This is a genomic window from Helicobacter sp. 10-6591 (assembly GCF_003288805.1).
Classification (GTDB): Bacteria; Campylobacterota; Campylobacteria; order Campylobacterales; family Helicobacteraceae; genus Helicobacter_F.
Genome location: NZ_NHYK01000008.1, coordinates 1 through 56,735, shown reverse-complemented (window position 1 = coordinate 56,735; position 56,735 = coordinate 1). Strand labels below are relative to the sequence as shown.

65 protein-coding genes, 3 tRNA genes and 2 pseudogenes (1 of these 70 running past the window's edge) are annotated in these 56,735 nt (G+C 38.5%); 30 read left to right on the top strand and 40 right to left on the bottom strand.

The window, feature by feature from the left end:
• A protein-coding gene (locus CCY97_RS03995) for a hypothetical protein (RefSeq protein ID WP_112064197.1) crosses the window boundary here: on the top strand, positions 1–862 show its 3' portion. Its footprint begins 59 nt before the window's first position; only the last 862 of its 921 coding nucleotides appear in the window; the start codon falls outside the window, past its left edge; it ends in the stop codon at positions 860–862.
• A 2-nt stretch (positions 863–864) separates the two neighbouring features.
• Positions 865–1,419, top strand: a complete 555-nt coding sequence (locus tag CCY97_RS03990) for a peptidylprolyl isomerase (protein WP_112064196.1) — start codon at positions 865–867, stop codon at positions 1,417–1,419.
• A gap of 197 nt (positions 1,420–1,616) precedes the next feature.
• Here CCY97_RS03990 and fliY read toward each other — a convergent pair whose 3' ends face one another.
• Genes fliY through folK form a run of 7 tightly spaced genes read right to left on the bottom strand, consistent with a single transcriptional unit; the run spans position 1,617 to position 7,462 of the window.
• Positions 1,617–2,450 carry a flagellar motor switch protein FliY gene (fliY, locus tag CCY97_RS03985; RefSeq protein ID WP_112064195.1) on the bottom strand — a complete coding sequence of 278 codons (834 nt, stop codon included), beginning with the start codon at positions 2,448–2,450 and terminating at the stop codon, positions 1,617–1,619.
• Positions 2,447–3,508, bottom strand: a complete 1,062-nt coding sequence (fliM, locus tag CCY97_RS03980; protein WP_112064194.1) for a flagellar motor switch protein FliM — start codon at positions 3,506–3,508, stop codon at positions 2,447–2,449. The genes fliY and fliM overlap by 4 nt, the downstream gene beginning before the upstream one ends.
• On the bottom strand, positions 3,501–4,184 hold the full coding sequence (locus tag CCY97_RS03975) for an RNA polymerase sigma factor FliA (protein WP_112064212.1): 684 nt from the start codon (positions 4,182–4,184) through the stop codon (positions 3,501–3,503). The genes fliM and CCY97_RS03975 overlap by 8 nt, the downstream gene beginning before the upstream one ends.
• Positions 4,185–4,210: 26 nt before the next feature.
• Positions 4,211–4,543 carry a hypothetical protein gene (locus CCY97_RS03970; protein ID WP_112064193.1) on the bottom strand — a complete coding sequence of 111 codons (333 nt, stop codon included), beginning with the start codon at positions 4,541–4,543 and terminating at the stop codon, positions 4,211–4,213.
• Positions 4,544–4,586: 43 nt separating this feature from the next.
• On the bottom strand, positions 4,587–5,480 hold the full coding sequence (locus CCY97_RS03965) for a P-loop NTPase (protein WP_112064192.1): 894 nt from the start codon (positions 5,478–5,480) through the stop codon (positions 4,587–4,589).
• Entirely contained in the window at positions 5,480–6,916 is a 1,437-nt protein-coding gene (gene flhF, locus CCY97_RS03960; RefSeq protein WP_112064191.1) for a flagellar biosynthesis protein FlhF, read from the bottom strand. Before flhF ends, CCY97_RS03965 begins: the two co-directional genes overlap by 1 nt.
• Before the next feature lie 18 nt (positions 6,917–6,934).
• Positions 6,935–7,462, bottom strand: coding sequence for a 2-amino-4-hydroxy-6-hydroxymethyldihydropteridine diphosphokinase (folK, locus tag CCY97_RS03955; protein ID WP_112064190.1), 528 nt, complete (start codon positions 7,460–7,462; stop codon positions 6,935–6,937).
• Positions 7,463–7,513: 51 nt separating this feature from the next.
• Between folK and CCY97_RS03950 the strand changes: the two genes are divergently transcribed.
• The 5 genes and pseudogenes from CCY97_RS03950 to CCY97_RS03930 all read left to right on the top strand — a co-directional run.
• Positions 7,514–8,245: a protein-disulfide isomerase gene (locus CCY97_RS03950; protein ID WP_112064189.1), complete on the top strand. Its 732-nt coding sequence runs from the start codon at positions 7,514–7,516 to the stop codon at positions 8,243–8,245.
• A 63-nt stretch (positions 8,246–8,308) separates the two neighbouring features.
• Entirely contained in the window at positions 8,309–8,860 is a 552-nt protein-coding gene (locus CCY97_RS03945; RefSeq protein WP_112064188.1) for a DUF507 family protein, read from the top strand.
• Between the two features lie 31 nt (positions 8,861–8,891).
• Positions 8,892–10,049 carry a glutamine-hydrolyzing carbamoyl-phosphate synthase small subunit gene (carA, locus tag CCY97_RS03940; protein ID WP_112064187.1) on the top strand — a complete coding sequence of 386 codons (1,158 nt, stop codon included), beginning with the start codon at positions 8,892–8,894 and terminating at the stop codon, positions 10,047–10,049.
• 154 nt (positions 10,050–10,203) lie between these two features.
• Positions 10,204–10,731, top strand: a complete 528-nt coding sequence (locus CCY97_RS03935) for a methylated-DNA--[protein]-cysteine S-methyltransferase (protein ID WP_112064186.1) — start codon at positions 10,204–10,206, stop codon at positions 10,729–10,731.
• A 77-nt stretch (positions 10,732–10,808) separates the two neighbouring features.
• Positions 10,809–10,946 (top strand): annotated as a pseudogene (locus tag CCY97_RS03930) (cation:dicarboxylase symporter family transporter); the annotation flags it as partial.
• Here CCY97_RS03930 and CCY97_RS03925 read toward each other — a convergent pair.
• Positions 10,936–11,466: pseudogene (locus tag CCY97_RS03925) on the bottom strand (restriction endonuclease subunit S); the annotation flags it as partial. The pseudogenes CCY97_RS03930 and CCY97_RS03925 overlap by 11 nt on opposite strands.
• Positions 11,467–11,531: 65 nt before the next feature.
• Positions 11,532–11,780 (bottom strand): hypothetical protein, encoded by a 249-nt coding sequence (locus tag CCY97_RS03920; RefSeq protein ID WP_112064183.1) that lies wholly within the window; start codon positions 11,778–11,780, stop codon positions 11,532–11,534.
• A 142-nt stretch (positions 11,781–11,922) separates the two neighbouring features.
• On the opposite strand from CCY97_RS03920, the gene CCY97_RS03915 reads away from it, so the two are divergent.
• Positions 11,923–12,288: a hypothetical protein gene (locus CCY97_RS03915; protein ID WP_258456960.1), complete on the top strand. Its 366-nt coding sequence runs from the start codon at positions 11,923–11,925 to the stop codon at positions 12,286–12,288.
• A gap of 77 nt (positions 12,289–12,365) precedes the next feature.
• Here CCY97_RS03915 and CCY97_RS03910 read toward each other — a convergent pair.
• The 7 genes from CCY97_RS03910 to CCY97_RS03880 all read right to left on the bottom strand — a co-directional run bounded on the left by CCY97_RS03910 (position 12,366) and on the right by CCY97_RS03880 (position 14,865).
• Positions 12,366–12,452: transfer RNA gene (locus CCY97_RS03910), tRNA-Leu, on the bottom strand.
• Between the two features lie 51 nt (positions 12,453–12,503).
• A tRNA-Leu gene (locus CCY97_RS03905) sits at positions 12,504–12,588 on the bottom strand.
• A 48-nt stretch (positions 12,589–12,636) separates the two neighbouring features.
• On the bottom strand, positions 12,637–12,948 hold the full coding sequence (locus CCY97_RS03900) for a F0F1 ATP synthase subunit C (protein ID WP_112064182.1): 312 nt from the start codon (positions 12,946–12,948) through the stop codon (positions 12,637–12,639).
• A gap of 319 nt (positions 12,949–13,267) precedes the next feature.
• Entirely contained in the window at positions 13,268–13,981 is a 714-nt protein-coding gene (locus CCY97_RS03895) for a non-canonical purine NTP pyrophosphatase (RefSeq protein ID WP_112064181.1), read from the bottom strand.
• A complete protein-coding gene (locus CCY97_RS03890; RefSeq protein WP_181562806.1) occupies positions 13,981–14,247 on the bottom strand; it encodes a hypothetical protein in 267 nt (88 codons plus the stop codon). Before CCY97_RS03890 ends, CCY97_RS03895 begins: the two co-directional genes overlap by 1 nt.
• Positions 14,248–14,252: 5 nt before the next feature.
• Positions 14,253–14,576 (bottom strand): hypothetical protein, encoded by a 324-nt coding sequence (locus tag CCY97_RS03885; RefSeq protein ID WP_112064180.1) that lies wholly within the window; start codon positions 14,574–14,576, stop codon positions 14,253–14,255.
• A 212-nt stretch (positions 14,577–14,788) separates the two neighbouring features.
• Positions 14,789–14,865: transfer RNA gene (locus CCY97_RS03880), tRNA-Arg, on the bottom strand.
• On the opposite strand from CCY97_RS03880, the gene CCY97_RS08210 reads away from it, so the two are divergent.
• From CCY97_RS08210 to CCY97_RS03835, 10 genes are all read left to right on the top strand, one after another.
• A complete protein-coding gene (locus tag CCY97_RS08210; protein ID WP_181562805.1) occupies positions 14,838–14,993 on the top strand; it encodes a hypothetical protein in 156 nt (51 codons plus the stop codon). The genes CCY97_RS03880 and CCY97_RS08210 overlap by 28 nt on opposite strands.
• A gap of 8 nt (positions 14,994–15,001) precedes the next feature.
• Positions 15,002–15,988 carry a type I glyceraldehyde-3-phosphate dehydrogenase gene (gene gap / locus CCY97_RS03875; protein WP_112064179.1) on the top strand — a complete coding sequence of 329 codons (987 nt, stop codon included), beginning with the start codon at positions 15,002–15,004 and terminating at the stop codon, positions 15,986–15,988.
• 16 nt (positions 15,989–16,004) lie between these two features.
• A complete protein-coding gene (locus tag CCY97_RS03870; RefSeq protein WP_112064178.1) occupies positions 16,005–17,252 on the top strand; it encodes a glucose-6-phosphate isomerase in 1,248 nt (415 codons plus the stop codon).
• An 18-nt stretch (positions 17,253–17,270) separates the two neighbouring features.
• On the top strand, positions 17,271–18,155 hold the full coding sequence (mqnP, locus tag CCY97_RS03865) for a menaquinone biosynthesis prenyltransferase MqnP (RefSeq protein WP_112064177.1): 885 nt from the start codon (positions 17,271–17,273) through the stop codon (positions 18,153–18,155).
• Positions 18,145–18,696: a hypothetical protein gene (locus CCY97_RS03860; protein ID WP_112064176.1), complete on the top strand. Its 552-nt coding sequence runs from the start codon at positions 18,145–18,147 to the stop codon at positions 18,694–18,696. Before mqnP ends, CCY97_RS03860 begins: the two co-directional genes overlap by 11 nt.
• A 22-nt stretch (positions 18,697–18,718) precedes the next feature.
• Positions 18,719–19,243: a hypothetical protein gene (locus tag CCY97_RS03855; protein ID WP_112064175.1), complete on the top strand. Its 525-nt coding sequence runs from the start codon at positions 18,719–18,721 to the stop codon at positions 19,241–19,243.
• Positions 19,244–19,581: 338 nt separating this feature from the next.
• Positions 19,582–20,232: an outer membrane beta-barrel protein gene (locus tag CCY97_RS03850; RefSeq protein ID WP_112064174.1), complete on the top strand. Its 651-nt coding sequence runs from the start codon at positions 19,582–19,584 to the stop codon at positions 20,230–20,232.
• Between the two features lie 125 nt (positions 20,233–20,357).
• Positions 20,358–20,789 carry a hypothetical protein gene (locus tag CCY97_RS03845; RefSeq protein ID WP_112064173.1) on the top strand — a complete coding sequence of 144 codons (432 nt, stop codon included), beginning with the start codon at positions 20,358–20,360 and terminating at the stop codon, positions 20,787–20,789.
• Positions 20,746–20,991, top strand: a complete 246-nt coding sequence (locus CCY97_RS03840) for a hypothetical protein (protein ID WP_112064172.1) — start codon at positions 20,746–20,748, stop codon at positions 20,989–20,991. Before CCY97_RS03845 ends, CCY97_RS03840 begins: the two co-directional genes overlap by 44 nt.
• 147 nt (positions 20,992–21,138) lie before the next feature.
• Positions 21,139–21,498, top strand: coding sequence for a YraN family protein (locus tag CCY97_RS03835; RefSeq protein WP_112064211.1), 360 nt, complete (start codon positions 21,139–21,141; stop codon positions 21,496–21,498).
• Here the strand turns inward: CCY97_RS03835 and CCY97_RS03830 are convergent.
• From CCY97_RS03830 to rpmE, 7 genes are read right to left on the bottom strand one after another with little or no spacing between them, the layout of a single operon-like run.
• A complete protein-coding gene (locus CCY97_RS03830) occupies positions 21,493–22,779 on the bottom strand; it encodes a homoserine dehydrogenase (protein WP_112064171.1) in 1,287 nt (428 codons plus the stop codon). The two genes, CCY97_RS03835 and CCY97_RS03830, sit on opposite strands and share 6 nt — an antisense overlap.
• Positions 22,780–22,783: 4 nt before the next feature.
• The gene (locus CCY97_RS03825) at positions 22,784–23,992 is read right to left on the bottom strand and encodes an LL-diaminopimelate aminotransferase (protein ID WP_112064170.1); all 1,209 of its coding nucleotides are present in this window, start codon (positions 23,990–23,992) and stop codon (positions 22,784–22,786) included.
• A gap of 11 nt (positions 23,993–24,003) precedes the next feature.
• Positions 24,004–24,807, bottom strand: coding sequence for a hypothetical protein (locus tag CCY97_RS03820; protein WP_112064169.1), 804 nt, complete (start codon positions 24,805–24,807; stop codon positions 24,004–24,006).
• Positions 24,808–25,728 (bottom strand): hypothetical protein, encoded by a 921-nt coding sequence (locus CCY97_RS03815; protein ID WP_112064168.1) that lies wholly within the window; start codon positions 25,726–25,728, stop codon positions 24,808–24,810.
• Positions 25,721–26,521, bottom strand: coding sequence for an RNA methyltransferase (locus tag CCY97_RS03810; RefSeq protein WP_112064167.1), 801 nt, complete (start codon positions 26,519–26,521; stop codon positions 25,721–25,723). The genes CCY97_RS03815 and CCY97_RS03810 overlap by 8 nt, the downstream gene beginning before the upstream one ends.
• A gap of 4 nt (positions 26,522–26,525) precedes the next feature.
• A complete protein-coding gene (rsmI, locus tag CCY97_RS03805; protein WP_112064166.1) occupies positions 26,526–27,407 on the bottom strand; it encodes a 16S rRNA (cytidine(1402)-2'-O)-methyltransferase in 882 nt (293 codons plus the stop codon).
• Entirely contained in the window at positions 27,407–27,610 is a 204-nt protein-coding gene (rpmE, locus tag CCY97_RS03800) for a 50S ribosomal protein L31 (protein ID WP_112064165.1), read from the bottom strand. Before rpmE ends, rsmI begins: the two co-directional genes overlap by 1 nt.
• A gap of 178 nt (positions 27,611–27,788) precedes the next feature.
• Between rpmE and CCY97_RS03795 the strand changes: the two genes are divergently transcribed.
• Entirely contained in the window at positions 27,789–28,463 is a 675-nt protein-coding gene (locus CCY97_RS03795; RefSeq protein ID WP_112064164.1) for a sulfite exporter TauE/SafE family protein, read from the top strand.
• Positions 28,464–28,472: 9 nt separating this feature from the next.
• On the opposite strand, the gene CCY97_RS03790 is transcribed toward CCY97_RS03795, so the two are convergent.
• From CCY97_RS03790 to pta, 3 genes are read right to left on the bottom strand one after another with little or no spacing between them, the layout of a single operon-like run.
• Positions 28,473–29,042 carry an isochorismatase family protein gene (locus CCY97_RS03790; RefSeq protein WP_181562804.1) on the bottom strand — a complete coding sequence of 190 codons (570 nt, stop codon included), beginning with the start codon at positions 29,040–29,042 and terminating at the stop codon, positions 28,473–28,475.
• Positions 29,043–29,086: 44 nt separating this feature from the next.
• Complete coding sequence (locus CCY97_RS03785) at positions 29,087–30,292, bottom strand: acetate kinase (protein ID WP_112064162.1); 1,206 nt, start codon at positions 30,290–30,292, stop codon at positions 29,087–29,089.
• A gap of 55 nt (positions 30,293–30,347) precedes the next feature.
• Positions 30,348–31,343, bottom strand: coding sequence for a phosphate acetyltransferase (gene pta / locus CCY97_RS03780; protein ID WP_112064161.1), 996 nt, complete (start codon positions 31,341–31,343; stop codon positions 30,348–30,350).
• A 278-nt stretch (positions 31,344–31,621) separates the two neighbouring features.
• Between pta and CCY97_RS03770 the strand changes: the two genes are divergently transcribed.
• From CCY97_RS03770 to CCY97_RS03720, 11 genes are read left to right on the top strand one after another with little or no spacing between them, the layout of a single operon-like run.
• Positions 31,622–32,806: a hydrogenase small subunit gene (locus tag CCY97_RS03770; protein WP_112064159.1), complete on the top strand. Its 1,185-nt coding sequence runs from the start codon at positions 31,622–31,624 to the stop codon at positions 32,804–32,806.
• The gene (locus tag CCY97_RS03765; protein ID WP_112064158.1) at positions 32,799–34,520 is read left to right on the top strand and encodes a nickel-dependent hydrogenase large subunit; all 1,722 of its coding nucleotides are present in this window, start codon (positions 32,799–32,801) and stop codon (positions 34,518–34,520) included. Before CCY97_RS03770 ends, CCY97_RS03765 begins: the two co-directional genes overlap by 8 nt.
• Before the next feature lie 11 nt (positions 34,521–34,531).
• Positions 34,532–35,227: a Ni/Fe-hydrogenase, b-type cytochrome subunit gene (cybH, locus tag CCY97_RS03760; protein ID WP_112064157.1), complete on the top strand. Its 696-nt coding sequence runs from the start codon at positions 34,532–34,534 to the stop codon at positions 35,225–35,227.
• Between the two features lie 34 nt (positions 35,228–35,261).
• The gene (locus CCY97_RS03755) at positions 35,262–35,816 is read left to right on the top strand and encodes a HyaD/HybD family hydrogenase maturation endopeptidase (RefSeq protein ID WP_112064156.1); all 555 of its coding nucleotides are present in this window, start codon (positions 35,262–35,264) and stop codon (positions 35,814–35,816) included.
• A complete protein-coding gene (locus CCY97_RS03750) occupies positions 35,776–37,263 on the top strand; it encodes a hypothetical protein (RefSeq protein ID WP_112064155.1) in 1,488 nt (495 codons plus the stop codon). Before CCY97_RS03755 ends, CCY97_RS03750 begins: the two co-directional genes overlap by 41 nt.
• Entirely contained in the window at positions 37,250–39,481 is a 2,232-nt protein-coding gene (gene hypF / locus CCY97_RS03745) for a carbamoyltransferase HypF (protein ID WP_258456959.1), read from the top strand. Before CCY97_RS03750 ends, hypF begins: the two co-directional genes overlap by 14 nt.
• Complete coding sequence (hypB, locus tag CCY97_RS03740) at positions 39,462–40,118, top strand: hydrogenase nickel incorporation protein HypB (RefSeq protein ID WP_112064153.1); 657 nt, start codon at positions 39,462–39,464, stop codon at positions 40,116–40,118. The genes hypF and hypB overlap by 20 nt, the downstream gene beginning before the upstream one ends.
• Positions 40,119–40,127: 9 nt before the next feature.
• Positions 40,128–40,379 (top strand): HypC/HybG/HupF family hydrogenase formation chaperone, encoded by a 252-nt coding sequence (locus CCY97_RS03735; RefSeq protein ID WP_112064152.1) that lies wholly within the window; start codon positions 40,128–40,130, stop codon positions 40,377–40,379.
• A gap of 9 nt (positions 40,380–40,388) precedes the next feature.
• Positions 40,389–41,489 carry a hydrogenase formation protein HypD gene (gene hypD, locus CCY97_RS03730; RefSeq protein ID WP_112064151.1) on the top strand — a complete coding sequence of 367 codons (1,101 nt, stop codon included), beginning with the start codon at positions 40,389–40,391 and terminating at the stop codon, positions 41,487–41,489.
• Positions 41,482–42,504 (top strand): hydrogenase expression/formation protein HypE, encoded by a 1,023-nt coding sequence (gene hypE / locus CCY97_RS03725; RefSeq protein WP_112064150.1) that lies wholly within the window; start codon positions 41,482–41,484, stop codon positions 42,502–42,504. The genes hypD and hypE overlap by 8 nt, the downstream gene beginning before the upstream one ends.
• A 2-nt stretch (positions 42,505–42,506) precedes the next feature.
• The gene (locus tag CCY97_RS03720) at positions 42,507–42,848 is read left to right on the top strand and encodes a hydrogenase maturation nickel metallochaperone HypA (protein ID WP_112064149.1); all 342 of its coding nucleotides are present in this window, start codon (positions 42,507–42,509) and stop codon (positions 42,846–42,848) included.
• Positions 42,849–42,859: 11 nt separating this feature from the next.
• Here CCY97_RS03720 and pssA read toward each other — a convergent pair whose 3' ends face one another.
• The 14 genes from pssA to pth form a co-directional block, all read right to left on the bottom strand.
• Positions 42,860–43,567 carry a CDP-diacylglycerol--serine O-phosphatidyltransferase gene (gene pssA / locus CCY97_RS03715; RefSeq protein WP_112064148.1) on the bottom strand — a complete coding sequence of 236 codons (708 nt, stop codon included), beginning with the start codon at positions 43,565–43,567 and terminating at the stop codon, positions 42,860–42,862.
• Complete coding sequence (locus CCY97_RS03710; RefSeq protein WP_112064147.1) at positions 43,564–44,163, bottom strand: phosphatidylserine decarboxylase; 600 nt, start codon at positions 44,161–44,163, stop codon at positions 43,564–43,566. The genes pssA and CCY97_RS03710 overlap by 4 nt, the downstream gene beginning before the upstream one ends.
• 12 nt (positions 44,164–44,175) lie before the next feature.
• The gene (gene ftsH, locus CCY97_RS03705) at positions 44,176–46,086 is read right to left on the bottom strand and encodes an ATP-dependent zinc metalloprotease FtsH (protein WP_112064146.1); all 1,911 of its coding nucleotides are present in this window, start codon (positions 46,084–46,086) and stop codon (positions 44,176–44,178) included.
• Positions 46,087–46,088: 2 nt separating this feature from the next.
• A complete protein-coding gene (prmA, locus tag CCY97_RS03700) occupies positions 46,089–47,138 on the bottom strand; it encodes a 50S ribosomal protein L11 methyltransferase (protein ID WP_112064145.1) in 1,050 nt (349 codons plus the stop codon).
• 42 nt (positions 47,139–47,180) lie between these two features.
• Complete coding sequence (locus CCY97_RS03695) at positions 47,181–47,558, bottom strand: chemotaxis response regulator CheY (RefSeq protein ID WP_112064144.1); 378 nt, start codon at positions 47,556–47,558, stop codon at positions 47,181–47,183.
• A 54-nt stretch (positions 47,559–47,612) separates the two neighbouring features.
• On the bottom strand, positions 47,613–48,347 hold the full coding sequence (hisA, locus tag CCY97_RS03690; protein ID WP_112064143.1) for a 1-(5-phosphoribosyl)-5-[(5-phosphoribosylamino)methylideneamino]imidazole-4-carboxamide isomerase: 735 nt from the start codon (positions 48,345–48,347) through the stop codon (positions 47,613–47,615).
• Position 48,348: 1 nt separating this feature from the next.
• Positions 48,349–50,058: an ATP-binding protein gene (locus tag CCY97_RS03685; RefSeq protein ID WP_112064142.1), complete on the bottom strand. Its 1,710-nt coding sequence runs from the start codon at positions 50,056–50,058 to the stop codon at positions 48,349–48,351.
• 10 nt (positions 50,059–50,068) lie between these two features.
• Positions 50,069–50,986, bottom strand: a complete 918-nt coding sequence (locus CCY97_RS03680) for a cation diffusion facilitator family transporter (protein WP_112064141.1) — start codon at positions 50,984–50,986, stop codon at positions 50,069–50,071.
• A 22-nt stretch (positions 50,987–51,008) separates the two neighbouring features.
• Complete coding sequence (locus tag CCY97_RS03675) at positions 51,009–51,812, bottom strand: enoyl-ACP reductase (protein WP_258456955.1); 804 nt, start codon at positions 51,810–51,812, stop codon at positions 51,009–51,011.
• Positions 51,813–51,887: 75 nt separating this feature from the next.
• Positions 51,888–52,490, bottom strand: coding sequence for a methyltransferase (locus CCY97_RS03670; protein ID WP_112064140.1), 603 nt, complete (start codon positions 52,488–52,490; stop codon positions 51,888–51,890).
• A gap of 11 nt (positions 52,491–52,501) precedes the next feature.
• Positions 52,502–53,368, bottom strand: a complete 867-nt coding sequence (dapA, locus tag CCY97_RS03665; RefSeq protein ID WP_112064209.1) for a 4-hydroxy-tetrahydrodipicolinate synthase — start codon at positions 53,366–53,368, stop codon at positions 52,502–52,504.
• A gap of 46 nt (positions 53,369–53,414) precedes the next feature.
• Positions 53,415–54,743: a pitrilysin family protein gene (locus CCY97_RS03660; protein WP_181562810.1), complete on the bottom strand. Its 1,329-nt coding sequence runs from the start codon at positions 54,741–54,743 to the stop codon at positions 53,415–53,417.
• Complete coding sequence (gene pyrD / locus CCY97_RS03655; RefSeq protein WP_112064139.1) at positions 54,730–55,911, bottom strand: dihydroorotate dehydrogenase (quinone); 1,182 nt, start codon at positions 55,909–55,911, stop codon at positions 54,730–54,732. Before pyrD ends, CCY97_RS03660 begins: the two co-directional genes overlap by 14 nt.
• 110 nt (positions 55,912–56,021) lie before the next feature.
• Positions 56,022–56,645 (bottom strand): aminoacyl-tRNA hydrolase, encoded by a 624-nt coding sequence (pth, locus tag CCY97_RS03650; protein ID WP_112064138.1) that lies wholly within the window; start codon positions 56,643–56,645, stop codon positions 56,022–56,024.
• Positions 56,646–56,735 lie beyond the last annotated feature (90 nt).

Here is a 56,735-nt window from a genome sequence, read left to right as displayed (position 1 = left end):
GGCATTTGAGCGCCAAAGTGGAGCTACAAAAAAGGATCTATTGGATCTCCAGAGTTCCATGCAAAATATCTCAAATCTTATAGATTCTCTAGCGCGCCAATACAAAATACTGGAGCAATCACAAGAAGGACTCCAAAGTCTTTATGAATCCCAAACTCAAAAACTCCAAAATACTTTAAACAAAACCCTTAATAATGAGGAAGCAGTAAGTAACCTAAAAATCGCAGTGATTGGTCTTAAGAATACATTAGAAAGCTTTCTTAATAGAATTGATGAGCTAAACCAGCAAAATGAAAATAACCAAGCGGCTATTGAGACTTTGGATTCTAAACTCCAAGAAATGCGCACACTTATGCTACAAACTCAAGAAAATATACTCGATAAGCTCCAAGAGCTTATAGCCCAAAATACTGTACTTAGTAAAGATTCCAAGCAACAAACTCCTAGCAAGCCAAAGACCTATGATTCAAGCAAAAAACCAGAGCTTTTTGCCGAAGCCAAAGAATTGATTACGGCCAAACAATACAAAGCAGCAAAAGATATTATGCTATGGCTCAAAGATGTTAAATACCAACAACCAGAAGTGTTGTTTTATCTCGGTGAGATTGCGTATTTACAGAGGGATTACAAGCTTGCTATTAGGTATTATAAAAATAGTGTGAATGCAAGTGAGAAGGGAGAGTATATTCCTGCACTTTTATTACATAGTGCCATTTCTTTTAAGGGCATCAAAGATATAACAAATTATAATAGTTTCTTGCAAGCTTTGGTTTCTAATTATCCAGAGAGCAAAGAAGCAGCGACTGCTAGAAAGTTGCAGCAAAAAGACTCCAAAGAGTCAAACCAATACAAAAAGGAATAGAAATGATAGAAAAAAACAAAGTAGCAAGTATTGAGTATGAGGTTGTTGATACACAAACAAATAATCTTGTTGATTCTAATAAAAATGGCGCTCCGATTGAATTTTTGATCGGAGCAAATCAAATGATTGCAGGTTTAGAAAATGCTCTTTTAGGAGCAAAAGTGGGTGATGAGGTTGAGGTAGAAGTCAAACCACAAGATGCTTATGGTTTGTATCAAGCAGAACTTATCCAAGAAGTACCAAAGGAGCAATTTGAAGGCATAGATCTTAAAGAGGGCATGACGCTTTTTGGTCAAAGTGATGATGGGCAGACTGCACAAGTGATTGTAAAAGGCTTTAATGATAATGTCGTGATGATTGATTATAATCACCCGCTAGCAGGCAAAACTTTGGGATTTAAGGTCAAAGTCTTAGATGTGCGCGACGCAAGCGAACTAGAAATTTTACAAGGTAGAGTTGATAGGGGAGGTTGTGGCTGTGGAAGTGGGGGTGGAGGCTGTTGTGGCGGAGGCCAGCACCACCATCATGGCGGTGGAGGAGGTTGTGGCTGTCACTAGCTCATCAACTTCAAAAATATCAGATTCTTGAGAGAAACATCCAGGTGGGCATAGCTACGATTATCTTTTAGAATTTCTAAGATTAAACCTAAAATTTGGGATTCTAGGAGGTGTTGGTTATGAACATATTTTTTGGGACAAATAAAATCAATATCCAAAAGTGTATTACATAGTTTGAGTTATGTGTTTTAGGGAATCTATTGGTTTGGATCGCGCAATTGTTCCAAACGATCTTTACGCGAGCCAATATCAGTAATTTGTATGCCAAAATTCCCATCTACAATGACAACTTCCCCGCGCGCTATCACTTTATCATCTACCAGAATATCTAATGGGTCATTTGCAAGTTGGTTAAGCTCTATCACGCTTCCTATATCCATAGAGATAACATCTTTTAAAAGCATACGTTTTTGCCCAATACGCACACGCACATTAAGCCGTACATCCAAGACCATGCCAATGTTTTTAAATTCTAACAGATTAAGCATGGCAGAATCTTGGCTTTTGTCCATAGTATTATTATCTTGCGTCGGTTCAAATAACTTTCCAAAAGATTCTGAAACCAATAAAATAAATTCAGAATTCAGACTTTCTAAATTGAAATTGAAAATATAAGCCTTTTTAAATTCGCTCAAATCGATGCTTTCTGTAACAAATTTTATGTCTTGACAAGAAAAACTAAGTTTTGGTAGGTCTTTTTGTGAGCCAAGATTTGTAGCTATTGCACCAAAAATATTTGAGATGATTTCTTTGACTGCATCCAAATCATCATCATTCATCTCATCTTTCCTGGTACCTTCGCCTCCTAGCATCATATCAGCAAGTGCGCTACCCATTTGTGCGGGCATGATAAATCCTATAGTTACGCTCACATCACCTTCAACTTGTATAGAAGCTAATGCGTAGGTTTTTGGTAAAGAATCTAAGCTCACATTGTCATCTTTTGTGTGCGTAATGTTCGCCTTCTTGCCTATAAGTCCTTCGATAGTAGCAATACTTTCAGCAATCACTAGGTTTATGAATCTTTTCATTCACTCTCCTCTTCTATATCTATCATGCGATTTTTACGCTGTGCTTCAAGCACTTCAAGCACTTCTTTGACTTGGTCTTTCTCTGTTACGATAACTTCTTTTATTTGTATGCTTTTCCGGTAACGCTGCAAACCAATAGTAGCAATGTATTTTTCTCTCTCATCAATTGTTACTATCACACTATCATCTGCTACCCTATCAAGACGGACGATATTGCCTACTTCTAAATCAAGTAATTCTTTGAGCGTAATTGCCGTTTCACCCACATAGGCCGAAACTATGACATTTGTTCCTGCGATTAGAGCTTGTAGTTCTTTGTTTCGTGATTTTTTAGAGCTTGTATCACTTAGCATCAAGTCTCTTGTAGCAAGCCTTGATAGAACGGTCTCAAGTGCTATCACAGGATAGCAGAGATTCATCATTCCACTACTATGCCCAATGATTATCTCCATGACAACCATAATAATAATCTCATTTTGTGCGACGATTTGCACGACATTTGGACTGGATTCTTTTGCGTCAATACTAGGAAAAATCTCAGTAACTGAACTCCAGGCTTCTTTGAGATTTTGCATCATTTGGCGCAAGATAGTATCAAGCAAATTGAGCTCGATGTCGCTAAATTCTCGGGGATTCTCATATGGATCACCCTTGCCTCCTAAAAGTCTGTCTATCATAGGGAAAGCAATACTTGGGTTTATCTCTAAAACCCCACTGCCTTCTAGAGGTTTCATCGAAAAAACATTAAAACTTGTAGGGCTTGGTAAACTCATTAAAAATTCACCATAAGTCATCTGATCTACACTATGGAGCTGGATCTCAACAATACTGCGCATCACTGCTGAGATTTGTGAAGAAAGTGAGCGCGCCATTTTGTCATGGATACTTTTGAATGCGCGTAATTGCTCTTTGCTGACGCGATTTGGGCGCTTAAAATCATAGAGGGTTATATGCTTTTGGTGGAGGACATCTTCTTTTTCTAAAGTCTCAGTATCACCACCATCATCTACCACTTCCAAAAGTGCATCGATTTCCTCTTGACTTAGAATATCAGCCAACACCTTCTCCTAACGCAAGTCTAATTTTTTTTATTACTTCTTTAGAGATTTGGGAGATTCTTGATTCTGTAATGTCGAGAATCTCACTTATTTCTTTTAGGCTAAGTTCTTCAAAATAATAAAGTTGGATTATTGTCTGTTCTCTTTGATTGAGTGTGCTTAGTACCTTTGAAATGATTTCTACAAGCTCTTCTTGTTGTAATTCTTCTAAGATTGTATCACCGATGATTGCGTTGTATTGCTCATCAATTGGCACAAGCATATAGATATCACTTGCTATACGCGCTTCTTTGATCTTTTGGACATCTTCTTTGAGAGTTTTGGCTAAGTATTCATCGCTAGGTTCTTCTTGGTATTCATTGAAGTATTTTGAGACTTCGATATCGATGTGCTTTACAAGTTTGCGATTTGAGCGAGAGAGCACATCAAGACTGCGTAGATAATCAAGCATCGCACCATTTACGCGCGTCTTGGCATAACCCCAAAAAGAATCATTAATCGAGGAGTCATAACGTCTTGCAAGTTTGACTAGCTCCTCTGCGCCAATTGAGAGCAAATCCGCTACATCAACAGAGCTTGGCAGGCGCTCTTTTAAACGAAAAGCCATAGCCTTGACTGCTGGAAGATATTGTGTGGCTAACTCATCTTGAGCATGTTTAATACTTTGCTTGTACATATTATTGTCTCCCACTTGTTATCTCCTTATGATGCGTTTGTTATTTCTTGTTCTTGCTCGGATTCTATATTTTTAAGAAAAGCGGAGATCTTTGCTGTTTCTTTTTCTTTCTTGTCAAACTCCAAACGATAATACTCGAGATTCTTTTCTAACTTATCCTTTTTGATATGAGGTTTTTGGGAATCTAAAAACCAAAAATACAACGCAATACAGACTATCACAATCATATGCACGCCTATGGTTGTAATAATTGTCCAAATAACCATAAACTCTGGTCTTTCAAACTTCAAAATTGAAAAGGCTAACCCGATAAAAAAGCCGCCAACAATGCTAAAACTCATATAATTATCAGGTTTCATTCTTATCCTGTTTTATTTCAACCTACCTCATTTCTTGCCAAACTTACAGATAACCCAGCATACGTCGCAAGAAAGAATTAAAGGTGCTTTCTGCTTGAAGCATATTTTGTTCCACATTATTTCCACCAAAAAGTTTCGTCTCTACTAGCAGAATCTGCTTGATAATAGAATCAATTTGCAACCTTGAAGCACTTAGTGGCTCTGCTTTGTAAAATAATTCTCTTGCGCGTGTGGCTTTTGTTATCGTAGTGCTTTGTGTGAGGTGTCCTAGGTAATGCAAACGCAGGTTTGGAATCTTTTCTTTTCCCACATTTTTTATACGCTCATAAATAGCATTTGCTTCCTTGGCGCTTTGTGTCATATTGACAATGAGCGCGATATCATTTTTTGTTTTCGCATTGAGTTTGATTGTTGCATAGGCATCCATAAGTGCCGAAGGATCTCGCATGGTTACGACGATAAGCAAATCGCTAGCATCCAAAAAGCTCTGTGTAACTCCACCAATCCCAGCACCTGTATCAATTATCATATAATCCAAATCTTGCAAGACATTCGTTTCTTCTAAAAATCGCTCAAAGACACCACTATTAGCATATTTTAGAATCTCCTCACCACTTTCACCTGGGATAAGAAATAACCCCTTTTCAATCTGATAAATCACTTCTGAGAAGCTCACTTCACCTTTGAGCGCATGCAAAATATTATGCTCTACTTTTATGCCAAAAATAAGATCAAGATTTGCTAGTCCGATATCTGCATCAAAAACTGCCACTTTTTTTCCAAGCTTGTGTAAGCCATAGGCTAGATTTGCGCTTATACTTGATTTGCCCACGCCTCCCTTACCGCTTGTGATTGCAATAAAACGCGTAGCAGAAAAATTACGCTTATCTTTTGTGTTAAAGAGGGTCTCAAGTTCTGCTGCTTGGTGTTGTTTCATTATTGTTCTTTTGATTTTTTGAATCCATCGAGTAAGCAATCTACAAGATAGTCATTTGTAGCGAGTATCAAATCATTTGGCACGCTTTGCCCTGTCGAGAGATAGCTGATTGGTTTTTTTGTCTCATAAACAAGAGAGAACATATTCCCAAAATTCCTGCTTTCATCAAGTTTGCTAAAAATAATCGTATCAATCTCTAAACATCCATCAAAAGCGTTATAAGTATCGCGTAAATCCTCATATTTCGCATTCAATGCCAGCACGAGAGAAACATCAATTTTATAATCATTGTTTACATAGTTTTTGAGTGCTTCTAATTTCTGTCTGTCATGCTGGGAATGCCCTGCTGTATCAATGAGTATCACATCGCAGTGGCGCAACGAATCTATGGCTTTACCAAATTCATCAGGCTCTACAACAGTGTCAATGCTTAAGCGCATCATTCTTGCATATGCCATAAGTTGATCTACTGCTGCTAGACGATAGGTATCAAGAGTGATGATACCTACCTTATGACGTTTTTCTAGCATAATACTGTAGCGTGCAGCAAGCTTTGCTAAGGTTGTTGTTTTTCCTACGCCCGTGGGTCCTACAAGCATCATGATTTTTTTATGACCTAGCGGGAGATTCTCGCTTCGACAAAAAATCATCTTGCGTAATACTTCGCGAAAATACCGCTTGATTGTTACAGAATTCTCACGCATTCTTAATGGCATAAGTTCCAGACTTAAGCGCATAATAGAATCCAAATGCTCCTTATTCATGCCACTTGCTTTTGCTAAGCGGTAAATTTCCGCAAATTCTTGGGGGATAATCAACCCTTCAGGTGCTTTCTCTTCCCAAAACATATTTTGGATAATTTTCATTTTGTCATTGATCTTATCAAGCTCTTGGCGGATTTCTTTAAACTCAGCCCGCTCTGCATGTGATTCCTTCATACGTACGCGCTGCATATCCTCTATCTTTGAATCAAGACCTTTAGAATCTATACCTGTCTGCATATAAGGATTACTCGCTAATGCGACTTTTTGGGGTGCAACTCTTGCTTGGGATTTTGGCGGTGGGATAATATGCAAATCATTTTGCACGATATTTGCTACCTCACCTACCATATTTTTTATCTGTGCCGCGTCGCTTATTTGTAAGCTTACATCATTGTCTCTTTGTGTTTTTTTTCTTGCGAGCTCTTTGAGCGCTATTTCATCGATTTTTTGCTGGATATTTGTGGTAGTTTGTTCATCTTTTTGGATATCTATATTGGATGTATCTGCTTCTTCAACTGCCACGACAAGTTCATAAAGTCCGGGTTGGTTGAGAGATTTTTTGCGTATTTCTTTTGTTTCTACTATCAATACATCATCACCATAAGCCTGCACCGCTTTTTGCATAGCATGAGCCGCTGTTTCCCCTGCGAAAGTATGGAGTTTTCTTGCCATTTATATATCCTTAAAATCTCACAATATCCCCAAAAAACTCATCGGGATACATACACTCTGGCGGTTTTGCCAAGCTTTGTGTGGAATTCTAAGATAAGCTCGCTTTAAAATGACTTTGTTAAACAAAATTATATCAACGTCTAAAACTCGCGGTGCGTTTTGAAACTCTCGTACTCTAGGGCGCCCAAATCTTCTTTCTAAATAAAATGCCAACCTATAAACCTCTAGTAAACTATAATCTGTCCTAAGCAGCAGCACAGCATTATCAAAATCTGCTTGATGTGTGAATCCAAAAGCAGGGTTTTTAAAGATTGGTGAGGAGATGATGTTAAAAATTTTTGGGTGCATGGAGAGTGTCTTAAGAAGCTGTGAAAACACATTTGGAGTTTTTGGTTTATTTCCGCCAATGCCAAGCAAAACAAGATTTTTTGTTTTTATGAGATTTTTTTTATTAGAAAATTTTGCTCTTTTCCTTTTGATAAAAAAACTAGGATAGAGAGTGCTTGCATACACATACATTAAAGTTTCTCCATAGATATTTAGCATTTGCCACTACAATTCCTACGCTAAATTATAGAACCAAAAGGATGTCCCAAGATGAAGTCTGCTCTAAAAATCGCAATACTTTTTGTTATAAATCTCAATGCTTCAAGCTTCGAAGAACAACTCCAAAAACTTATCAAAGAAAAAACCTCCCAAGATGTCAAGGTACTAAAAGTTGAGAATCTCAAAGCCACAAAAGATGTGAAATTTGTACTGGTACAAACAGAACAACTACAAGTACCACTTTTTGCAAGCAGTGATGGTGGAGTGATTTTTGGTGCATCAAATGTGTTTTTTTCAAAGAATGATGATGATGTTATCGAAGTTTCAAACTCTATCAAACAAGCCCAAAATGCAACACAAAAGCCTGCAACTGAAAAGATTATCAGCTTATTTTCTGAACTCAAAACAAGTGAATTTATTGTCTTAAACTCCCAAGCAAAAACAAACAAGATCACCTATATTGTGGCTGATCCAAACTGTCCGTCTTGCCAACATGAAATGAGAGACATTAAAAATCGCTTGAAGGATTCTCATGTTTATGTTCTGCCTGTGGGATTCTTAGGTGCAGATTCTGTCTTGAAAGCAGCGATGGTAAAAGTACGTGAAGCTGAATTTAAAACTAATGAGGAAAAAATCCTCTTTTTGCAAGAGGTCTATAAAAGTGGCTACAAACTCCCAAGCAAATATCAGAATCTCGATGTTTCATCTGTAATGAGTATCAACCATAAAGTAACCCAATCAGGTATTACCTCTGTGCCATATATTTACGAAAAACTCAAATAGCTTAAAGCCTTTTTTACTTAACTAAAGCTACAATCCCACACAAAAAGTAGGAGAATCCCAACAATGAAGCTGAAGGCACAACACGCTCCTTATATTGCAAATAAAATTGGTCTAGATTTAGTAAATGCAAGTTTTATCAATATCAACACTTCATTAGAATCTCTTAGTAAAGTAGCTTTAGATTGCCTTATGGAGAATATCCAAAGAGAAAAGGTAATTGACGAAAAAGTGAGAGATTTATTAGAAAAGCATAGCAACGAAATTGAAGACTATAGAATGGATGAACGTGCTATGTTCAGAATGTTTAAGCGACAAATCGCGAGCGAAGAGAATTTTACAATCACATGGGATGATCGGTGTAGCGATTTATCACACGAGATACTTTCTCGGATTTGCAAAACAGGATTTATAGATTTTAAGGTCTCAGAGGTAGTTGTGAAAAACATCATACACAAAGCCATCAATGAATATTCTAGAATCTATGAACAAAGCGAAGAGGCAGTTATAGAGCGTCTCAAAAAGCATAAGAGAAAGCTCGTGTATGGCAGTGATGAATATGAAATAGTTTTCAATAAGCTCTATGAAGAGGAATTGCGCAAAAAAGGCTTAAGCTAACCCAAATTTTAAGAAAAACAAAGGAAGCAAAATGTCGGAATCTGATGGCCCTGAAGAGATTTTCTTGTATTTTGCAAATGGTGTGTTTGTGAAAGCCTTAAGTTTTGGTGTTAAGGGTAGTGCGGTAGGCGAAGTTGTTTTTAATACTTCACTCTGTGGATACCAAGAGATCATCACCGATCCAAGTTATGCTGGGCAGTTTGTTACATTCACTATGCCAGAAATCGGGATAGTGGGCGTGAACGATTGCGATATTGAATCTAGGTCTGTATTTTGTAAGGGTATCATCATAGCAAACTACAATAGTTTCTATTCAAATTTTCGTGCACAAGCTTCTTTGGATGATTTTTTAAAAAAACACAATACCATAGGCATCTATGGTATAGATACACGTGCAATAGTCAAGATGCTTCGCACACAAGGTGCTATGATGATGGTAGCTAGCACAGAGTTTAAGGACAAATCCACTTTAAAATCTCTTTTAGATTCCACACCCAATATCCAAGAGCTTAATCTCATTCCAGAAGTTTCTACGAAAGAACCCTACAGACATCAATATGGGAGCTTTGATTTTGTGAGTTTTAACTACGACAAACCCACCACAAAGCGTAATAAAAAGATTGCTGTAATAGATTTTGGTGTGAAGCAAAATATCCTCAATGAACTTGTGGCAGCAGGTTTGGACGTCAAAGTTTTGCCATATGATTTCAGCGCACAAGAGATTATTACGAGCTTTCGTGCGAAGAGAATTGGTGGGGTTTTCCTCTCTAATGGTCCGGGTGATCCACTTATGCTAGATTCTCAAATAGCACAGATAAGATTGCTTATTGATGCAAATATTCCAATGTTTGGGATATGTCTAGGGCACCAATTACTAGCGATTGCACATGGTTTTGATACTTATAAGCTAAAGTTTGGGCACCACGGGGGCAATCATCCTGTAAAAAATATGCTGACACAACAGGTAGAAATCACTTCGCAAAACCACAATTATTCTGTCCCAGATTCTATAGAATCTGTAGCCAAAGTTACACACAGGAATCTTTTTGATGGCACGATTGAGGGTTTGTATTATTTTGATAAACCAATCTTTTCAATCCAGCACCACCCAGAAGCCAGCCCTGGACCAAGAGAATCTCGCAGTATATTCTTAGAGTTTGCTAAGATTGTCCAAGAGTGTGAGAATTAAGCCCGCAATTTAGTTCGTTAATACCAGCCAACTCTCCAAAAACCAAAAGTCATAGACGCTAGATCAAAGCTCCTAGAAATAGAGAAGTTAAGACAAAGCAAGTCTTGATTCTCATCGCAAGAATCTCTCTTCAATATTTAAGGAAATATAAAATATGAAATCCAACTCTTCTCAATCTCATTGGACAACCTACCAATCCCCACTAGGCATACTTTTTTTAGAATTCAAAAATGGATATTTGACGCAATTATGCTTTCAAGACAAATCAGCTTTTTACAAAGAGTTTTTACCTCATCCCCACTGCTGCTCATCTACCCCACAATATAATGCGCTTACGCAAACACTACTTTGGCTAGAGAGTTATTTTCAAGGCCAGATTCCTAGTTTTCTCCCGCCGCTCTTGCTTGGTGGCAGTAGGTTTGAAAAGGAGGTATGGGAGATTTTGTTAGATATACCTTATGGGAAAACCATGAGCTATGGGCAGATAGCAAAACATATCGCCCAATCAAGAGAGATACCTAAAATGTCTGCGCAAGCAGTAGGCATGGCAGCTAGTCGCAATAAAATCGCAATCATAATACCCTGCCATCGAGTGATAGGCAAAGACGGGAATCTCAGAGGCTATGCTGGCGGATTGGATAAGAAAATAGAACTTTTGAAACTAGAGGGGATACTTAGATAGAGCAGCTTTTATCTTATCAATCCTGAATTTGCCTGTATTTTGAAATTCTATGCGTTTGATTGTGGGTTGATAGCAAGATTTTCTCAATGCTATTAGCCATCGACCTTATAGTGGATATGGCGCGCACAGCAAGCAATGTCTCTGGCTCCATGACTGCTGCGCTTTGTAGTGCTAAAAACCTCAAAGCCCTAGATAAGGCAACGCTTAGCACTTAAGAGGGCTTTTAAAGCCCACAACCCTTTCATAGGCTCTTTTTTTAGCCTCTTGGTAGCACACAACATCTCTGATGCATTCTTTTTCTATGGATTTGATGAAAGATTCCATAAAGTCAAAGGCAATTTGTTTATTTTCAATGGGTAGAGAAATCACACTTTTATTAAAAGTTTTTTCAAAATCCCGCACTAAAACGCCTTGAAAAGTCTTTTGGGATTTATTCAGCCAAGCGATGAAAAAATGGGCGATGAGTTTATTAAATGTCGCAAATTTTGGGTAAAGGGTTTTTGTAAATTGCCCTGCATAAAAATCTTTTTGCATATAGAAAAATTGCATTCCTAGCATTCCTACGGCTATGGAATTACCCTTAATTTTATGCTCTTCATCCAAATATTTTACATAACCTGCTATGCCATTATTTAGACAAGTCCTTGTGAAATAAGGAAATTCGGCGTTTTCGCTAAATTCAAAACTATCTTTATTTAACTGCGGATTTGATTGTATTCCAAACAATTCCCCAAGCTTAAATTCCCTAAATGCGCCCCCGTTTTGCTTGAATTGTTTTTCAAGCTCTGCTAAACGAGGGCTTAGGGAAAATTTGGCTCTCTCTCCTTATTTCCATTTTTCAGCACATTGCTCACTTCCCACGCTAAATACTCGCTCACGCATTTTTTAAAATCCGCTAGGGTGGGCTTCGTGTCTATAATCTTATGCTGGGCGTAAGCCCAGTCCCTGCCCTCTAAATTTATGGTGTCCTCAAAGTCTTTATAGAAATTTAAATAGCCATTGCCGTGAAGTAAGACATTGATAAGCTCTTCATATCTAGCCTTAAGCATTTGGCACAGGCACTTGCCACCTATGAGCGATCATTGATGCCCAAAAATTCGCGTTTTGATAGATTTATGCGGGGGGGATTCTCAAATATTGCGAGATGATGAGGTGCTAGGATTGCATATTTTCCGCACGAAGGGGCGCTGTATGAATTGCCACAATGGTGTGGAGTTTAGCGATCACAAATACCACAATCTTGGGCTAACCTACTATGGGCGCGAGAAATATGAGGATTTTGGTCGTTACAATGTGAGTAAAAATCCCAGTGATATGGGTGCATTTAAAACCCCTAGCTTACGCGAAGTGCGAAAAAGTGCGCCATATTTTCATAATGGATTGTTTCCGACTTTACGTGGTGTGCTTAATGCGTATAATTTTGGAATGTTTCGCCCAGAGCCTACGGATTCTCAAAAAAATGATCCATTGTTCCCGCAAACCTCGCCTTTACTAAAAGAGCTTAAGCTCACGCAAGAGGAAATCGATGCCCTTGAAGCATTTTTGAAAACGCTTTGAAAACATCTAAGATATTTTGAGAAAATACAAAGAGTTGGCCTTGGAGTTTGAAAAATAAAGTTTGAATATTCTCAAAATGGTGCCGAGGGTCGGACTTGAACCGACACAGGGTTACCCCTACTAGATTTTGAGTCTAGCGCGTCTACCAGTTTCACCACCCCGGCGTATCGAAGGTAGGAATGTGAAGATGATCAGGCTATATGAAAGACTTTGTATGGTGCGCTGAGCGAGACTTGAACTCGCACGGGTCGCCCCGCCACCCCCTCAAGATGGTGTGTCTACCAATTCCACCACCAGCGCAGAAACCTAGCAGCTAAATTTCTGCTAGGTTCAGAAGATCACTTGAGTTTAAGCCAAAAATGGGTTGCTATAAAGCGCAATGATTGCAAGAACAAGCGTATAGATAACTTGCGCTTCAATAAGTGCTAATGCAATAAACATTGTTCCAAGCAATTTACCACTGATTCCAGGGTTCCGCGCTGTACCTGAAATAGTAGCTGCTGCTGCATGCCCCATACCAATAGCACCTCCAAGTGCTGCAATACCCACACCTATAACTGCACCAGCTACAGAGTATGACTTGATCATATCCAATCCACTCATACCAGAGCCAAAAGCTAGCCCAACGAAACCAAAAAACAGAACAAGAAAAAATTTCATACTATAAGCTCCTGAGAAAAATTTCAAAGTCCTTTCGGATCTGTCCCCTACTAATACTTTGGAAGGACGAAGTTTAGCGATGCTTTGATAAAAGCTAGTTTAAAAATCCCACAAAACAATTTGTATATATTCACCACACAATGTCATATTCGTTGAAGTCGCGTGAATCCAAAATTGCACAGAGCAAAAGACCTATAGTGATACTTGTATTTATCCAGCTACTAATAGAGTTGTTTTGTATTGTTGCTACTTTGCTTGATTTGAGTACCCAGAGATAATTGGTTATATTGTGACTTTCTTGTTTCTTAAAATCACTAATTCATAGCTTCTTGTTCATAGCTTCTTGGGACCCAAGATATTCCACACAAGATTTTAATGCCTTTTGTCTGTGTGAGATAAGGTTTTTTTCTTCATCACTCAGTTGGGCTAAAGTCTTTGTATAGCCGCTTGGTATGAATATACAATCATAGCCAAAGCCATTAAGCCCTCTTTTTTCAGCAATCACTCTGCCATGACAGATTCCCTCAAAGTGTCTTGTATGAGATGTATGCATATCAAGCAAACACATATTTGCCACAAACTGTGCGCCAGATTCCCCGTACAACCCTAGCTCAAAAATCACACGCTCAATATTAAGTTTCTCAGAATCCAAAGCAGGAAAATCCCGCAATAATCTTTGCTTTTCTAGCTCCCACTTATGATAGCCCTGAGTGTCGCTCTTAAAATAGCGCGCACTATAAATCCCGGGTAATCCAGCAAGCAAATCCACGCAAAGCCCACTATCCTCACTCAAAACAAACGCTCTTTCGCATGTGTTTATCTCAGTGTTTGATTCTATAAGTGCTTGCTGGATTGCCCGTGCTTTAATTGCTGCATTTTCTTGGAAACTTCTACCATCTTCTTTGATTTCAAAAGGCGTTACAAACTCATCTAAAGACTTTACTTGCAATCTTTCCACAAGCCCAGAATCTGCAAGCATAGCACGCAATTCTCTTTGCTTATGTGGATTTGAAGTCGCTAGGATAATAAGCATCAGATTCTCTTGTAAGCCTTGATACCGATGATAACAGGATAGTTTTTGTCATGATAGAAGAGTTCTCTTACGGTAAGTTCCTGCGCGCTTATACCCTGTATTTCTGCGGTAGCGCTCAATACATTGCCATAGCTTACAACTTCGACATTTCCCACTCCAAAAATCTCCTCAAAATCGCGCTTTATCCCCATATCTGTGAAACGCCAATAATCACCCCAACGTTTGTAATCATACTCTGAGATTGGACAAAGGCTCGCTACGCTCACAAGTGCTACTCCCCCGGATTCTGTTTTGCTATGAGATTGTGTATTGCCCCCCCCCCCCCTATTTGGGGCTTAAGCATATGGTAGATACCCTTGATGGCACTCTTATAGTCATAAATAAAATTCAGTGTAACCGTGCAGATAAAGCAATCAAGCATATTAGCTGGTAGTTCCTGCCACTTGGTGAGATCGCCTATTATCGTAGCGTTGCTATTTTCGTTGTTGTAATGCAAAATGTGTGATGTAGTGACATGTATTCCAAATTTCTTAGTATAAGTATTCTCAGCGATTTCACACACCTCTCCCTTTATGTATTGAGCATTTTGTTGCAAAAAATCCTCTTGGTAGATTCTATACTATTGGCATACCTCTATCAAATCCAAAAATTCGAGATACAGGCTCTAAGCTTCTTAGGTGATGCCAATTGGTCGGCTGAAGTTTGCGCTTTAAAAACGGCATTGTAATGTGCAAGATTTTATTGAGGACTCTTTTGAGAAAACGCAACATCGCTATGTCCTTGAGATATGGTTTGGGTTGTGAGGTTTGGTGTCCTCGATGCGATTCGAACGCATGACCCTTCGATTAGGAATCGAATGCTCTATCCAGCTGAGCTACAAGGACTATCACTTGTTCTAATGGGGTGCAAAGAGCGGCTGATTGTACTCAAGAATCTGCTTGCAAATCAAGAAATATTATTTTTTTATGGGATTTTTTGTAGAATCCCCGACTACACAAATCCACTGCAATAAGGATCCCAATGGCATTCAAGGTAGCTATCAATGGAACAGGACGTATTGGTTTATGTACAGCTCGCATTATAGGACAAAGAGATGATGTTGAGTTGACAAACATCAACACAACAACAGATATTGATACCCTACTTCATTTGTTGCGCTATGACTCTGTGCATGGACGCTACGACGCACAGAAAATCGATGCAAACACTCTGTGTATAGGAAAAAGCAAAAATGTAAAAATACTCAGCAACCGAGACATCAACACGCTTACTTTCACAGACGCAGAAGGCGTCATAGAATGCACAGGCCAATTCAATTCCTTGCAAGATTCAAGCAAGCATCTCAAGGGTGATATCAGAAAGGTTATCATCTCCGCACCTGCTAGCGATACCCCCACTTTCGTCTATGGTGTCAATCATCTCACCTACAATGGACAACAAGTCATCTCTAATGCCTCTTGTACGACAAACTGCCTAGCCCCTATCGCAAAAGTCTTGCACCAAGCCTACGGGATAGAATCCGCGCTTATGACGACCGTCCATAGCTACACAAACGACCAAAATGTCCTCGATGTCAAGCACAAAGATATCCGCCGTGCTCGAGCTGCGGCGCTTAATATCATTCCTACAAGCTCAGGTGCTGCCAAAGCCGTAGGCTTAGTGATACCTGAGCTTAGCGGGAGATTCAACGGATTTGCTGTGCGCGTACCTACACCAGATGTAAGCCTTGTAGATTTGAGTGTCAATCTCACCAAGCCAACCACCAAAGATGAAATAAACGCACTTTTTAGCAATGTACAACACCAAGAGATGAAGGACATTATTTATGTCGATGAGGAGAAATGCGTCTCAAGCGACTTTATAGGCTCACCTTATAGTGCAATCTTTGTGCCTGACACAACACTTTGTATCGATCGATTTGCCAAAGTACTTGCGTGGTATGACAATGAGATGGGTTATTCCACAAGACTAATAGATTTGAGTGTGCATGTGCTCAAGCACTCTTGAGATATTGTAAAAGCAAATGCTTATTTTCCAGCAAAATTTTACTCCCACACAAGATTCCAAAGCCCGCGATTGCGTATTTGAGCAGATTTTTCAAGAGCGTGAAGAGAAAGTCAGTGGCTATTACGACCTGCCATTTGAGCAGCACGCACTAAGAGATTCTAAGGTCTATATCCAAGCTAACCAAGCGGTATTAGAGAAGCTCACAGATCTCGTAATCATTGGTATTGGAGGAAGTTCGCTAGGCACTAAAGCCATTGATTGCTTGCTCTCATCGTGTAAAAATCGCAAAAACATCACGCTCCATTTTCTTGAGCACACAGATTCTATCCACACACAAGCCACGTTAGAATCCCTCAAACTCCCAAGCACACTCTTTGTAGCTATTTCAAAATCCGGCACAACTATTGAGACCTTATCTTTGTGTAAATACATCCTCAAGCACTTTGGTATTCTGGAATCTCCCACAAACAAAAGGCATTTTCTCACAATTACAGATTCTCTCTCCCCACTAGAATCTTGGAGCAAGAAGCATAGTATCCACACCATCGCGATCCCATCAAATGTCGGTGGTCGCTTCTCTGTGCTCAGCAGTGTAGGCATAGTACCACTAGCCATTCTAGGATATGATACAGCCAAGCTACTTCTTGGCGCTGCCAAATTTATGGAATCTTTTTTCGCGCGCAAGGAAGAGCACCTGCTTGACAAGGCTCTTTTTTATGTACAGCACAAAGAGCGCTACCCTATAAATGTGCTATTTTCATACTCTAGTATCTTTAAAGATTTCAATTCCTGGTATATGCAGCTCTGGGCAGAAAGCTTGGGCAAAATCACACATTCTGGCGAATCTGTAGGTCTCACGCCAATAGGGCTTATTGGTAGCATTGACCAGCACTCGTTTTTGCAACTCATCGTGCAAGGACACCATGATAAAAGTGTGAGTTTTTTGCTTCTTGATTCGCAAAGCCATCCACAACTTCGCATTCCTGATATAGACTTTTTAGAATCTAGTGATTTTGTGAATAACATGTCCTTTGCCAAACTGCTCAACACACAACAACTTGCGACTATAAAAATCCTAGATGAGCATAAAATCCCAACAGATTCCATCACACTCACAGAATTAAGCGAGAGAAGTATAGGCGCACTTATCACATATTATGAGCTGCTAACTTCATGTGTCGGGCGTCTGTTAAATATAAATCCCTACGACCAGCCCGGTGTAGAGTTTGGCAAGAAACTTCTCAAAGAAATGCTGCTCCACTAGATTCTTAGGATTTGCTCCATGTCTTTGCTCCAGAAACTCAAAAACTTCAATGAACTCGTGATGTTTGAGCACACAATCTTTTCAGCCACCTTTATTCTCATTGCCATGATTGTCGCGAGCTTGCAGGCAGATTCTAAAGTGTGGGTAGGCACACAAACTCTTATTTTATGTGCATTGGCACTTGTTTTTGCGAGAAATTTCGCCATGGGCTTTAATCGTTTGGTTGATAGAAAAATAGATATCCTAAATCCCCGCACCAAGTCGCGTCCAAGCGTAGATGGAAGGATAGGACTTGTAAGCATGAATATTTTTTGTATAGCAAATGCGCTTGCTTTTATACTCATCTGCTATTCCATTAATACTTTGGCATTTATGCTATCTCTCCCATTTTTATTAATTATTGGTGGCTACTCATTTCTCAAGCGTTTCTCTTATCTCGCCCACCTGGTACTTGGTATTTCTCTAAGTCTTGCTCCTATTGCTGGCTGTATAGCAGTGCTTGGGAATCTAGAGCTGTGGTGCATATTTTTAAGTATCGGTGTGATGTTTTGGGTAGCAGGATTTGATCTGCTCTATTCCCTGCAAGATATGGAGTTTGATTCCACACATGGTCTGCATTCTATCCCTTCAAGATTTGGAGCAAGAAAGACGCTCTATCTTTCAAGAATCTTCCATATTTGCGCAGTAGTATTTTGGTTTTTCTTTATCTATGAAAGCGCACTTTTAAATATCTTGAGCTACCTGGGATTATTCTTTAGTGGCTGTATGCTCTTATATGAGCAGTATCTGGTACACAAAGATTTTACAAATATCCCAAAAGCATTCTTTACAACCAATGGCTATTTGGGCTTTGTATTTTTATTTTTTGTCTTAAGTGATGGAGTTTTAAACTATGGACTATAAGCAACTTTTAGAAAATTTTGGAATCCACACAAGACTAGGTGCCTGTAGTTTGCAGCTTCACTACGACTATGTCACGGCAGACAACAAGCCCAAGTTCGAAGCAGAATTTGGGGCTCTTGCAAGATCAAATGACACGCCAATATCACGCTATACAAACACCCTTCGCTCCAAGCTAGAGGAAAATGAAGAGATAATTTTTGATCTCTTAGTTGAAATCTACAAGAGGCTCAACTCCATTGAGAATATGCTCAAGCAAGATACTAACCCCCTGCTTACCTTAGAGTATCAGACAAGTCTTGCCTTCATTGGACATGAGGTACTTTGTGTGAATGTAGATTCTCCATACATACGCACAGGCGAGATTTATGCGCGCTTGCTTCTGCCTATCATACCAGAGCGCCATATAGGAATCTTTGCCCAAGTGTTGCATCCACAAGTCGCACAGATAAAGCACTTGCACATAAGAGACTCCCAATGTTTTGATAGTTTCGTGGTAGAATGCGAGCGCACCATGATTTTAGATAAAAAAAGTCTTTCTTAGAGTTCCAAAGGAATCTTGTAGTATGTTTCATCTCTCACTAGGCACGTTAAGTATTCTTTGCAGTCTCTTTTGCTTAGCTATTGTGATATTGCTCATGCTAGTAAATTACTTCCGATCAAACGACCTACACAAGAGAATCCAAAATTTCGAGCGGGGCATAGAAGAACTCAATAAAGAGATTTATAAAATCCGTAAGTGGATCAAAGACAACGAACTTGAAAACCAATATACCAACACAGCACTAGGCAGCAAGATAAAATCTGAAGTAAAAGACTCTCTTGAAAATGGACTTATTAAAGTATACAGACAGATTGAAGTGTTAGAAGTGAATATGGACAAGCAAAATGACTATATAGAAGAGAAAATGTTCCAGCTTGAAGAGAAGCTACGCGAAATCAACTATACTCCATCAAATGGCAACCAGATTGATGAAAAACGCATACTTACACTTTTTAATGAAGGCTGGAGCATGGATTCCATCGCCAAAGAAATGAGGCTTAATAAAGGTGAAGTAGAGCTTATCCTTAAACTCGCAAATATCCGCTAACATCATTAGCTTATAAGCGCTATTCCCAAATCCTTTACTATTCTTATCTCTTAGAGTCTTGTTCCTGCTTTTCCCGCACCCGCTCCCTGCGGTTTAAACCCCTTCCATAGCTGCCGACCCAAGCCTCTTAAAAACCTTCACTTTAGGCTTCTGTCTTAGATTAAAACATCCATTTCCTAATAAGTTTTAATATTTTAACTCTCTTAAACTACCATACTTGCATATTTTTATTATTTATAAAAAATAAAAATTATTAATCAATAATTTTTATTTATTTAATAAGATTCATCCGTCTTGAAACATGACTTTCAGACACAACTTAATTATAAAGGACAACTATGCTTACAAACAAATCACTTCAGCAAATCTCTCTTGCAGGATTATTGCTAGCGACAAGCCTCTGTGCCAAGGATGGATTTTTTGTCGGTGGGGAGTTAGGTTTCGGATATGTGCAGAAATCTATCCCTAAAGGAAACACAGAATACAACTATGGTATAGATTATGGGGTACATTACGGAGCAAGAGCAGGCTATTTACACACTTTCTCTTATGATGATTCACTAAGAATCTACGCAAGCGCAGCACTAAGCAATCTTTTTCCTGTCACTGGAGCCCCAAGTTCTGAAGGATATAGTAAAAAAATAGGCTTTGGATACAAATACGATCTTAATGTCGATTACATATACAACTTGATAAAGTCTCAAGACACCCAAGCTGGTATTTATGGTGGGGTATTTGCAGGTTATTCTCAATGGGATGGGAGATATTACGATGCTAATGGCCAAGAAGTGAAATCCAAGCAAGAAATACGGAAAGGTCTAGGATACGGGCTTAATTTAGGTATGACGATAATAAGAGACAGCCACATTGTTGATTTTGGCATGAAGATTCCATTAGGAGGACCAAATATAAAGGTATCGAATGCTAATAACAGAGAAAAGAGCTGGAAAAATGGCAATGTAGGCTTTGCCTATTCATACCTATTTTAACTACTCTAGCGATATGACTCCTCATATCGTTGCCTCCAACTCCCCTTTGATAGATTTTCCTTAGATTCACTGAATTATTTCCTTTTTAACGTTGTTAAAATTTTGATGACAATCCAACCCTAGAAGTGGGTAATAAAGATAATAATAGTATTGTCAATGTTCCTAAGATAACAATAGAAGAAGGAGCTATTCTTAATAGAACGATTCAAAATGGAAAGCAAGGATGGAACATACTCTTTCGTGGTGGCTCTACAATAGAGAGCTTTGAAAATAATGGAACAATAAGCTCAAGCAATAATGCAGATACAGTCTATCTCTTTACAGATGAAAAAACAAAAAATGGGAATAGTAAAGGTGGACAAACTGTTGTGAGAAATTTCACTAACAAAGGGACTATAGAATCAAAAGATAACAATGCTGCTTTAAGACTCCAAGGTGCCAAGATTGAGACATTTAAAAATGAAAAGCTTATTTCAGCGACTGGAAATGCGGTTGCAATAAAGATTGAGAGAAATGGACAGAATAGTCCAAAATCTCACTATCAAAGAAGGTGCTAGAGTAGAAGGAGCAGATGGCAGTGGTTTGGTACTAGGTAAAGTGGAAGATAATAAAAAGAATAACAATGGACAAAAAGCTCAACAAAGCGATAATACAGATAAGTACCAACTCACAGGCAAGATTGAAATAAATGGTACTTTGAAAGGCACGAAAGCTGGGATTACAAACTACAGAGATATGGGAACAGAAGGTGGTATATAACATTTAACTACAATACTGCTTTTAACTCTAAGCTTACATAGCATACTGGTTATATGAAGTTGAATTTCATGTGGTAGGGGGGGGATTCAAAGAAAACAAAACAAGATATAGCATGAAAGACTGTATATGAGTATCATTCCTTACCAAATGTCAATGGAGTCTTCTGTGAGTCGTACTAAAGGAAGCAATGCGGAATCTCATGCTTGTGAATTCTTGCTTCACAAAGGGTTTGAGATAATTGAGCGGAACTTTTATACGCGCTACGGCGAGATAGATATTATTGCGCGTAAAGATAATGTATTGCATTTTATTGAAGTTAAGAGTGGCAGTAGCTTTGAACCAATCTATAATATCACCCCAGCCAAACTCACTAAACTCACTAAGAGTATAAAGATCTATCTTGCAAAAAACAAAACCAAATATGCCTTCTGTTTAGACGCACTTATCATACGCTATGAAAATGGCATACCTAAAGAATGTGAGCTTGTAGAAAACATCACATTATAGATCTTGTATTCGGATTTTGTAGGGCTTTTGGCTTACTATAGGCAGTGATTGTATTTCTTGTAAGGCTTTGTTGATGTCAGATTCTATGCTTGTGTGTGTGGAGATGAATAATTTCGCCATACCTTGTTCTGTATGCTCTTTTTGTAAAAGTGCTTGGATGGAAATGTTGTTGTCTCCCAGAATCTGTGTAATCTGACTTAAAACACCCGGCTTATCTTGCGTATAGAGACGGATGTAATAACGCGATCGGATCTTCTCAATACTCTTAAGAGTCAAATTCTTATCAAAGCTTCGCGAGAATCCAAGCATGCTTGAATGTGTATCACGCGCTATCTCAATCAAGTCTGCAATCACAGAGCTTGCAGTAGCATTTCCCCCCGCCCCAGCACCATAATACATACTCTCGCCCGCACAATCCCCTATCACACTCACGCCATTCATCACACCACCCACTTTGCTAATCATACAATCCTTTAGTATCAAGCTAGGATGGACGCGAAGTTCTAGCTCATTGTTGTCACTTTTTGCAATCCCTAAAAGCTTGATTGTATAGCCAAACTCGCGTGCAAACTCCATATCATCGGGTGTAATATCACTAATCCCCTCAATCAAAATATCTTCTGGCAATGCATTGATTCCATATGCAAGAGTGGCAAGGATAAGGAGTTTATGCCCTGCATCTAGCCCGTTAATATCAAGCGTAGGGTCAGATTCTGCGTAGCCTAGATTCTGTGCTTCAAGGAGTGCAGTATAGAAATCTTTATTGTGGTCAAACATTTGGGTTAAGATATAGTTGCTTGTGCCATTTAAGATTCCATAAATAGCTTGTATGTGGTTTGATGCTAGACAATCTCTTAGTGTCCTAACTATAGGAATCCCACCGCCAACGCTTGCTTCAAAGCCGATTGGCAATTCTTTGGCAATGCGTGCTAAATCATATCGGTGGTAGGCTAGCATCGCCTTGTTTGCAGTGATAAGAGCCTTATTGTTCTGCAAAGCTTTTTTGGCTATCTCGTAGGCAAACTCTACACCGCCAATAAGCTCAATGACCACATCAATATCCTTGTCATTTAATATGGAATCTATATCTGTATGGAATTTATCAGCCTCAAGAATACCTAGCTTCTGGGCCTTTGGAATGTCGCGCACTACTGCTTTTTTGATTACAAACTCTACCCCCGCACGCGCTCCAATAAGATCTTGGTTTTGCTTGAGTATTCTTATAACAGAGCTTCCTACTACACCCACACCAATGATGCCAATATATATCTTTCTCACCATACCCTCACTTGAACTGTTTTAGAAAATTTTTAAGGTTGCGCGCAGCTTGGCGGATTCTATTTTCATTTTCAATAAGAGCGATGCGCACATAGCCTTCGCCATGATGTCCAAATCCCACTCCCGGACTTACGGCAATCTTGGCTTCTTGTAAAAGTCTTTTTGAAAACTCTACACTCCCTAAATTCTCAGCGCATTCTGGGATTTTCGCCCATACAAACATGCTTGCTTGTGGCTTTTGTATTTCCCATCCGGCAGTTTTAAAAGACCTTATAAGCACTTCCATGCGCTTTTGGTATTTTGCTTTGATTTGCTGGACGCAATCTTGACTACCATTCAGAGCTATAGTGGAGGCAATCTGCATTGGAGTATAGATTCCATAATCAAGCCAGCTTTTGATTTTCTGCAATGCTTCTACCATCTTTGTATTCCCAACGACAAAGCCCACCCTCCAGCCTGCCATGTTATAAGTTTTACTCAATGTATAGCATTCTGCTGCTACATCTTGCGCTCCTTTGACTTGTAAAATACTCGGGGCTTTGTAGCCATGAAAACAAAGCTCTGCGTAGGCAATATCTGAAATAATGTAAAAACGCTCTTGCTTAGCTAAAGCAACAAGACGCTCATAAAAACTCAAAGAAACAACTGTTGTGGTTGGATTGTGAGGGAAGCCTACTACGACAAACTTCGGCTTTGGGGTAGATTCATGCAAGCTTGCAATGAGATTGTCAAAATAATGCGTTTCATCAAGCTCCATTTTGTCATTCCATTTGATTGGGAAACTCACAACATTTGCGCCATTAAGGATAAACGCATAGGAGTGGATAGGATATGCTGGCTCGGCCACTATAGCTGTATCTCCGGGATTTGTAATAGCTTGGATGAGGTGCGCATATCCTTCCTTGCTTCCCATAGTAACGCATGCTTGGGTATTTGGATCAAGTATAACGCCATAGGTGAGCTTATACCAATCACAAATTGCTAGACGCAGTTTGTATATCCCCTTGCTTACAGAATAGCCATGATTTTTGGGTTTCTGCGCTGCTTGACAAAGCTTGTCGATAATATGCTGCGGAGTAGGTCCATCAGGATTACCCATAGAGAAATCTATCACATCCTCATTGTTGTGTCGCATTTGGAGTTTGATTTCATTAATAGCTGCAAAGACATATTTTGGTAGTCGCTTTGTTTTTTCAAATTGTATTTCATCAAACATACTTGCCTCCCTTAATCAAACTCTATAGAGATTCCATTTTTGAGGTTAGCAGTGTTATTAAAATCTGTAATCATTATAAAGCTCACACCTTGGGGTATTTTAAGTGTAATAGAAGTCTTAGAATCTTTGCTCAAAAACGAATTGACAATGGCGAGATTTCTATCAAAAAACACTACTCGTGGATACCATTTTTGCGTATTTGATATTTTGAGTTTGCCTTGCTCTTGGAGATTAAGCCAATACTGACCTGATATGTCACGTAGACTGAGCGCCTCATTTAAGCTGATAGTGCGTGAATTTGGAATCTGCAGACTGCTGAGCTCAAGCAGGTATTCCCATTTTTGCAAACTATGACGGGTTACATCAATGCTTAGCAATCCTCGCTTTTCTAACTCTGAAAGGATAACCCATGGATCAGGTGCATGTTCTGTCACAAAGTGAAAGTCAATGCTGGAAATTCCATCATTGTAATCCGCTTTTTGCACATTAAAATAAGAATAGCCCATGCTCGAGAGAATGTCATTTATTGTGCGATTAAGAAGAATAGGGCTTGTACGGGCAGAAAAAATCAGACTTACTTCTTGTGGATTTTGGAATCTGAGATTGAGCAAGCCATTGTTTTTAAGGGTCTGAAATATTTGGGGCATACTGAGCTTGCCATCTGTATAAAAAAGATTTCTGTCTTGGAATATTTTGTTAATAAAATTTGCATTGATTTTGTAATTCCTCTCGCCAATGAGATTTTTGAGCTTTGAATCAAGTGCATCACCAAAGCAAAAGCAAAACAATGCACTTGCAAGCATCAAGAATCTCATCTAATTGCCCCATTGATCTATTGGATAGAGCTGCTTGTATGTGGAGTAATTTATCTCTTTTAATTGTTGGCCATCAAAATAGAAGCGCACAAAACTGTTTATCTTATGAGGGAAAGTCTCATCATTAAGAATCGAAGTGAAATCATTGTGTCCAAACACAACTATCAATGGCTTATCCAAAGTGATTTCATAGGTTTGCGTGATATTAAGCTGGGTTGTTTTTTGAGTCTGTACTTCAATTATCCCTATCCAAAGCTCAGATTTTGGGACAATAGCAAGCCGAGGGGCTTGTGAGAGTGGAGAATGCGTATCTAGCGTTCCATCTTGTAGAGATTGTTTATCTTGTATGTAATCTTTCAAATCCATTTCAAGAGAATCTGTCATAAATTCTACTGGCAAAGACTGTGTGGAATGAGAATAATCTGTTGGCATGGTAGTTTCAGCAAAAAATACGCGATAAGCTAAATATCCAGCACAACAAAGCGCAAGGAGAATAAGCAAAGCAAATGGCAGAGGATTGTTGCTAGCTTTTTTGGCTTTGATGCTCTTATTATAGGGTTCTGTAATCTGTGGGCTATCTACAAGTTCCCTGGGGTTAGTATTCTGTCTGTTGTATTCGTTTATATGCGTGCGTAGGTCAATCTCTGCTATAGGGGATTGTGAAGTGGTGGGAGGAGGTGTATGAGAAATTTCTTTGTTATGGAAGATTGCATATTCGTTCAACCAACTTGATAGATTGAGATTGTATTCTCTCTCTAAGATATTGATAAAACCTTTAGCGCGGGTTTTGTCAATCTTGTCAAAACGTTTTTCTAAAATATCTTCTATTTTATTGGTTGTGAGCTTGGTGGTTTTGTTGATTTCTTTTGTGCCAATTCCTTTAAGGTATGCTAATTGTTCCTCTAAAGTTCCCTTATTCATTCTGTCCCCTATTAAGCAATCTATCTAAAAATATTACTGTGGCATGTGCGACATTGAGTGAGTCAAAATCGCGTCGCATAGGAATACACAAGGTTATATCCATCTTTTTGAGAATCTTTGGTTGCAGACCTTGGCCCTCACTCCCAAGAAACAGTATCCATTTTTCTGGAAATTCCCCAACAAAGCCTGCTGGCTTGCTATTTGTCTGGCTGATTCTATCGATTTTTTTAAAGTTTTTTGGCATTTGCGGGGAATTTTGCTGTGATTTTGACAAGAAACTCGTGATGTTTTCTCCTGCAGAATCTGCGCCAATAAACACAAAGCCTGCCATTTTGAGTTCATTGAGAACCTCTAGGGTATGGGTGATATTGCAAAATGGCATATCAAGTGCCGCTCCAGCGCTTGCTCTTAGCATACCTTCTATGCCGCTTTTGCTTAATGTGTAATCGCATACAAGCACGCCTCCAGCACCAAGACAATAAGCACTACGCATGATAGACCCAAGATTGCCTATATCACTCACTCCACAAAGTGCTAGCAGAGGGCTTTGGTGTTTGATCGTTGCTAGGTCTAAAGGTTTTATATCTCGTATTTGTGCAAAGATTCCCTGATGGTTACGACCATGAGCTAGAGCTTGGGCTTTTTTGGAATCCAATACCGAAATAGGTTTTTGGTATTTTTTCAGCGATACAAACAGATTCTTTGGCAGTTCTTTGGCGATGAAAATTTTCTCAATCTGATTAATATGCCTCTCTAAGGCATACAATACGGGTTGCTTGCCATAGATTACCATAGGTCTATACTGTGTGAAACAAAAGCTCTTCGTAACATTGTTTGATTGGCTTTTGGGTAATTTTTGCTAGAAGTTTTGCTTTGAGTTTTGGTGCAAGTGGTAGAGCTATAATGTCTTCTACCCCTATGGAATTGCATCCATTTTGGAACTCTTGTGCTCCTTGCCTATTCTCTACACATAACACCCATTCCCCACAAATCCTATCGCCTTGCAATTGCACAATAATCTCTGTCGCACTTCCAAAATATCGCTTTTGATGAATCTTACTTATCTCTTTACATGCACATATATAAGCATCTGGCAAGGTGGATTCCATATCTTTGAGAGTTTGTAAAAGACGATGAGGACTTTCATACCAAATACAAGGAAAACCCAATTTTGTATAAAAACTCAGGGTTTGTTTGCGGTCGGTTTGCTTATGTGGCAAAAAACCACCAAAAAAGAATCTGCTTGATTCTATCCCACTTGCAGCAAAGCAAACATTTAGCGCGCTTATACCTGGTAAAACATCATATTCTATGCCATGTCTTATACAGTAAGATACAAGTATCGCACCCGGATCACTGATACAGGGCATACCAGCATCACTTATATAAATAACATCTTGAGTAAAAAAGTCTTTTCGGATATCACGTAAAAACTTTTCTTGGTTATGAGAATGGAAAGCAAGGAAAGATTTCTGTTTGAAGCGTTGGATGTGTTCATCTTTTGTGAAATAACAAGATGACAATGAATTAAAAAGCTCTTTGTCTATCAAAAGAAAATAGAGCTTTTTAGCAACTCGCGTATCTTCACAAAGAATAACCTGCGCCCTAAAGATAGTCTCTAAACCCCGTAAAGTAATATCATTGAGATTACCAAGAGGCGTGGAGACAAGAGTAAGCACTATTTTAGATTATATTTCTGTCGGAATTTCTCCACCCTACCAGTCGTATCAGCAATCTTGTCGCTACCTGTATAGAAAGGATGACAAAAACTTGAGATATCAATACGCAAAGTGGGTTTTGTGCTGAGCACCTCGATTTCGTTGCCACTTGTTACACAAGTAACTTTGCAGGGGACATACTGGGGATGGATTCCTTTTTTCATAACGATTCCTTTAAACTATTTTTTAAGATAAGCTAGAGGCTTCACATATAACCTCAATATATGCACTCTCGAGCGGGGCGCGATTGTAACCGATATTAAATTAAAAAGAGTTTAAGCTAAATTGCTGAGAAAATCTAAAAATCACTAAGATTGTAGAACTGAGTAGAGGATAAAAATTATGATTGAGTATTTGAGTGTCTTTGGTATTGCCTTTTTTGCTGCACTTAGCCATTGTGTAGGAATGTGTGGGGGGCTGATTGTCGCTTATAGTAGTTCTAAACTTGCTCATACTTCACACTCCAAGGCTGTATTGGCACATCTGCTTTATATCTTTGGGCGGATTTTTACCTATGTGATTTTGGGTGGTATGATTGGCTGGAGTGGGAGTATTTTTGAACAAAATGCATTAACAAAAGCAGTGATGCTTATTACGGTCAATATATTCTTGCTTATTTTTGGACTAGCTTTTTTGATCACTCCAAAATTTGCACGCAAATTAGAATTACGACTGGATTCTCATTCGTGTTTATTTGCTTATGTATCAAAAGCCTTTAATGCACTGTTGCGCAGCCAAAGCCTTGCTTCCTTTCTATTGCTTGGTATGTTAAATGGAATCTTGCCTTGCGGTATTGTGTATTATTTTTTGCTGACTGCATTAGCTACCCAAAGTGCTTTAGAAGGGGCGTTGGTTATGGGGGTTTTTGGCGTTGGTACGCTTGTAGTTATGCTGCCTTTTAGTTTTTTTACATCGCTTTTTATGCAGTCATTCAGGCACAGACAGAAGATATTTCGTATGCTTTGTGGAATCTGTATGATTGGCTTTAGTGCATTTAATCTATCCAAGTTTCTTTGAGAATGTGGCTTATTTAATAAGATTACTCAAAGCTTTGAAGTTTGTATCTTTAGAATCCACAATGCTTCCAAAAACCACAGATTCTGTATTGGTAATCTTAGCGCCAAGTTGGCTCATAAGACTCTTGGCATTCAAGCAGTTTGCTTCGTTTCTTGAGCTTACACAATCTCCCACTATCCAAACATCATACCCGCACTCTAAGGCATGCAGCACGCTTTGAAAAATACACACATGAGCTTCAATCCCAAAAAATATAAGCTTTTGGATTCCATTCTTTTTATGCTCATTTAAAGCAAGTGTGATTTCTTTGTCGTTAAAGATGCTAAAAGTTGTTTTTTCAAAAAACTGCACTTGATGAGAATCTAAAGATTCTAAGCTATCTAAAAGCTTCTTGTCTGTCTTGCCTAAACCTTTAATGTACTGCTCGCTGACTAAGATCTTACTTCCTAAGATATGTGCGCTATTGATAAGTATCTGAGAATTTTTCAAGACACCTTCAGAATCAGCCATAGCACCTATGAGCCGCTCTTGTATATCAACGCATATAAAAAGCGTATTTGAAAATATTGGTGTATGCATTTGGTTTCCTAATTTATTTTTTTGTTTGTTTGCAACAATCAAAGCTAGTCTTTTAGTTGTCCAACTATTGCTGCTGTATCTCTTGCGATAACCAACTCCTCGTTTGTAGGCACAACGCATACCTTGACTTTAGAATCAGGAGTTGAAATCACGACTTCCTGTCCGCAAGTATTGTTTGCTTCTGTATCGAGCTTCACACCTAAAAAGTCTAGATGCTCAACAATCATGCCGCGTATAAATTTCGCATTCTCACCTACACCGCCACAGAAACTAACCGCATCTACACCAATAAGCACTGCACAATATGAACCTATATATTTCACTACGCGATATGCAAACGCTGCTCTCGCAAGTTTTGCGCGTTCATTGCCTTTCAAATCTGCATCAAGTAAATCCCTAAAATCACTTGAAACACCAGAAATGCCAAGCACACCAGATTTTTTATTCAAGGTATTCACAATTGCTTTGATATCTAACCCTTCTCTATCAGCAATATAGTCCAAAATAGCTGGGTCTAAATCTCCGCTCCTTGTACCCATAATAAGTCCCTCTAATGGCGTCAAACCCATGCTTGTATCTATAGATTTACCATTCTTAATTGCTGAGATTGAGGAACCATTACCAAGATGGCAAACTATGATTTTAGAGTTGGACAAATCCAGATTAAGAAATTTTGCTGTGCGCTGGGAGACATACTTATGGCTTGTGCCATGGAATCCGTATCTGCGAACTTTGTGTTTCTCATACCATTCATAAGGCACGCCGTACATATAAGCTTTTGGAGGCATACTTTGATGGAATGCCGTATCAAAGACCGCCACCATTGGTTTGCTCGGCATAAGTTCTTGTATAGCTTTGATTCCCATGATATGCGCTGGATTATGCAAGGGCGCAAGAACTGCACAATTTTGTATATGTGCTATGACCTCATCATCAATAAGTACAGATTCTTTAAAGTATTCACCTCCATGCACTACTCTATGTCCTGTGGCAGTAATATCATCGAGTGACTTGACAGCGCCATATTGATGGTGTGTCAGCATATCTAATACAAGCGAAACCGCCATTGAGTGATTAGGAATCTCTATTTCTTGGGTAGTTTTATTGCCATCTCTACCTTTGTAGTGCAGCACACTGCCTGCAATTCCTATCCTATCACAAAGCCCAGAGGCTAAAATCCCTTCCGTAACTGTGTCAATAAGCTGAAATTTCAAAGAAGAACTTCCACAATTAATTACTAAAACATTCATATTCACTCCTTAAATAAATTTAATTTTTGGATTATTTAACTCTACGCTTGACACATTACACATCCGCTTGCAAGGCAGTAATCGCCACCACACCCACTATATCCTCAGCACTACAACCACGCGATAGATCATTGATAGGTGCAGCCATACCTTGCGTGATAGGACCATATGCCTGTGCTTTTGCAAGACGTTCCACAAGCTTGTAGCCAATATTCCCAGAATCCAAATCTGGAAAAACCAACACATTTGCTTTGCCTGCTATCTTTGACCCCTTAGCCTTAGATGCACCAATGCTAGGTACAATGGCTGCATCAAGTTGGAATTCCCCATCGATTGCTATATCTGGTGCTAAAGTTTTAGCGATTTGTGTCGCTCGGGTAACTTTCTCTACATCTGCATGCGCTGCACTACCATAAGTAGAATGGCTTAACATAGCGACATTTGGAGTAGCGCCTAAAAGGGAAGTGAAACTCTTCGCAGAACTGATAGCTATATGAGCAAGTTCTTCGCTATTTGGATTTTGATTCAATCCGCAATCTGCAAATATAAAACTGCCGTTGTAGCCATACTCACAATTTGGAACGACCATAATAAAAAAGCTTGAAACAAGCATTGAATCCTTGGCTTTACCAACAATTTGCAAAGCTGCTCGCAAAACATCAGAAGTCGAGTTGATCGCACCAGCAACCATACCATGAGCACGATTCGATTTTACAAGTGCTACCCCGAAATACAAAGGATTCTCTAAAAGCTCTCTTGCTTTGGCTTCATTCATACCTTTATGACCACGAAGGCTTACAAAAAGTGATGCAAACTCTTTTAGCAGACTCTCATTGTGATTATCTACAAATTCTGCAGCACTCAGATTTAATCCAAGAGTATTTGCTCGAGATTCCAACTCCTCTTGTTTGCCCACCAAAATGATATGTGCAAAACCTTCTTGTAAAATAATATGTGCTGCTTGCAATGTACGATCATCGATTGTCTCAGGCAAAACAATAGTTTTTTTTATTGCTCTAGCCTTTGATTTGAAAGCCTCTAAAATTCCCATGATTTACTCCTTTAGCTAAATTTATATGTTATGACCATGAAACTTATAGTCATTCAGTTTTTATCGTAATATTTAATTTCCAACATCATGTTATATAAAAGGTAAAAATAAATTTGCATTGTTTCAATTTTGGAATCTCTAATAAATGATTTTTGTGGATTTGGAGTATTTGTGAATATTTTCTAATAGAATACCCCTCGCTATTCAAAAGGTACATAAAAAATTTACTTTTTTGGAGATAGAATCCAAATATTTTCTTAATGAGGAGGGAGTTTAAGATGAGTAACCACAAAGAAACCAAATTAGTAGAGGACATCAACAGACGACTTGATGAACTTGCTAAAATGCCTAAAGTCCGAGAAGATAGCTCTATAATGCAAACATTACAAGAGCACGGCTTCACTCGTAGAGATTTTATGAAGTGGGCTGGTGGTATGGCTGCAATGCTTTCTTTGCCATCAGTCTTTATTCCAAGCATTGCTAGGGCTGCAGAAATGGCTGATAGATTACCTCTCGTATGGCTACATATGGCGGAATGTACGGGCTGTAGTGAAAGTTTGTTACGCACAGATACTCCAACGATTGATAGTCTGATTTTTGATCACATAAGTTTGGAATATCATGAGACTGTGATGGCTGCTTCAGGTTGGCAAGCAGATGAAAATCTGGAACATGCAATAGAAAAATACAAAGGCAGATATGTACTGTTAGTAGAAGGAGGGATCCCAGATGGAAGTAGCTCATATTTTCTTACTATTGGTGCACATGGCAAAACAGGTAGAGAAATTGCTATCCATGCAAGTGACAATGCGTATGCAATTTTTGCTATTGGAACTTGCTCAAGTTTTGGTGGAATCCAAGCAGCTGCGCCAAATCCAACAAATGCGCAACCATTACATAAAATTACTAATAAACGCGTTATTAATGTCCCTGGTTGCCCACCGAGCGAAAAAAATATTGTAGGAAATGTATTGAATGTCTTATTATTTAATGCCTTACCTGCAGTTGATGTTTATAATCGTCCAAAGTGGGCTTATGGTCTAAGAATCCACGATTTATGCGAAAGAAGAGGACATTTTGATGCAGGTGAATTTGTCCAAGAATTTGGTGATGAAGGTGCAAAAAAAGGCTATTGTCTCTATAAGGTTGGGTGCAAAGGACCTTATACATTCAATAATTGCGGTAGGGAACGTTTTAACTCTCATACAAGCTGGCCTATACAGGCAGGGCATGGATGTATAGGTTGCAGTGAGCCAAATTTCTGGGATACGATGAAAACATTTGAGGAACCTTTGGGCGATAGACATTTTCAGAGTGTTTTTAGTGGGCTTGGTGCTGATGCAATCACAGATAAAATAGGCATAGGTGTCTTGGCGCTTACAGGTGTTGGAATCGCAGCACACGCATTACTTTCTGGTGTAGCTGCTAAGGAAGATTCGCATAAAGGAGCAAGCAATGAGTAATCAAAGAATAATAGTCGATCCAATAACTCGTATCGAAGGTCATTTAAGAGTTGAGGTTGTTGTCGATGAAAAAAACATTGTCAAAGAAGCTTATACAGGATCAACCTTATGGCGAGGTATAGAGACAATCGTAAAAGGACGTGATCCACGAGATGCTGGTTTTTTAACGCAACGAATCTGTGGTGTTTGCACGTTTTCACACTATCGTGCAGGAGTTGAAGCTGTAGAAAATGCACTTGGTATTACCCCTCCTCTTAATGCGGTTCTTACACGTACCCTTATGAATGCAACGCTCTTCCTTCATGATCATATTGTGCATTTTTATCAACTACATGCGCTTGACTTTGTAGATATTATGAGTGCGTTGAAAGCCGATCCAAAAAAGGCGAGTGATGAAGCATTTAAATGGTGTGATTATCCATATGCTTGTGGATCAGACCAGCTTAAACTTGTGCAAGCAAAGATTGCAAATTTTGCCAAAAAAGGCTCGCTTGGACCATTTGCTAATGCTTATTGGGGGCATTCTACCTATCGCTTTACTCCTGAACAGAATCTTATCGCTCTTAGTCATTATCTTGAATGCTTGCGTTTGCAACGTGTCATTGCACAAGCTATGGCCGTCTTTGGCGCTAAGCAACCCCATCCACAAAGCCTAACAGTTGGTGGCGTGACCTGTATTATGGATTTACAAGATCCTGCACGTTTTGGAGAGTATATGGTGAAGTTAGAGGAAACAGCGGATTTTGTTAATCGTGCATATTATCCCGATCTTCTTATGGCAGGAACTGCATATTCTAAAGAAGCAAGCGTCTTAAATGATGTAGGAGTAGCAAATCTTATCACTTACAAAGATTTCCAAATTGGAGCAAACGAATTTCTTTTTGACGGTGGCTATATCCTTAATGGCGATATATCTAAAGTGTATGAAGTTGATGAAGCTCTTATTACTGAGGAGGCTACAAGCTCTTGGTATAAGGATAACGGTCCATTGCATCCTTATGATGGAAAAACAGAGCCAAATTATACAGGTCTAAGAGAGATGCAGACATTGAATGCACAGGGTAAGATGGAATCAAGCAAGGCTTTTGATACTGCGGGCAAATACAGCTGGATAAAATCTCCTAGATACAACAGCACACCTATGCAAGTAGGACCTCTTGCAAATGTCGTCGTCAATTACGCAAAAGGCAATCCTACTGTTGTTCATGTAGTAGATACATTCTTAAAAAGAACAGGTCTGCCTCTCACTGCAGTTTTCTCTACACTTGGCAGAACTGCAGCACGCATGATAGAAGCTAAGATCATCTCAGACAATACAATGAAGGCATTCAATGCGCTCATAGAAAACTTAAAAATCGAAGACACTACATGCTCACGGTATGTCATTGACTCGAAGAAAAGTTACAAAGGCAGATTCATTGGTAATGCTCCTAGAGGCTTATTGAGTCATTGGTGTAGGATTGAAAACGGTGTGATAGCAAACTGGCAGGCTGTAGTGCCTTCTACTTGGAATGCAAGTCCAAAAGATTCTAAAAGACAAATGGGAAGTTATGAAGCTTGTCTTATTGGGCTAAAGATTGCTGATTTAAAACAGCCACTAGAAATTATCCGCAAAATCCACTCTTATGATCCATGTATAGCCTGCGCAGTACATGTTATGGATACAAGAGGAAACGAACTAAGTAGCTACAAGATTAATCCAAGCCTCATTTAAGGATGGTCACTATGAATAAAACAAGCAAAAAAGAGAATCTTGAACGCGAAGCATTTTACGAATTTTCTGTAGGCATAAGAATTACACATTGGATTAGGGCTATTGCTATTGTAGTGCTTATCGTGAGTGGATTTTATATCGCGTATGTGTTTGTTAGTCCAGTTATTACTTCTGAGCCTACAAATTTTATGAATGCTAAATGGCGTGCCACCCATCAAATAGCTGGTTTTGTACTGATTGGTTGTTTTCTTTTTAAAACTTACCTCTTTTTCTTTGACAGACAGAGTCATTTGGAACGGATAAGTTTTAAAGACGCATTGAACTTCTCAATTCTTAGAGATCAGTTGAAATACTATCTTCTGCTAAGCCCTAAACATCCTCATTTAAAAGGTGTGTATAATCCATTGCAGCTTTTTTCGTACATAATGTTTTATATCGCACTTTTTGTGATTGTTCTTACTGGTTTGGTGCTTTATGCTCATGTCTATCATGAAGGGCTTGGTGGGCTATTATATACGCCTATGCGTGTAGTAGAGCATTGGTGTGGGGGATTGGCAAATGTACGTATAATCCATCATATTGCAATGTGGGTTATTATCGTATTTGTATGTACGCATGTGTATATGGCAATTTACAATGCAGTACGCGGAAAAGATGGTACGATTGATACTATTGTTAGTGGATACAAATTCAACAGAAAGTCGTAATTATCTTACCAACACAATAAGGTTTTAGGGAATTATGAGAATCTTGGTGCTTGGTATTGGGAATGTACTTTTTGGTGATGAAGGCGTCGGGGTGCATTTCATCAATGCCTATAAAAAATGCTACAAAACCACATCTGAAATACACAGTGTTGATTTTATTGATGGCGGGACATTAGCCAATAATCTGAGTGGATTGATCGCAGAATATGATTATGCAATCATTGTTGATTGTATAGCAGCAGATGATTCTGAGGTTGGCGATGTGTATTTTTTTGATTTCGAAGCTATGCCTAAGTCTATCAGTTGGTCTGGAAGTGCTCATGAAATAGAAATGCTACAAACCCTAGAAATGATGGATTTACTAGGTGATCGTCCAAAAACAAAAATCTTAGCAATTGTACCAAAACGCATTGAGCCTATGACTTTTCAACTAAGCAGGGAATTGATCGAGGGTGTAAAAATTATGGAAAAAACTCTCACAAAGCATCTACAAGAACTTGGAATAGAATGCAAGAAAAAATCAGAATTTGATATACAAGAGGCAGCAAGTGGATGGAAAAAACAACGATTCATTGACACTCCGATTTAGTTTTGAATGCATTTTTTACGACAATATTGAAGTTTTTATCCATCATTTCGCCAAAAACTCTACTCTGGAATATAGTGTCATCAAACAACAGCAATCACTTGATCTCTATATACAAGGTAGCAAAAAGCAACTAGAAGATTTCAGTGACACAATAGCTAAAATGCCCCACTCGCTTTTTTTAAAAAACTTCGAAGTCGAGTTAGCGGATTTTCCAGAGACAGCAAACACTACAAAAGCAAATTATTCGCTTCCACAAAAACTTTGCTCTTTTCTCACGCCACTGAGCCTTGAATCTTCATGCAATGAATTTGGTATGATACCTGATATAAATCTAGCCCAACATATAGCAAAAGAACTTCTAGATTCTAAAGCAGTAGTATTCCAAGACTATACACTGGAGATATTTAAAGATTTTACCTGTGATTTTATCTTGCCTACACATCTTAATGCGTTGCCAAAGATCTTTGTTTGTGATGAGCAAAGTTTGCTTATGCTTAGCAGCTTTGAGAAACCAATTTGTCCATTGCGAATAAATGCAATCTATAAGAATGCCAATCCCTCCACACCAAGCTTTTTTGACATACGAGCTTGCTTTGATATAACACTCTATCATACCTGCAAGATTCTGCAAGAAAATGGAATAAATTTCTTAAGTGTCAAGTCAAAATGCCAAGATTTGAGAATCCAGCCACTTGATTATGGTTTTGTCATCACACAAGGTTTAGATTCTTTAGAAGCACCAACACACAAATTATTAGAATCTCTAGACTCCCATCTTAAGAAAAATACCGCACTTCTAAGCCTTATAAAATCTGAGATTCTCTTGCCTAAACAAGAATTCTATGCACATGCATTTTTTAGTACAAAGACAAAAGATTATCTGATTGCACACAAAGATGACAAAGACTTTTTGCTTCTGAAAGTCCCGCTTCCAAGAAGCTATGAGGAAATCTATGAAGCACTCGCAAAACAAGATGGTGGAGAGAGACTTCTTGCAAACTACCAAAAAGTATTCAAACTCCCTACTGGCTTGATTGAGATAGAAGATAATTTCTATTCGCTCTTCCATATTATCAGCAAGCTTTTGGATTTCCAAACAGATTTTTGGGAGAGGGCAAACGATTATGCAACCTTCAAAGGTGCAAAAGGCGTGCGGATAGACTTCAAGCTCATCAATACAAATGAATTTGATCACATAAAGTGCATACGTTCTGCCTTAAGTTTCAAGCTCGCAGGTGCAAGCGAAGGCAATATAGCTTTTGGCTGTGTGGAGAGTCTCGCTCTATTTTTGAGCGACTTTAGTGATAAATTACAGAGTGAATACGACAGTGACATCCTCATTCTATATGGTGCCCTGTTTGGCAATCCATCTCTTGCAAATCTTGCACTCAAACACTCAAAGGGTTTTGCGAAATTGAGCCAAAGGTATGTGCTTGAGCTCTTTTAGATTCACAATACATGGGCTTGTGCAGGGTGTAGGTATGCGTCCATTTCTTTATAATGCTGCTTGTGAATTCCGACTCAAAGGCTGTGTGTATAACACATCTTTTGGTGTCGAGTTAGAGCTAAGTGCAAAAGAGAGTGTATGCGATGAGTTTATAAACTTTGTACGGGCAAATCTCCCACCCTTAGCGCGTATAGATTCTATTACCAAGCAAAAAATCCCACAAAAACACACAAAATTTCAAATCCTTAGTTCCAAAGATTCTATAAAGTCTGCTCCGATTCTCTCAGATTTTGGAATCTGTGAGGACTGCAAACGCGAATTTTATGACAAGCTCAACAGACGCCATTTGCATCTTTTTATAAATTGCACAAATTGTGGACCAAGATACTCTATTATCCACTCTCTCCCTTATGATAGAGCTCATACTTCCATGGATGCATTCCATATGTGCAAAGACTGCCATAGCGAATATACAGATCCAAAAGACAGACGCTACCATGCCCAGCCTATTAGCTGCAAAGCCTGTGGGCCACGCGCAATATTACGCAATACTCAAGGTGAGATTTTGAGCTACGATTTAGAATCTATCAAAGAAGTCGCGCTCGCATTGCAGAATGGCCAAATAGTAGCTTTCAAAGGTATTGGTGGATTCCATCTCATATGCAATGCTTTGAATGAAAAAGCCTTACAAGATTTACGCACCAAAAAACATCGCCCACATAAGCCGCTAGCTATTATGTGTAAAGACTTAGAGCAAGCCAAAGAATTTGCACATATCAATGATAGAGAATCTACTCTTTTACAATCGCTGGGCAAGCCAATCGTACTGCTAGATAAAAAGGAAAACACAGCGTTTGCACCAAGTATTGCGCCACAAACAAATAAGATTGGTATATTCTTAGCCCCCAGCGCATTACATTTAGCGCTTTTTGAATATATCACTTTTCCTATTGTCGCCACAAGTGCAAATATAAGTGGTGAGCCGATTATTAAAGACTACAAAAACCTTGAGAGATTAAACGTGCATAATCTAGTGCTTGATTATGACAGAGAGATTTTGAATGCAAGCGATGAAAGCGTGGCATTCGTACTCCAACAGCAGCCAGTATGGCTACGCACCTCAAGAGGACTTAAGCCCTCTAGCAAAATGATGCTTGATACGCATTCTGATACCTTACTCAAAGGTTCTTTCCTAGCACTTGGAAGTGAGCTCAAAAATTCTTTTGCCATCTACCACAATGGACTTTTGATAAATTCGCCATTTATTGGGGATATCAAAAATCCTGCAACAAAACAGCGTTTTTTTTCTACCTTAGAAATGTTTGTCAAAAGTTATGGAATCAAAGATTTTGATTTTGTATTGGCTGATTTGCATCCACATTTTTTGCATACCAAACATTTCCAAAAGCAAGGTGCAAGAGTCATAAAGATCCAACACCATTACGCTCATATCCTAAGTGTTATGAGCGAGCATAAGTTGGATTGCAAGGTGTTGGGCTTTAGCTTTGATGGCACGGGATATGGCGTGGATTCTAAAATTTGGGGTGGTGAGATTCTCTTGTGTGATAGAGAGAATTTCACACGTTTAGGACACTTTGATGAGTTTAAGCTCATTGGTAATACATCTGGCAATCTCTCATATCTGACTTGGAGTATCTTGCATAAATACAATCTCAATGCACCCAAATTCCTAGAAAACTTCAACCATAACAAACTCACAAATCTCAAACAAGCCTATGAAAATTCGCGTATTTTCACAAGCTCGCTTGGCAGAATCTTTGATGCGCTTTCATCTTTGGTATGCCACATCAAATACACGAGTTTCGAAGCCCAAGCAGCAATACTTTTAGAATCACTTTATGATGCAAATCTTGATACAGAATACGACTTGCCATTTGAAAATGGAATTATCAATTATAAAGAAGTATTTAGACATGCACTCACAGATAGTCCTACGAGAGTCGCAACAGGCTTCATCAATGCACTTGCACGACTTATTGTAAAAACAGCCAAAATATACAATCTGCCTGTTGTGTTATCTGGAGGTGTATTCCAAAACAAGGCCCTCCTTGATCGCACAATTTTTTTGTTACAAGATTCTCAAATCCAGTACTACCTACCACGAGATACTCCATCAAATGATAGTAGTATTGCACTAGGGCAGGCATACTATGGAATCCAACTTTTAAGGAGAGACTATGCAGACAACAATAGTTGAAGTTTTTGACAAAATTCTTGCAAACAACGACAAAGAAGCACAAACAAACAGAGAGTTTTTAAATAAACATAATATTTTGTGTATTAACCTTATGAGCTCCCCGGGTAGTGGGAAAACTACGCTTTTAGAATCTACAATCAAGACAGGAAAATTTCGCCTTGCCGTGGTTGAGGGGGATTTAGAAACCAACAATGATGCAAATCGCATCATTACAGCAGGAGCACAAGCATACCAAATTACCACAGGACAGACTTGTCATCTTGATGCGCTTGAGGTAAGAAGAGGCTTAGAAAATTTATCACTCCAAGAGGTGGATTTTGTATTTGTCGAAAATATAGGCAATCTTGTGTGTCCTGCAAGCTATGATGTTGGTGCGCATATTAATGTCGTGCTTTTAAGCGTGGTTGAAGGAAGCGACAAGATAGCAAAATACCCTGTGATGTTCAAACGAGCTGATGCAGTGGTGATTACTAAAAGCGGACTTTTGGAGCATTTTGATTTTGATATAGAGCAAGCGAAGAGAGATTGCAAAGAGTTAAATCCGAATGTAGAGTTCCTTGTGCTAGATTCTAAAACACAGCAGGGTTTCCAGTCTTGGCTGACGTTTTTAGAATCCACACTGAAATCTCACAAGTAAGGAGCAATAATGTGCCTTAGCATACCATCTAAAGTACTAGAGATTGATGAAAATAATTTTGCAATTGTGGAGACACTAGGCGTAAAACGTGGGGTAAGTCTTGATCTTATTAGTGAGCCCGTAAATGTAGGAGATTATGTCCTTATACATGTAGGTTTTGCGATGGAAAAAATTGACACACAATATGCCAAAGAATGCTTAGAGGTATATCAAAAGATCGCTGATGATATGAAATCTGGTGTGATTCCATATGACGCATAAGGCAATGTAATGGATTTGATTAACGATTTTAGAGATAGCGAAAAAATCCGTGCATTAAGCAGATTGATTGTTTCTGAGTCTCGATCCAAGCTCAACATTATGGAAGTGTGCGGAGGGCATACGCATAGTATTATGAAATTTGGCTTGCAAGATATTGTTGGTAAGCATATAGAATTTACTCACGGACCAGGCTGTCCTGTATGTATCATGCCGCGTCTGCGTATAGATGAAGGTATAGAGTTAGCAAAGCAAAAAGACGTGATGTTTTGCACACTTGCAGATATGCTGCGCGTTAAAGGGTCATATATGAGTTTATTGGATTTGCGCGCTCAAGGACAAGAAATAGTCTCTTTATACTCTCCTTTAGATGTAATCAAACTAGCACAAGATAACCCAAGCAAAACAATCATATTTTTTGCTATAGGTTTTGAAACTACTACGCCAATGAGTGCAGTGCTTGTAGAGAGAATCTTAGAGTTGGGACTAAAAAATGTACTTTTGCATATCAATCATGTAAGCGTTCCAGAGCCTATCACAGAGATACTGCAAGATAAAGAATCAAAAATCAATGCCTTACTCGCACCAAGTCATGTAAGTGTGATTACAGGAAGTAAAATCTATGAACCAATCGCACAGAGATTCCATATACCAATTGCAGTGAGTGGATTTGAGCCTGTTGATATTCTAGATTCTGTGCTTAATCTTGTGCGTCAGGCAAATACAAATACACACAATGTCTATAACCAATATGCGCGTGTGGTGAATGAATACGGAAACACAAAGGCACTCAAACTCATTGCAAAATACTTCCAAAAATGCGACTTTGAATGGAGGGGACTTGGTATCATAAAAAACAGTGCATTAGAACTCAAAGACCAATATACGCACTTAGATGCAAGAAAGGCCTATGACCTTAATATAAAAAGCAAAAGCGAAAATAAAGCTTGCATCTGTCCGCAAATACTCAAAGGCTGTGCTAAACCTTTTGATTGCAAGCTTTTTGGGAAAATCTGTAACCCAAAAAACCCAGTAGGAAGCTGCATGGTAAGCAGTGAAGGTGCATGTGCTGCTTATTACAAATATACCAAAAGGACATTGAAATATGGATAGGATTGTGCTTGCTCACGGTGGCGGTGGAGAGGAGATGAATGAGCTCATTAGCAAAATAATCTTTAAGACTTTTGATAATGAAATTTTACTCGCACAAAATGATAGTGCGATTCTACCAGCCTCTGATTTTTTCACACACTCAGTACAAAAGTGTGATACCCAAAAGCTTGCTTTCAGCACAGATAGTTTTGTGGTAAATCCTATTTTTTTTAATGGCGGAGATATTGGCAAACTTGCAGTTTGTGGGAGTATCAATGATCTAGCAATGGTTGGCGCAGAAGCGAAATTTTTGAGCTGTGCTCTTCTCTTAGAAGAAGGATTAGAGATAAAGAGCTTAGAGAAGATTCTCTGCTCTATGAAAGAGCAAGCGCAAAATGCTGGTGTAAAAATCGTATGTGGAGATACTAAAGTATTACCAAAAGGAAGTGCTGATAAGATTTTTATCAATACTTCTTGTATTGGGGCAATCCTACGAGATGGAATCGAAACTGCAAATCTAAAAATCGGTGCAAAGATCCTACTCAGCGGAGATATAGGCAGACATGGTGCAGTAATCCTAGCACATAGGGAGAATCTTATTGTAGATACACAGAGTGATTGCAAAAGTCTAAAAGATGTGACCAAAGCACTCTTAGATTCATCCGTGCGAGTATTATGTATGCGCGACGCTACAAGGGGTGGGATAGCAGCTGTTTTAAATGAATGGGCGAATTTCAAGGGTTATATGCTCAAAGTGTATCAGGATGCTATACCTGTAACACAAGAAGTTTTAGGAATCTGTGAGATTCTTGGCTTTGAACCTTATGATATTGCAAATGAGGGAACTTTCTTGTTGGCGGTAGAAAGAGAGGATGAAGCAAAAGCTCTTGAAATCTTACGAAGATTCCATCCACTAGCAGCGAGTGTAGGCGAAGTAGTAGATGATAGTGAATCTGGGGTTATATTACAGACACTTTACGGAAGCCAAAGGTTTCTTGAACTTCCAAAAGGCGAGCTGCTACCAAGAATCTGCTAGATATGCATGAACTGGCGATAATACAGGATTTACTCAATGTGTGTGAAGAAAATGCACACAAGAATAATGCAAACAAGATTCTAAAGATTGAACTAAAAATCGGTCGCTTAAGTGGAGTGGAAGCACATTATTTGCACCGGGCTTTTGAAGGATTTAAAAGTGAGAAAATGTTTGAAAATGCTGAACTCATCATACATATACAAGATGTAGTCATAAAATGCGAATCCTGTGGGTTTGAAGGTGGTATCAAAAAGAATAGATTTGTTTGTATTGTATGTGGTGGTACACGGCTAAAAGTCATAGATGGAGAGGAGCTTTTGCTTCTGCGTCTAGAAATGGAGTAAAAATTTATACATCAGTTTCTATTATCAGGCTTTAACAAAATCTTTACAAACAAAACACTCCAACGAATAAGACCGTATAACACATATCCGCTCATTAATACACAAAGCACCTCAACAGGCTTTATGAAAGTAATCGCAAGCAGAATCAGAAGCACGCTGAAAGATTTGAGATTCCATTGCATTTTTTTAAAGCTTGGATAACGCACATTGCTCACCATTAAAATACTTATAATAAACGCACCAAGCAACAATAAATACTCATGATGCAAGAGAATCTTATGCTCTAAATCTACTAAAACCCACAAGACAACAAATACTGCAGCAGAAGGGATTGGTAGACCGATAAAAAAGTTTGGCTCAGATACAGTAGTGATATTAAATCTCGCAAGTCTCATTGCTCCAAATATCACAAAAAGTGCAGAAGTTGCTTCCCCAAAACGACCCAAATCATCACCAATATAAAAATACAACAAAATTGCAGGTGCTACGCCAAAGGCTACCACATCAGCTAGAGAATCAAACTCCACACCAAATTTTGAGGAAGTATTTGTAAGCCTTGCGACACGACCATCCAAACCATCTAAAACCATAGAAACCAAAATAAACCAACACGCCATTTTAAAAAGGCCATGAGAAGCGGCCATAATACTTAAGACTCCAAGGAATATACTCCCTGCAGTAAAGAGATTAGGCAAAATATACATAGGGCTTATTTTCATGAGATAAACCCTATCACACTATTAGCGCTAACAACCTTATCGCCAATGCCAATTTTTAACTCACTATCTTTTGGTAAATAGATTTTAGTGATGCCTTTTTTCATATAACCACAACGCTCGCCTATAACAAGATTTGAATCTGCATAAATATTAGAGTTAGTAAAAAATTCAGGAAAAAACTCAAGACAAAAATTTTTCCACTTGAGTGCAAAAGTCTCATTGAGCAATTCCTTCTTGTCCTTCTTAGCACAGCAAAGCGTTACACCACCTCTTTTGCTTAAAGTAGCATGCGAAATATCACATGGTGCTCGCACTACACCCACATCCAAAATACCTGTATAAATCTGCACACATATACTTTGTTCTAAAATATCAATGTTTTTTATCACACCATCAACTGGTGACAGAAAACTTGAATCTTGATCTTTGACTATACGCTCAGGATTACGAAAAATAAAAAGCCAAAGGATAAAACCAACCAAAAATACAAAACTCAAAAATTCTAATTCCAAAAAGGCAAAAGCCAGAAATAAAATCCCTAATACAATACCTCCAAACCAGCCTTCTTTAGCAATGATCTGTATATTTGCATTCATTATCGCCCCTTTTTAAGCATCTTCTTTTTGTATTGCTACAAGACGCGTTTGCATGCCATTTTGTTTTTCATATTCTTCAATAATCTCACGCACTTTTGAACCATCAATCACTTCTTTTTCGAGCAACTCTTTTACCATCTCTTCAATTGCGCCCTTATAAAGACCAAGCGTTTCCTTGACGTATCTATGGCGTTCATCAAGCACTTTTTGTATATAGGAATCCATCTTTTGTGCAGTCTGTTCGCTAAACTCTCGTGTATTGCCACCACCGCCTAAAAAATTACTACGTCTTGTGTAGTCATCTAGGACCATAAGCCCACTGACATCACTCATCCCATAATACACAATCATATTTTTTACGATACCTGTCGCGCGACGCAAATCATCAGATGCACCATTTGAGATTTCACCCAAGAAAACCTCCTCAGCACTACGCCCACCAAGCAATACATCAATCTCGGCAATCATCTCATAACGTTGTTGTAAATGCTTGTTTTCTTCAGGTGTATGTAATGTATAACCCAAAGCACCCATTCCACGTGGGATAATAGAAACCTTATTCACACGATTAGCGCCCTCTGTAAGCTCACCCATCAATGCATGCCCACTCTCGTGATAAGCAACAATTTTCTTTTCTTTTGGCGAGATTCTACGAGATTTTTTTTCTAAGCCTATCATTGTGCGTTCCATTGCTTCTTTGAAGTGCTTTTGGGAAACCTCTTTTTTATTCTCTCGTCCTGCAAGAAGTGCTGCTTCATTGACAATATTCGCCAAATCCGCCCCTGCAAGTCCTGCGCTAAATTTTGCAATCTCTTGTAAATCAACATCACGTGCAAGTTTGACATTCTTAATATGCACTTTGAGAATCTCCACGCGCCCATTAAAATCTGGCGCATCAACAAGCACTTGTCTATCAAATCTCCCCGGACGCAAAAGTGCAGGGTCTAGGATTTCTGGCCGATTGGTAGCAGCTAACACAATAACAGGGGCATTCTCGCTCCCAAACCCATCCATCTCAGCCAAAAGCTGATTGAGTGTCTGCTCTCTTTCATCATTGCCACCTACCATACTACCTGCAGCACGGCTTTTGCCAATAGCATCGATCTCATCGATAAAAATAATACTAGGTGCTTCTTTTTTTGCCATCTCAAACAAATCTCGCACTCTGCTTGCACCAAGTCCTACAAACATTTCAATGAAGCTACTTCCGCTCATTGAAAAAAACGGCACATTTGCCTCACCTGCCACTGCCTTAGCAAGCAAAGTCTTTCCTGTCCCTGGAGGACCTACCAAAAGCACTCCTTTTGGAATCTTCGCTCCCACAGCCGCATAACGTTCAGGGTATTTAAGAAAATCTACAATCTCCACAACCTCTTCTTTTGCCTCTTCGTTGCCTGCCATATCATCAAAGGTTACTTTTGGCTTCTCGGCATTTACAAGCTTTTTAGAGCTGCCAATGCCAAACATACCTCCACCCATAGACTTCTGCATTTTGCTTGCTATAAAAAGCCAAATTGCGATGATTATAAAGATTGGCAAAAGCATATTGATCATATCTGTGAAAAAGTTAGATTCACTAAAGCCGCTATATTCGATCTGTCTCTCTTCTAAGAGTAGAGTTAAGTTGGGATCGGTTACGCGTTTAGCGATATAAAGAATCTTTGGTGTGCTGCTTGAAGACATGGCTTTGATAAGAGTTTGTCCGATGCTTACAGAATCTACTTCTCTGTTTTGGATAAGCTGTTTTAATTCATAATAACTCACTTCTTTGCTTACCACGCCTCCGCTAAAACGTTCACCCAAAATATCACCTGTTGGAGCAAAAAACTTGAACAAAATCATCAACCCAATCACAAGAAGGGCAAAGGTCAGAAATGGATTTTGTCTGAATGGTTTTTTATTGTTTGGATTCTCTTGTGCCATATTCACTCCTTAAAACTTTGCATCTCAAAAGCCACCCACCCATCTTTTTCCAAAGTTTTTAGAATCCTAAATCCTCTGCTAAAACAAGCAATAATTTCGCTTTTATGTTCTAATAAAATTCCAGAGATTATTAAGATTCCATTGGTTTTGAGATGCGTTAAAAAATCCCCATAGAGAGTCTTTAGTGTTATCGTGATAATGTTTGCCACTATAACATTAAAATCTAAACTACCAAGAGAGGCTATACTACCGTGATATAGCCTAAAATCAACACTATTGAGTTGCATATTATGCTTGGTTTGTTCAATGCTTGCAATATCTGTATCACACGCTAGCACATTGGCTCCAAGCTTACTAGCTGCAATACTTAAAATTCCACTCCCACAGCCAACATCAAGCAGACTCGCATCTTTGAGTGTGATTGTGCTTAAAAGCTCAAGACACATTGCTGTGCTAGGATGATGTCCGGAGCCAAAGGCAAGAGCTGGGTCAATAATAATGGGAATGAGATTATTTGCATTGCATGCATGCCAAGATGGTGTTATATGAAATTTGGCACAATCAATAGGTATTACAGAATCTTGATAGATTTTAATCCAATCTTGATTCTGTTTGGTAGTTAAGGAAAATGCTACGCCAACAGGTTGATTAAGTCGTGATTGCAAAAGCATACAAATTTGCTCTAAATGTCCTTGGAGTTTTGAAGGTTGATGTGTGAGATAAAAAACTATTTTTGTTTGTTGAGAATTCTGTATGTCTTTAAAACTGAGAGTTCCGGCAAAATCCCAATGTGCTATTTCATAATCAAACACGCTTTGAGATTCTATAAACTCACAACAAAACCCATTCTGCAAATGCGAGAAAGATGATACGCGATGAGACTCCTCATCTGCAAAATAGTTTTGGATATTTAACTGAGACTGCGTGCAATCAATATCTTTAGAATCCACTTCTACAGGAAACTCATACTCTAGAGTTTCATAAAAAATATTCGCAAAAATCTCGGGATCTATACTTGGATATAAAACGAGTTCAAAATAGGAATCCTGCATTATTAAAAAAAAAAAAAAAGCTTTAAAGATTAAAGCTGGGCATCAACCTTCATTCACACCTAAAACGACTTCAAGTTTCTCTTTCAAAACCTGTGGAGTAAAAGGCTTAACAATATAATTATTTACCCCTGCTTTCAATGCTGTAATAACTTCTGCCTTCCCACCTTCAGTAGTTACCATAATGATAGGAATATCTTTATATCTTTCATCTGCGCGCACTTTTTTTACTAAATTCAATCCATTCATCTCAGGCATATTCCAATCAGTAATAAGGACATTGATACCTCCAGTTCCATCGAGTATCCCCCATGCTTCTAGACCATTTTCAGCTTCTAAAATATCATCATAGCCCAATCGTTGTAATGTGTTTTTTATAATTCTTCTCATCGTCGAGCTATCATCAACTACAAGTAGTTTCAATGTATTCTCCTTAAACATTTGGTTAACGCAAAATAGCCTCGGATTCTAGCACACTTACTTTAGATTTGCTTTAATTGGCTTTTGGGTGTTTTTCAGATACCTTCCTAGATCAATTTTTTGTTCATAAAATGCCTTACCGATAATCACCCCTTTTATAAATGGATTCTTTTCCAGAATTTCAAACTCATGAGTATTTGCAAATCCTCCACTTGCGATTGTGTAGATTCCACTGTTTTTTGCAATACTTTCAGTAAATTGCACATTAATCCCACTTAGCACACCATCTCGCTCAATATCAGTGCAGATAATAGCCTCTATCTTGCTTCCTCGAAATTCCTTAGCAAAATCAAATGCCAAAATTTCACAATTATGCGCCCAACCCTCAATCGCTACTTTGCCATTACGAGAATCAATTCCCACTGCAACAGGATACTTTTGTGCCATGGCCAAAGTGAAATCTCTGTCTTTTAATGCCACTGAACCTAAGATCACGCGCTTTATTCCCATATCTACATATCTTGCTATACACTCTTGGGTGCGGATTCCACCGCCTATTTGTATGTTTAATTTTGTATGCTTGGCAATCTCTTTAATACACTTCAGATTCTCAGGCTCACCTGTAAATGCACCATTCAAATCTACAATATGCAACCACTTTGCACCCATTTCCTCAAACTTCAAAGCAAAATCAATGGGTTTGCCATAAATCTTTGCGTTCTCCATCTGGCCTTTTGAAAGCCTTACTGCGTGTCCATCTTTAAGATCAATAGCAGGATAAATATCAAGCACATTATCTCCTTATAAATCCCATATTTTTACTTCCATCAAAATTCCCGCTTTGTTCTTTTTTGATCTCCTCTTCAAAATCATTTAGACTAAAAAGAAGATTTTCTCTTGCGGCAACCTTATAAGCCGTATTTGTGATTACAAGCTTTATCTGCCCGCCACTTAAATCATATCCGCTTAAGGCTTTAATAATAGATTCTTTAGAATCTGCATATTTGATATTGCGCGGTAGAAGAGACTTCCAAAGCTTTGATCGCTGGGAAATATCAGGTCGTTTGAATTCTATTTTGTAATTGAATCTCCTTGAAAATGCACTGTCAAAATTTTCAACAAGATTTGTCGTAGCGATAATCACACCATCAAAATGCTCAATTTGCTCCAAAAAAATATTTTGCATCTGGTTGTGCATTTTATCTGCGCTACTTGTAGTGCTTCCACGCGATGAAAGAAACTGATCTGCTTCATCAAGCAGTAATATTGGTTCATTCTTTATTTTTTTACAAATATCCTTATAAGTGTCAAAAATCTTGCGAACATTTTTTTCGCTCTCGCCCACGTACATCGAGAGAATCTTGGAGCAATCAAAACTTAAGACTTGTTTTTTTAAGTCTTTTGCTAAAGCCATAGCACTTAGTGTCTTGCCTGTACCCGGAGGTCCAAAAAAGAGAATCTTTGCTTCAATGCTGCGTTTGCTTTTAACACCCCATTGTTTGAGGAGTTTTATCACTCGTGTATCCATTTGGGCTAAAAGGTGATGAAGAATCTCTTTGGTACTTGTATGTAAAATCACAGAATCCAAACCCTGTTTTGGTTCTAATAATTCAAAAATATCCTGGTTTTTTACCAAGGTTTCTAAGCTTATTTTTGTGTTGCGAGTACTTCTTGCACCTTGTGTGATTTCATGCAAAATCTCTTGTGGGATAAAAAACGAACGTGTAATGTTCCCAACATTTGAAATATACTCATCATAATCAAGTAAACCACTAGAGATAAGCTTTGCGTTTTCATTGAGCAATGCGCTGTTGCGCATCCTTTCATATTCATTATTGCTAATAAGTCCTAAAAGCACTCCTGTATCTCTTAACAACTCGGTGTCTTTATTGGAATATTCCTCTTTTAGCACAGCAAAAAAAAGCGTTTGTTCTTTTTGATTTAGCCCTTGGGATTTCAATAATTTTATAATAGGAATCCTCTTGGTAGTGAGCTTCAAACGAGCTTTGATACGATCATTTAGAGATTTTAGTGTATTAAAAAATGCTGAAGGACTTTTAGAAGTGCTGATTTTATAGAGAATATCAATCCGCATAAACTGATCTTGTAGATATTCTAAATCATTGCTATAAGAGCTAATTTTTGGGAGATTGCTCTCAGTCCTACCCTCCATAAGAGTAAAAAAACTGCTTGAAAGCTTCACGCGTTCATTATAAAGCTCAAGCAGGCACTCTTTAGATTCTAAGAAGTCATAGCTACTTTGGTTTATCCAACCCAAATCAATTAAATTGCGTATTTTAGGTAAAACCCAAAGATTCTTTGTGTAATCCTGCTCAAAGAATTTGCTCAAAAATGTTCCTATGAGAATATCACTTTCACCTTCAAAATATTCTTTGAGCATCATACGAAGTATGAGGGCCTCAGATTCATCACATTTCAAATAAACAAACGCTTTGGAATCCGTGATTGTTTGAGCCTGTAAAAAATCCTCCAAAAATTCCATTGTCTCTACCTTAGGCATTGTATTTAAGTACCACATCTTGTTCGTGATCATCATAAGGATCTAGATGGGCATTTATCTCCCATATAAGCTTTGGATTAATCTTGCGAATCTGCTCTTCAATACCATTGCAAATCTGATGGGATTGCAAAAGTGTCATAGCAGAATCAAATACTAAATGCACTTCTAAAAAAATGATATTTCCTGAGATTCTAGTGCGTAGCGCGTGATAGCTAGTAACTGGAGCAGATTCTAAAATACCACGCACCTTATGTAAAATCTCTAAATCTATAGATCTATCAAGTAACAAAAACACACTGTCTCTAATCAGTTTCAATGCATTCAAGCTGATATAAAGAGCTATGAGTAATCCTAAAATAGCATCAAGTTTCTCAAATCCACTCAAATAAATGACTATAAGAGAACAAAGAATCGCGCCATTACTTAGCAAATCGACCTTATAATGCAGGGCATCGGCTTTTAACACTTGGGAATTTGTATGTTTAGACACAATATGCAAAAAGATAACCAAAGCTAGAGTTACACAAAAAGAAAAGATCATGACCCCAAGCGATGAATGTATACTGCCAATACTGTGATTATCTATGAGTTTGCGTACAGAAACATAAAAAATATACAAACCAGAAAAGAAAATAACAAATCCCTCCATGACACTTGCAAGAGATTCTATTTTCCCAAATCCATAGTTAAATCTACTATCTGCTGGTTGCTCAGACTTTCTTAGTGCAAAAAAGTTGAAAATAGAGATTCCCACATCAAGCAAAGAATCTACTGCACTTGCTAGCACTGCTACAGAACCACTTAATAACCCGACTATAAACTTAACTACTGCCAAGCACAATGCTACCAATGTAGCAACGATAGCAGCAAACTTGGGAGTTAGAAGAAGAGAGAAAAGCTTTTGTTTCATCACCTTAATTTTATGAAATAGACTATTTAAAAGTAGTGCCACCATCTATAACAATGGTCTGACCAGTAATCCAAGCACTCTGCGTAGAATCACATAGAAAGAATGCTGCTCCTGCCAGATCCTCTGGAGCTCCCATACGGCCAAGCGGAGATTGCTCCTCTACTTTTGCTTTTACTTCTGCATAATCGGGAAAAGCCCGCAAAGCATCTGTATCAATTGGTCCACCACTTACCGCATTCACGCGGATTCCCCATTCACCAAGCTCTGTGGCAGCATATTTGACTACTGTTTCTACTGCATTTTTAGAATTACCATGTCCAGCGTAATTTGGCATATACACGAGATTCCCTGTTGAACTAAGAGAAATTATTGCACCACCGCCTACTTCTTTCATGCGCTTTGCAGCTTCTTGAGCGCCGACAACAAAAGCGAGTACAGTAGCTGTATAAATATTATTAAGACCTTTGGGTTTTAAACGCATAAATGGCGCAAATCCTCCGACTACACTCCTACCATAAATAATTGCGTTTGAAACAAAAAAATCTACACGACTAAAATCTGCATCAATCTTACTAAAAAGCTCAATATATTGCTCTGGTTCTAAAATATCAAGCGGATAGAATCTTGCCTTGACCTGATATTTGGATTCTATATCTTGGGCTATTTTTTGGGCTTCTTCTTGGTTTTTATTATAAGTAAAAGCGACGTTAACGCCATTTTGTGCAAAGCGATACAAGATAGCCTTACCAATACCCCTTGTAGCACCACTAATAACAAGAGTTTTGCCTTTCATAAAATCCGTCGTATTTTGATTCTTTATCATCATCAACCCCTCTTACTTACCGATATTTCCTTGGATGTGGATTCTAGCAAAATTTCACTAAATTGGCCCCTAGCAGCCTTAAAAGCAACGCCAAAATAGAGGCAATATTCCATAAGAATGTAATATTTCAACACCCAAAATCGCCACTACGCCAATAAACCAATTTATAGCCCGTCTGATTTCTTTGTGTAAAAAGAATGGACGAACTTCTACCTTCTCTGGACAATGAAAATTTGTAAGACTTGGAAAAAATCGTGGGGATTTTGTAAGAAACTCGGCATAACTTTGTCCAAATTTTTGGCTCAAAAACTCTTCCTCACTTAAAATTGTCATACGATAAATCCACAAATACAAAATTGATCCGATCACGATAAGGCTTATCTGGGCTTTGAGTGCAAGGATTCCCACAAAAGCGATAAAGGAAAAAAAATAGAGCGGATTGCGGCAAAGACTGTATGCACCATAATCAATAAAACTCTTGCCATCTGTACCTTCATTTTTCATACCACCAATGAAAACAGTTGCATATATTCTTCCATACACACCCGCAATCACAAGCATCACACCGAGCCCACGAATACAATTTGCTATAAAATCTCCGTAGGCGCTATAGGAGCAAAACATCCATACTATTCCAAATGCACCAAAGATATATTGCAAAATGAAACGATTTAATCTCATTGTTTACTCCCTCAACTTTGTATACGATACTTTTTTAAGACTTGTTCTAAGTACGCAAAGTTTTCTTTCGTAGGTGGTACAAGCGGCAAGCGATATTCCAAACTTTTTAGAAGTCCGCTCAGGTACATCGCGGCTTTGATTGGGATTGGATTACTTTCACAAAAAAGTGCTTTATTGATTGTATAAAGTTGGTTGTTTATGTTTCGACTTTTTGTCATTTCTCCCTGTAATGCCAAATGCGTCAAATCTGCAATTTCTTGGGGCAAAAGATTGCCTGTTACAGATATGACACCTTTGCCTCCGTTTGCGAGAATCGGATAATTTATCGTATCATCACCGCTAAATACGCAAAGCTCTGGCGCATCTGTTGTAAATTCAATCACACGTTCCATTGAACCGCTAGCTTCCTTAATTGCAATAATATTTTTCATTTCTTTAAAAAGCCTAATAGCTGTGGAAACCTCAATGCTTACTCCAGTGCGTGAAGGCACATTATAAAGCACCAGCGGAATCTCCACTGAATGTGCCACCGCTCGATAATGGGCAAAAAGCCCTTCTTGACTTGGTTTATTATAATAAGGACTCACGCATAAAATCGCATCTGCTCCGCACTTTTGTGCAAAAACTGCCAACTCGATGGCCTCACTCGTCGCATTACTTCCAGCACCCGCTAATACCTTAACTCCGCTTCCTTTGCATGTACTTACTGCCAATTCTATACATTCCATATGTTCTTTGTGGTTGAGTGTGGCAGATTCTCCAGTAGTCCCAACTGGTACACAAGCATCCATACCATACTTAATCTGTCTTTTTATAAGCGATTCAAAACTTGCATAATCCACTTTTCCTTGATAAAAAGGCGTTATAAGAGCGCTCATAGCTCCATATATCGTTGTATCTTGCAAAAAACAACTCCTTAAGTCTTTATTTTTTAGTGTGAATTATTGCTGTACTTAGAGAATCTGTCTGAAAATATTTTCTCGCTACGCGTGCAATCTCTTGAATATCTAAGGCCTTAATGTCCTCTTCGAAGCTAAAAAGTGGTGCCAAATCACCTTTAGCCAAATAATCACCAAATACTCTTGCTGTTGAAGCTGCATTTTCAAATCCATAAACAAAAGCTGCTTTGGTATCAATCTTTACTTTTTCTAATTCACTGGATTCTATTTGGCCTTTTTTGATTCGTTCTAGAATCGCGACAATTTCTTCCTTGAGAGTATTTGCATTCACCCCTGGCGTGGCTAATGCCATAATGAAAAATATGCCATCATCCTTAAGCTCCATATTGTAGGCTGAAATACTAGAGGCAAGTTGTTTTTTATCAACAAGATCACTTGCAAAAAGACTGGATTTTCCTCCGCTTAAGATTTTGCTAATCGCGCTTAGAGCGACTTGATCTTTATGTGCAAAATCTGGAATCTTATAGCCCATCGCCAGATAGTCAACCTCGCTCTCTTTCTCTATAACGATGTTACGTTCTTTTATTTGTTTGGGCTCTTGTGGAACAACTTGCGGCACAGAATCTGTCGTATTTTTTATAGACGAAAAATATTTTTTCACATTTGCAAATACGTCTTCAGGTTGTATATCTCCAGTCACTAGTACAATGGCATTTTGTGGTTGGTAATAAAGTTTATGAAAATCTACAATATCCTCTAATTTCCAAGACAAAATATCATCTTTAAAACCTATTGGTGTCCAATGATAAGGATGTGTTTGAAAAGCAGTATTAAAGAACTTAAAATACAAAAACCCAATGGGGTTATTGTCCGTCCGCCATAGGCGCTCTTGGAATACGACATCTCTCTCTGGTTGAAACTCAGAATCTACAAGAGTAAGATTTTGCATAACTTCAGAAAAAAGCTCCAAAGATTTGTCAAGATTCTTGTTTGTGGTCCTTATATAGTACTTCGTATAGTCAAAGCTTGTATAAGCGTTATCAACACCGCCAAAACTTTTCACAATCTCATCAAACTCCCCAGCACGTAGGTTTTTTGTTGATTTGAAATTAAGATGTTCTAGCATATGAGCAATCCCACTTTTCCCTTTTATCTCATTGCGACTACCGACTTTATAAATCACATCCACTTCAATCACTGAGCTTTTGTTATCCAATGGCACAACTACGACTTGCAAGCCATTTTCAAGCACTTGTTCATAATGCTTTGGGATAACTCCAGCGCTCATACATACGCTCATCAAACCTCCTATTATGGCTATTTGTATTATTCTCACCACTCTATATCCTAGTATGATTCCTAGTTTTTGCTCGCCTCTTAGTTTGCAGAGAAGAATCTTGTGTGGAGTTTTTCTTTGTCGGGGTCCTTGAAATTTTAGATTCTATGGGGTTTGTCAGATTTTCGTGTGTTTTTCTGTAATCAGATCCAATAACCTGGCTTATGTGTTCAAAACCATCCTGGGACATAAGACCCAAAATACCTAGATTGATATCTCTTATAAGACCTGGACCCTCATAAATAAGCCCTGTATAAACCTGTATTAAAGATGCACCCATTTTTAGACGTTCATATGCCTCCTGTGCATTGGAAATACCACCCACAGAAATAAGCAATGTCTTACCAAAAAACTCTTTTGTGATTGTTCTAAAAACATCTTTAGCATACTCTCTTAACGCCTCTCCGCTTATACCACCTTCTTCTTTTGAGCCTTGCAAAAGAGAATAATTAGTTGTGGTATTAGTCGCAATGATTCCGCTAACACCATTATCTATAGCTTGTTGTATGACTTCAAGTAGATCTTGTGTATGCATGTCAGGAGAGAGTTTTATAAAAATCGGTTTATCAGTATATGATCGCGCCATATTACACAGCGATCCAATAAATTCTTTGTTTTGCAAATCACGCAACTGAGGTGTATTAGGACTTGAAACATTAAGCACAAAATAATCACCATAAGCAAGCAAACCTTTGAGTGCATTTTCATAATTACGTAAAGAATCATCTTGTGCGATTATTTTATTTTTACCAATATTAATACCCAAAGGCAGGCAGAAAGGAGTGATGCTTTGGAGGTGTTTTGTAACATTTTGCACACCTTGGTTGTTGAAACCCATACAATTTTGCAAGCTTCTTTCTTGCAGGAATCGAAAAATCCTAGGTTTTGGATTCCCACTTTGTGGATTCTGCGTGATTGTGCCAATTTCCAAAAAACCAAAACCAAGTAAGCTTAACCCCCTACACATCGTGGCATTCTTGTCAAAACCTGCAGCTAAACCCACAGGATTGTCAAAGGACAGGTCCAAAAGAGTATTTGCAAGCCTAGAATCCCTTAGCACAAAATTATGTGCCAAAATATCTTGCACAATAGGCAGTACAGCCAAATTACGCAAACAAAATTCAACAACACTATGTGCATTTTCTGGTTGTAATTTCAAAAGCAAGGAACTTATTTTCTCAAGCATCACGCACTCCTCTTTAAATTCTATTCATTCTGTTTGGAAAATTTCGGTCTAGGAGTAAAAACCCTGCATTGTAATAAAAATTATTTAAACTGGGCTTACTCGGGGCTCTCCTAACACAAAGTCTTTTTATGGAAAGCATTTTGCAATTTTACAAAGTCGCATGTTTCTAAAAAAAATTCTACAGCTTCACTTCCATACAAAATAATCTTTTCTAATCTTTGTCTTTCATCGCTTCTAAAATCTTCTAGCACATAATCTATAATATCTTGGGTTCCAGATGCTAAATCCTGCTTTTGTGGCCTGCCAATCCCTAAACGCAACCGCACATATTCATTCCCACAATGAGAATCTAGCGATTTCAAGCCATTATGCCCACCACTTGAGCCACCTTTTTTGATACGCATAGAGCCAAGGGAAATATCAAGATCATCATGTATTACGAGTACATAAGAAAGCGGGATCTTGTAGAAATCACAAAAAGCTTTTACACTTTTTCCAGAATCATTCATATAGGTCTGTGGCTTAAGGAAAAATGCATTGCTACATACATCTTCTCTTATAGAGGCAATCTCTCCGTAAAACTTACTTTCTAGATTCCATACAAGATGGTATTTCGAAGCCAGATAATCTAAAAGAATGAAACCTATATTGTGTCGAGTGTGCTGGTATCTCTTGCCTGGATTCCCAAGCCCTACCACAAGCAGAGGAATTTGCTGCCTATCTAAACCCCTCATTTTGCCTTTATCACACTGACTACTGCAACATTTGGCTTATTGATAACTTTCAGTCCTTCAATACAGGGCAAATCTCTTACAAGAATAGAA

Coding starts and splice junctions, on each gene's coding strand:
- CCY97_RS03990 (WP_112064196.1), top strand. CDS start 865: ATGATAGAAAAAAACAAAGTAGCAAGTATTGAGTATGAGGTTGTTGAT.
- fliY (WP_112064195.1), bottom strand. CDS start 2,450: ATGAAAAGATTCATAAACCTAGTGATTGCTGAAAGTATTGCTACTATC.
- CCY97_RS03975 (WP_112064212.1), bottom strand. CDS start 4,184: ATGTACAAGCAAAGTATTAAACATGCTCAAGATGAGTTAGCCACACAA.
- CCY97_RS03970 (WP_112064193.1), bottom strand. CDS start 4,543: ATGAAACCTGATAATTATATGAGTTTTAGCATTGTTGGCGGCTTTTTT.
- CCY97_RS03965 (WP_112064192.1), bottom strand. CDS start 5,480: ATGAAACAACACCAAGCAGCAGAACTTGAGACCCTCTTTAACACAAAA.
- flhF (WP_112064191.1), bottom strand. CDS start 6,916: ATGGCAAGAAAACTCCATACTTTCGCAGGGGAAACAGCGGCTCATGCT.
- folK (WP_112064190.1), bottom strand. CDS start 7,462: ATGCTAAATATCTATGGAGAAACTTTAATGTATGTGTATGCAAGCACT.
- CCY97_RS03950 (WP_112064189.1), top strand. CDS start 7,514: ATGAAGTCTGCTCTAAAAATCGCAATACTTTTTGTTATAAATCTCAAT.
- CCY97_RS03945 (WP_112064188.1), top strand. CDS start 8,309: ATGAAGCTGAAGGCACAACACGCTCCTTATATTGCAAATAAAATTGGT.
- carA (WP_112064187.1), top strand. CDS start 8,892: ATGTCGGAATCTGATGGCCCTGAAGAGATTTTCTTGTATTTTGCAAAT.
- CCY97_RS03935 (WP_112064186.1), top strand. CDS start 10,204: ATGAAATCCAACTCTTCTCAATCTCATTGGACAACCTACCAATCCCCA.
- CCY97_RS03920 (WP_112064183.1), bottom strand. CDS start 11,780: ATGCTTAAGGCTAGATATGAAGAGCTTATCAATGTCTTACTTCACGGC.
- CCY97_RS03915 (WP_258456960.1), top strand. CDS start 11,923: ATGAATTGCCACAATGGTGTGGAGTTTAGCGATCACAAATACCACAAT.
- CCY97_RS03900 (WP_112064182.1), bottom strand. CDS start 12,948: ATGAAATTTTTTCTTGTTCTGTTTTTTGGTTTCGTTGGGCTAGCTTTT.
- CCY97_RS03895 (WP_112064181.1), bottom strand. CDS start 13,981: ATGCTTATTATCCTAGCGACTTCAAATCCACATAAGCAAAGAGAATTG.
- CCY97_RS08210 (WP_181562805.1), top strand. CDS start 14,838: ATGCTCTATCCAGCTGAGCTACAAGGACTATCACTTGTTCTAATGGGG.
- gap (WP_112064179.1), top strand. CDS start 15,002: ATGGCATTCAAGGTAGCTATCAATGGAACAGGACGTATTGGTTTATGT.
- CCY97_RS03870 (WP_112064178.1), top strand. CDS start 16,005: ATGCTTATTTTCCAGCAAAATTTTACTCCCACACAAGATTCCAAAGCC.
- mqnP (WP_112064177.1), top strand. CDS start 17,271: ATGTCTTTGCTCCAGAAACTCAAAAACTTCAATGAACTCGTGATGTTT.
- CCY97_RS03860 (WP_112064176.1), top strand. CDS start 18,145: ATGGACTATAAGCAACTTTTAGAAAATTTTGGAATCCACACAAGACTA.
- CCY97_RS03855 (WP_112064175.1), top strand. CDS start 18,719: ATGTTTCATCTCTCACTAGGCACGTTAAGTATTCTTTGCAGTCTCTTT.
- CCY97_RS03850 (WP_112064174.1), top strand. CDS start 19,582: ATGCTTACAAACAAATCACTTCAGCAAATCTCTCTTGCAGGATTATTG.
- CCY97_RS03840 (WP_112064172.1), top strand. CDS start 20,746: ATGGACAGAATAGTCCAAAATCTCACTATCAAAGAAGGTGCTAGAGTA.
- CCY97_RS03835 (WP_112064211.1), top strand. CDS start 21,139: ATGTCAATGGAGTCTTCTGTGAGTCGTACTAAAGGAAGCAATGCGGAA.
- CCY97_RS03830 (WP_112064171.1), bottom strand. CDS start 22,779: ATGGTGAGAAAGATATATATTGGCATCATTGGTGTGGGTGTAGTAGGA.
- CCY97_RS03825 (WP_112064170.1), bottom strand. CDS start 23,992: ATGTTTGATGAAATACAATTTGAAAAAACAAAGCGACTACCAAAATAT.
- CCY97_RS03820 (WP_112064169.1), bottom strand. CDS start 24,807: ATGAGATTCTTGATGCTTGCAAGTGCATTGTTTTGCTTTTGCTTTGGT.
- CCY97_RS03815 (WP_112064168.1), bottom strand. CDS start 25,728: ATGAATAAGGGAACTTTAGAGGAACAATTAGCATACCTTAAAGGAATT.
- CCY97_RS03810 (WP_112064167.1), bottom strand. CDS start 26,521: ATGGTAATCTATGGCAAGCAACCCGTATTGTATGCCTTAGAGAGGCAT.
- rpmE (WP_112064165.1), bottom strand. CDS start 27,610: ATGAAAAAAGGAATCCATCCCCAGTATGTCCCCTGCAAAGTTACTTGT.
- CCY97_RS03795 (WP_112064164.1), top strand. CDS start 27,789: ATGATTGAGTATTTGAGTGTCTTTGGTATTGCCTTTTTTGCTGCACTT.
- CCY97_RS03790 (WP_181562804.1), bottom strand. CDS start 29,042: ATGCATACACCAATATTTTCAAATACGCTTTTTATATGCGTTGATATA.
- CCY97_RS03785 (WP_112064162.1), bottom strand. CDS start 30,292: ATGAATGTTTTAGTAATTAATTGTGGAAGTTCTTCTTTGAAATTTCAG.
- pta (WP_112064161.1), bottom strand. CDS start 31,343: ATGGGAATTTTAGAGGCTTTCAAATCAAAGGCTAGAGCAATAAAAAAA.
- CCY97_RS03770 (WP_112064159.1), top strand. CDS start 31,622: ATGAGTAACCACAAAGAAACCAAATTAGTAGAGGACATCAACAGACGA.
- CCY97_RS03765 (WP_112064158.1), top strand. CDS start 32,799: ATGAGTAATCAAAGAATAATAGTCGATCCAATAACTCGTATCGAAGGT.
- cybH (WP_112064157.1), top strand. CDS start 34,532: ATGAATAAAACAAGCAAAAAAGAGAATCTTGAACGCGAAGCATTTTAC.
- CCY97_RS03755 (WP_112064156.1), top strand. CDS start 35,262: ATGAGAATCTTGGTGCTTGGTATTGGGAATGTACTTTTTGGTGATGAA.
- hypB (WP_112064153.1), top strand. CDS start 39,462: ATGCAGACAACAATAGTTGAAGTTTTTGACAAAATTCTTGCAAACAAC.
- CCY97_RS03735 (WP_112064152.1), top strand. CDS start 40,128: ATGTGCCTTAGCATACCATCTAAAGTACTAGAGATTGATGAAAATAAT.
- hypD (WP_112064151.1), top strand. CDS start 40,389: ATGGATTTGATTAACGATTTTAGAGATAGCGAAAAAATCCGTGCATTA.
- hypE (WP_112064150.1), top strand. CDS start 41,482: ATGGATAGGATTGTGCTTGCTCACGGTGGCGGTGGAGAGGAGATGAAT.
- CCY97_RS03720 (WP_112064149.1), top strand. CDS start 42,507: ATGCATGAACTGGCGATAATACAGGATTTACTCAATGTGTGTGAAGAA.
- pssA (WP_112064148.1), bottom strand. CDS start 43,567: ATGAAAATAAGCCCTATGTATATTTTGCCTAATCTCTTTACTGCAGGG.
- CCY97_RS03710 (WP_112064147.1), bottom strand. CDS start 44,163: ATGAATGCAAATATACAGATCATTGCTAAAGAAGGCTGGTTTGGAGGT.
- ftsH (WP_112064146.1), bottom strand. CDS start 46,086: ATGGCACAAGAGAATCCAAACAATAAAAAACCATTCAGACAAAATCCA.
- prmA (WP_112064145.1), bottom strand. CDS start 47,138: ATGCAGGATTCCTATTTTGAACTCGTTTTATATCCAAGTATAGATCCC.
- CCY97_RS03685 (WP_112064142.1), bottom strand. CDS start 50,058: ATGGAATTTTTGGAGGATTTTTTACAGGCTCAAACAATCACGGATTCC.
- CCY97_RS03680 (WP_112064141.1), bottom strand. CDS start 50,986: ATGAAACAAAAGCTTTTCTCTCTTCTTCTAACTCCCAAGTTTGCTGCT.
- CCY97_RS03675 (WP_258456955.1), bottom strand. CDS start 51,812: ATGATGATAAAGAATCAAAATACGACGGATTTTATGAAAGGCAAAACT.
- CCY97_RS03670 (WP_112064140.1), bottom strand. CDS start 52,490: ATGAGATTAAATCGTTTCATTTTGCAATATATCTTTGGTGCATTTGGA.
- dapA (WP_112064209.1), bottom strand. CDS start 53,368: ATGAGCGCTCTTATAACGCCTTTTTATCAAGGAAAAGTGGATTATGCA.
- pyrD (WP_112064139.1), bottom strand. CDS start 55,911: ATGCTTGAGAAAATAAGTTCCTTGCTTTTGAAATTACAACCAGAAAAT.
- pth (WP_112064138.1), bottom strand. CDS start 56,645: ATGAGGGGTTTAGATAGGCAGCAAATTCCTCTGCTTGTGGTAGGGCTT.